The 55,184-nt window shown below is 61.4% G+C and carries 56 protein-coding genes and 1 pseudogene; 27 read left to right on the top strand and 30 right to left on the bottom strand.

Annotation, left to right across the window (positions count from 1 at the left end; translation table 11 throughout):
• Window positions 1–18: 18 nt before the first annotated feature.
• Both LQ249_RS22250 and LQ249_RS22245 read left to right on the top strand, forming a co-directional pair.
• On the top strand, window positions 19–1,431 hold the full coding sequence (locus LQ249_RS22250) for an aspartate aminotransferase family protein (protein ID WP_046382551.1): 1,413 nt from the start codon (window positions 19–21) through the stop codon (window positions 1,429–1,431).
• Between the two features lie 82 nt (window positions 1,432–1,513).
• On the top strand, window positions 1,514–1,735 hold the full coding sequence (locus LQ249_RS22245; protein WP_017845810.1) for an MbtH family protein: 222 nt from the start codon (window positions 1,514–1,516) through the stop codon (window positions 1,733–1,735).
• 73 nt (window positions 1,736–1,808) lie between these two features.
• Here the strand turns inward: LQ249_RS22245 and LQ249_RS22240 are convergent, their stop codons facing one another.
• The 7 genes from LQ249_RS22240 to minC form a co-directional block, all read right to left on the bottom strand.
• Complete coding sequence (locus LQ249_RS22240) at window positions 1,809–3,977, bottom strand: mechanosensitive ion channel family protein (RefSeq protein WP_057003885.1); 2,169 nt, start codon at window positions 3,975–3,977, stop codon at window positions 1,809–1,811.
• Window positions 3,978–4,049: 72 nt separating this feature from the next.
• A complete protein-coding gene (locus LQ249_RS22235) occupies window positions 4,050–4,226 on the bottom strand; it encodes a hypothetical protein (protein WP_169796378.1) in 177 nt (58 codons plus the stop codon).
• Between the two features lie 146 nt (window positions 4,227–4,372).
• Window positions 4,373–5,662, bottom strand: coding sequence for a M18 family aminopeptidase (locus LQ249_RS22230; protein ID WP_169865522.1), 1,290 nt, complete (start codon window positions 5,660–5,662; stop codon window positions 4,373–4,375).
• Window positions 5,663–5,823: 161 nt separating this feature from the next.
• A complete protein-coding gene (locus LQ249_RS22225; protein WP_015885133.1) occupies window positions 5,824–6,459 on the bottom strand; it encodes an RluA family pseudouridine synthase in 636 nt (211 codons plus the stop codon).
• Window positions 6,460–6,555: 96 nt separating this feature from the next.
• Window positions 6,556–6,810: a cell division topological specificity factor MinE gene (gene minE, locus LQ249_RS22220; RefSeq protein WP_003175252.1), complete on the bottom strand. Its 255-nt coding sequence runs from the start codon at window positions 6,808–6,810 to the stop codon at window positions 6,556–6,558.
• Between the two features lie 3 nt (window positions 6,811–6,813).
• Window positions 6,814–7,626 (bottom strand): septum site-determining protein MinD, encoded by an 813-nt coding sequence (gene minD, locus LQ249_RS22215; protein WP_003209098.1) that lies wholly within the window; start codon window positions 7,624–7,626, stop codon window positions 6,814–6,816.
• 200 nt (window positions 7,627–7,826) lie between these two features.
• Window positions 7,827–8,564: a septum site-determining protein MinC gene (gene minC / locus LQ249_RS22210; RefSeq protein WP_017845814.1), complete on the bottom strand. Its 738-nt coding sequence runs from the start codon at window positions 8,562–8,564 to the stop codon at window positions 7,827–7,829.
• 119 nt (window positions 8,565–8,683) lie between these two features.
• Here minC and LQ249_RS22205 point away from each other — a divergent pair, with 119 nt between their 5' ends.
• Window positions 8,684–9,619 carry a lipid A biosynthesis lauroyl acyltransferase gene (locus LQ249_RS22205; RefSeq protein ID WP_046382554.1) on the top strand — a complete coding sequence of 312 codons (936 nt, stop codon included), beginning with the start codon at window positions 8,684–8,686 and terminating at the stop codon, window positions 9,617–9,619.
• Window positions 9,620–9,649: 30 nt separating this feature from the next.
• Window positions 9,650–10,804 carry a patatin-like phospholipase family protein gene (locus tag LQ249_RS22200; protein WP_017845816.1) on the top strand — a complete coding sequence of 385 codons (1,155 nt, stop codon included), beginning with the start codon at window positions 9,650–9,652 and terminating at the stop codon, window positions 10,802–10,804.
• 46 nt (window positions 10,805–10,850) lie between these two features.
• On the opposite strand, the gene LQ249_RS22195 is transcribed toward LQ249_RS22200, so the two are convergent.
• The 7 genes from LQ249_RS22195 to puuE all read right to left on the bottom strand — a co-directional run bounded on the left by LQ249_RS22195 (window position 10,851) and on the right by puuE (window position 16,596).
• On the bottom strand, window positions 10,851–11,636 hold the full coding sequence (locus LQ249_RS22195) for an outer membrane protein OmpK (RefSeq protein ID WP_026139882.1): 786 nt from the start codon (window positions 11,634–11,636) through the stop codon (window positions 10,851–10,853).
• Between the two features lie 15 nt (window positions 11,637–11,651).
• Window positions 11,652–11,837 (bottom strand): hypothetical protein, encoded by a 186-nt coding sequence (locus tag LQ249_RS22190; RefSeq protein WP_128192346.1) that lies wholly within the window; start codon window positions 11,835–11,837, stop codon window positions 11,652–11,654.
• A 300-nt stretch (window positions 11,838–12,137) separates the two neighbouring features.
• Window positions 12,138–13,418, bottom strand: coding sequence for a urate hydroxylase PuuD (locus tag LQ249_RS22185; RefSeq protein WP_232565913.1), 1,281 nt, complete (start codon window positions 13,416–13,418; stop codon window positions 12,138–12,140).
• A 51-nt stretch (window positions 13,419–13,469) separates the two neighbouring features.
• Complete coding sequence (locus LQ249_RS22180; RefSeq protein ID WP_017845819.1) at window positions 13,470–13,973, bottom strand: ureidoglycolate lyase; 504 nt, start codon at window positions 13,971–13,973, stop codon at window positions 13,470–13,472.
• A 141-nt stretch (window positions 13,974–14,114) separates the two neighbouring features.
• Window positions 14,115–15,116 (bottom strand): allantoicase, encoded by a 1,002-nt coding sequence (gene alc, locus LQ249_RS22175; RefSeq protein ID WP_017845820.1) that lies wholly within the window; start codon window positions 15,114–15,116, stop codon window positions 14,115–14,117.
• 41 nt (window positions 15,117–15,157) lie between these two features.
• A complete protein-coding gene (gene uraD, locus LQ249_RS22170) occupies window positions 15,158–15,673 on the bottom strand; it encodes a 2-oxo-4-hydroxy-4-carboxy-5-ureidoimidazoline decarboxylase (RefSeq protein WP_017845821.1) in 516 nt (171 codons plus the stop codon).
• Window positions 15,670–16,596, bottom strand: coding sequence for an allantoinase PuuE (gene puuE / locus LQ249_RS22165; RefSeq protein WP_108524669.1), 927 nt, complete (start codon window positions 16,594–16,596; stop codon window positions 15,670–15,672). Before puuE ends, uraD begins: the two co-directional genes overlap by 4 nt.
• 389 nt (window positions 16,597–16,985) lie before the next feature.
• Between puuE and uraH the strand changes: the two genes are divergently transcribed.
• The 5 genes and pseudogenes from uraH (at window position 16,986) to LQ249_RS22140 (ending at window position 21,574) form a co-directional block, all read left to right on the top strand.
• Window positions 16,986–17,339 carry a hydroxyisourate hydrolase gene (gene uraH, locus LQ249_RS22160; protein ID WP_017845823.1) on the top strand — a complete coding sequence of 118 codons (354 nt, stop codon included), beginning with the start codon at window positions 16,986–16,988 and terminating at the stop codon, window positions 17,337–17,339.
• Between the two features lie 129 nt (window positions 17,340–17,468).
• Window positions 17,469–17,576: pseudogene (locus tag LQ249_RS22155) on the top strand (IS110 family transposase); the annotation flags it as partial.
• 291 nt (window positions 17,577–17,867) lie between these two features.
• Window positions 17,868–18,623 (top strand): DUF4123 domain-containing protein, encoded by a 756-nt coding sequence (locus LQ249_RS22150; protein ID WP_104904523.1) that lies wholly within the window; start codon window positions 17,868–17,870, stop codon window positions 18,621–18,623.
• A 102-nt stretch (window positions 18,624–18,725) separates the two neighbouring features.
• The gene (locus tag LQ249_RS22145) at window positions 18,726–19,241 is read left to right on the top strand and encodes a DUF3304 domain-containing protein (protein ID WP_177029978.1); all 516 of its coding nucleotides are present in this window, start codon (window positions 18,726–18,728) and stop codon (window positions 19,239–19,241) included.
• A complete protein-coding gene (locus LQ249_RS22140) occupies window positions 19,229–21,574 on the top strand; it encodes a T6SS phospholipase effector Tle1-like catalytic domain-containing protein (protein ID WP_232565912.1) in 2,346 nt (781 codons plus the stop codon). The genes LQ249_RS22145 and LQ249_RS22140 overlap by 13 nt, the downstream gene beginning before the upstream one ends.
• A gap of 28 nt (window positions 21,575–21,602) precedes the next feature.
• Here the strand turns inward: LQ249_RS22140 and LQ249_RS22135 are convergent, their stop codons facing one another.
• Entirely contained in the window at window positions 21,603–21,929 is a 327-nt protein-coding gene (locus tag LQ249_RS22135) for a hypothetical protein (RefSeq protein WP_232565911.1), read from the bottom strand.
• A gap of 232 nt (window positions 21,930–22,161) precedes the next feature.
• Between LQ249_RS22135 and LQ249_RS22130 the strand changes: the two genes are divergently transcribed.
• Window positions 22,162–27,426, top strand: a complete 5,265-nt coding sequence (locus LQ249_RS22130) for a dermonecrotic toxin domain-containing protein (protein ID WP_232565910.1) — start codon at window positions 22,162–22,164, stop codon at window positions 27,424–27,426.
• Here the strand turns inward: LQ249_RS22130 and LQ249_RS22125 are convergent.
• From LQ249_RS22125 to LQ249_RS22115, 3 genes are all read right to left on the bottom strand, one after another.
• The gene (locus LQ249_RS22125; protein WP_169881302.1) at window positions 27,407–28,048 is read right to left on the bottom strand and encodes a LysE family translocator; all 642 of its coding nucleotides are present in this window, start codon (window positions 28,046–28,048) and stop codon (window positions 27,407–27,409) included. The genes LQ249_RS22130 and LQ249_RS22125 overlap by 20 nt on opposite strands.
• A 66-nt stretch (window positions 28,049–28,114) precedes the next feature.
• Entirely contained in the window at window positions 28,115–29,446 is a 1,332-nt protein-coding gene (locus tag LQ249_RS22120; RefSeq protein ID WP_232566622.1) for an NCS2 family permease, read from the bottom strand.
• 197 nt (window positions 29,447–29,643) lie between these two features.
• Window positions 29,644–30,078, bottom strand: a complete 435-nt coding sequence (locus tag LQ249_RS22115) for a MarR family winged helix-turn-helix transcriptional regulator (protein WP_046382563.1) — start codon at window positions 30,076–30,078, stop codon at window positions 29,644–29,646.
• Window positions 30,079–30,159: 81 nt separating this feature from the next.
• On the opposite strand from LQ249_RS22115, the gene LQ249_RS22110 reads away from it, so the two are divergent.
• Window positions 30,160–31,326, top strand: a complete 1,167-nt coding sequence (locus tag LQ249_RS22110) for an aminotransferase-like domain-containing protein (RefSeq protein ID WP_017845832.1) — start codon at window positions 30,160–30,162, stop codon at window positions 31,324–31,326.
• Window positions 31,327–31,336: 10 nt separating this feature from the next.
• Window positions 31,337–31,939: a glutathione S-transferase family protein gene (locus tag LQ249_RS22105; protein WP_017845833.1), complete on the top strand. Its 603-nt coding sequence runs from the start codon at window positions 31,337–31,339 to the stop codon at window positions 31,937–31,939.
• 42 nt (window positions 31,940–31,981) lie between these two features.
• Here LQ249_RS22105 and LQ249_RS22100 read toward each other — a convergent pair whose 3' ends face one another.
• Window positions 31,982–32,878: a LysR family transcriptional regulator gene (locus LQ249_RS22100; RefSeq protein WP_232565909.1), complete on the bottom strand. Its 897-nt coding sequence runs from the start codon at window positions 32,876–32,878 to the stop codon at window positions 31,982–31,984.
• Window positions 32,879–32,989: 111 nt separating this feature from the next.
• On the opposite strand from LQ249_RS22100, the gene LQ249_RS22095 reads away from it, so the two are divergent.
• Genes LQ249_RS22095 through LQ249_RS22085 form a run of 3 tightly spaced genes read left to right on the top strand, consistent with a single transcriptional unit; the run spans window position 32,990 to window position 35,923 of the window.
• Window positions 32,990–34,282, top strand: coding sequence for a CitMHS family transporter (locus tag LQ249_RS22095; RefSeq protein ID WP_057003893.1), 1,293 nt, complete (start codon window positions 32,990–32,992; stop codon window positions 34,280–34,282).
• Window position 34,283: 1 nt separating this feature from the next.
• The gene (locus LQ249_RS22090) at window positions 34,284–35,609 is read left to right on the top strand and encodes an acyclic terpene utilization AtuA family protein (protein ID WP_232565908.1); all 1,326 of its coding nucleotides are present in this window, start codon (window positions 34,284–34,286) and stop codon (window positions 35,607–35,609) included.
• Complete coding sequence (locus LQ249_RS22085; protein ID WP_046483978.1) at window positions 35,606–35,923, top strand: AtuA-related protein; 318 nt, start codon at window positions 35,606–35,608, stop codon at window positions 35,921–35,923. Before LQ249_RS22090 ends, LQ249_RS22085 begins: the two co-directional genes overlap by 4 nt.
• Window positions 35,924–36,034: 111 nt before the next feature.
• Here the strand turns inward: LQ249_RS22085 and LQ249_RS22080 are convergent, their stop codons facing one another.
• From LQ249_RS22080 to LQ249_RS22060, 5 genes are all read right to left on the bottom strand, one after another.
• Window positions 36,035–36,406, bottom strand: a complete 372-nt coding sequence (locus LQ249_RS22080; protein WP_017845838.1) for a glutathione S-transferase N-terminal domain-containing protein — start codon at window positions 36,404–36,406, stop codon at window positions 36,035–36,037.
• 100 nt (window positions 36,407–36,506) lie between these two features.
• Window positions 36,507–37,052 carry a GTP cyclohydrolase I FolE gene (folE, locus tag LQ249_RS22075; RefSeq protein ID WP_017845839.1) on the bottom strand — a complete coding sequence of 182 codons (546 nt, stop codon included), beginning with the start codon at window positions 37,050–37,052 and terminating at the stop codon, window positions 36,507–36,509.
• 78 nt (window positions 37,053–37,130) lie between these two features.
• Window positions 37,131–37,688, bottom strand: a complete 558-nt coding sequence (locus LQ249_RS22070; protein WP_017845840.1) for a Smr/MutS family protein — start codon at window positions 37,686–37,688, stop codon at window positions 37,131–37,133.
• Between the two features lie 75 nt (window positions 37,689–37,763).
• Window positions 37,764–38,084: a hypothetical protein gene (locus tag LQ249_RS22065; protein ID WP_046382569.1), complete on the bottom strand. Its 321-nt coding sequence runs from the start codon at window positions 38,082–38,084 to the stop codon at window positions 37,764–37,766.
• A gap of 140 nt (window positions 38,085–38,224) precedes the next feature.
• On the bottom strand, window positions 38,225–38,815 hold the full coding sequence (locus LQ249_RS22060; RefSeq protein WP_026139885.1) for a cysteine hydrolase family protein: 591 nt from the start codon (window positions 38,813–38,815) through the stop codon (window positions 38,225–38,227).
• A 240-nt stretch (window positions 38,816–39,055) separates the two neighbouring features.
• Between LQ249_RS22060 and prmB the strand changes: the two genes are divergently transcribed.
• On the top strand, window positions 39,056–39,964 hold the full coding sequence (gene prmB / locus LQ249_RS22055; protein WP_057003896.1) for a 50S ribosomal protein L3 N(5)-glutamine methyltransferase: 909 nt from the start codon (window positions 39,056–39,058) through the stop codon (window positions 39,962–39,964).
• Window positions 39,965–40,069: 105 nt separating this feature from the next.
• Here the strand turns inward: prmB and LQ249_RS22050 are convergent, their stop codons facing one another.
• Window positions 40,070–40,876 (bottom strand): hypothetical protein, encoded by an 807-nt coding sequence (locus tag LQ249_RS22050; RefSeq protein WP_017845844.1) that lies wholly within the window; start codon window positions 40,874–40,876, stop codon window positions 40,070–40,072.
• Window positions 40,877–40,975: 99 nt separating this feature from the next.
• Window positions 40,976–41,938, bottom strand: coding sequence for an alpha/beta hydrolase (locus LQ249_RS22045; RefSeq protein WP_057003897.1), 963 nt, complete (start codon window positions 41,936–41,938; stop codon window positions 40,976–40,978).
• Between the two features lie 142 nt (window positions 41,939–42,080).
• On the opposite strand from LQ249_RS22045, the gene aroC reads away from it, so the two are divergent.
• From aroC to LQ249_RS22025, 4 genes are all read left to right on the top strand, one after another.
• Entirely contained in the window at window positions 42,081–43,172 is a 1,092-nt protein-coding gene (gene aroC / locus LQ249_RS22040) for a chorismate synthase (RefSeq protein ID WP_046382572.1), read from the top strand.
• A gap of 52 nt (window positions 43,173–43,224) precedes the next feature.
• Complete coding sequence (locus LQ249_RS22035; RefSeq protein WP_017845847.1) at window positions 43,225–44,388, top strand: MFS transporter; 1,164 nt, start codon at window positions 43,225–43,227, stop codon at window positions 44,386–44,388.
• Window positions 44,385–44,915, top strand: coding sequence for an acireductone dioxygenase (locus LQ249_RS22030; protein WP_232565907.1), 531 nt, complete (start codon window positions 44,385–44,387; stop codon window positions 44,913–44,915). The genes LQ249_RS22035 and LQ249_RS22030 overlap by 4 nt, the downstream gene beginning before the upstream one ends.
• A gap of 210 nt (window positions 44,916–45,125) precedes the next feature.
• A complete protein-coding gene (locus tag LQ249_RS22025) occupies window positions 45,126–45,392 on the top strand; it encodes a response regulator transcription factor (protein WP_046382574.1) in 267 nt (88 codons plus the stop codon).
• A gap of 55 nt (window positions 45,393–45,447) precedes the next feature.
• Here LQ249_RS22025 and LQ249_RS22020 read toward each other — a convergent pair whose 3' ends face one another.
• On the bottom strand, window positions 45,448–45,726 hold the full coding sequence (locus LQ249_RS22020) for a DUF3509 domain-containing protein (RefSeq protein WP_016970113.1): 279 nt from the start codon (window positions 45,724–45,726) through the stop codon (window positions 45,448–45,450).
• A 395-nt stretch (window positions 45,727–46,121) separates the two neighbouring features.
• On the opposite strand from LQ249_RS22020, the gene LQ249_RS22015 reads away from it, so the two are divergent.
• From LQ249_RS22015 to LQ249_RS21995, 5 genes are all read left to right on the top strand, one after another.
• Window positions 46,122–47,948, top strand: a complete 1,827-nt coding sequence (locus LQ249_RS22015; protein ID WP_057003898.1) for a long-chain-acyl-CoA synthetase — start codon at window positions 46,122–46,124, stop codon at window positions 47,946–47,948.
• Window positions 47,949–48,059: 111 nt separating this feature from the next.
• Window positions 48,060–48,575 carry an ankyrin repeat domain-containing protein gene (locus LQ249_RS22010; protein WP_017845853.1) on the top strand — a complete coding sequence of 172 codons (516 nt, stop codon included), beginning with the start codon at window positions 48,060–48,062 and terminating at the stop codon, window positions 48,573–48,575.
• A gap of 41 nt (window positions 48,576–48,616) precedes the next feature.
• On the top strand, window positions 48,617–49,147 hold the full coding sequence (locus LQ249_RS22005; RefSeq protein ID WP_017845854.1) for a hypothetical protein: 531 nt from the start codon (window positions 48,617–48,619) through the stop codon (window positions 49,145–49,147).
• 67 nt (window positions 49,148–49,214) lie between these two features.
• Entirely contained in the window at window positions 49,215–49,406 is a 192-nt protein-coding gene (locus LQ249_RS22000) for a PLDc N-terminal domain-containing protein (RefSeq protein WP_010567448.1), read from the top strand.
• A 414-nt stretch (window positions 49,407–49,820) separates the two neighbouring features.
• Complete coding sequence (locus LQ249_RS21995) at window positions 49,821–51,908, top strand: LTA synthase family protein (RefSeq protein ID WP_046382577.1); 2,088 nt, start codon at window positions 49,821–49,823, stop codon at window positions 51,906–51,908.
• Window positions 51,909–51,962: 54 nt separating this feature from the next.
• Here the strand turns inward: LQ249_RS21995 and LQ249_RS21990 are convergent, their stop codons facing one another.
• The gene (locus LQ249_RS21990) at window positions 51,963–52,115 is read right to left on the bottom strand and encodes a DUF3309 family protein (protein WP_010208879.1); all 153 of its coding nucleotides are present in this window, start codon (window positions 52,113–52,115) and stop codon (window positions 51,963–51,965) included.
• Between the two features lie 331 nt (window positions 52,116–52,446).
• Between LQ249_RS21990 and LQ249_RS21985 the strand changes: the two genes are divergently transcribed.
• Window positions 52,447–53,262 carry an SDR family oxidoreductase gene (locus LQ249_RS21985; protein ID WP_046382578.1) on the top strand — a complete coding sequence of 272 codons (816 nt, stop codon included), beginning with the start codon at window positions 52,447–52,449 and terminating at the stop codon, window positions 53,260–53,262.
• Window positions 53,263–53,432: 170 nt separating this feature from the next.
• Window positions 53,433–53,630 (top strand): carbon storage regulator CsrA, encoded by a 198-nt coding sequence (gene csrA, locus LQ249_RS21980; protein ID WP_017845857.1) that lies wholly within the window; start codon window positions 53,433–53,435, stop codon window positions 53,628–53,630.
• Window positions 53,631–53,639: 9 nt separating this feature from the next.
• On the opposite strand, the gene LQ249_RS21975 is transcribed toward csrA, so the two are convergent.
• Together LQ249_RS21975 and LQ249_RS21970 are read right to left on the bottom strand one after the other, a co-directional pair.
• Window positions 53,640–53,867 (bottom strand): YheU family protein, encoded by a 228-nt coding sequence (locus LQ249_RS21975; RefSeq protein WP_003236706.1) that lies wholly within the window; start codon window positions 53,865–53,867, stop codon window positions 53,640–53,642.
• Window positions 53,868–53,926: 59 nt separating this feature from the next.
• A complete protein-coding gene (locus LQ249_RS21970; protein WP_046382579.1) occupies window positions 53,927–55,111 on the bottom strand; it encodes an osmoprotectant NAGGN system M42 family peptidase in 1,185 nt (394 codons plus the stop codon).
• Window positions 55,112–55,184 lie beyond the last annotated feature (73 nt).

Below are 55,184 nucleotides of genomic sequence, written 5' to 3'. Positions count from 1 at the left end.
GTATCGAGGGATCCAGAGATGTCAGTCGCTACCAGCCAAATCGCAGACGCTCGGGTGCAGGTCAGCCCGGCGCCCGTGGAAACGCTCTACCAGTTCGACGAAAGCCCGCTGCTGGCACGCCAGCGCCAGCAGGAGTCCAACGCCCGCAGCTACCCGCGGCGCATCCCTTTGGCACTCAAGCGCGCCAAGGGCATCTACGTGGAAGACGTGGAAGGCCGCCGTTTCATCGACTGCCTGGCCGGCGCGGGTACCTTGGCGTTGGGGCATAACCACCCGGTGGTGATCGCCGCCATCCAGCAGGTGTTGAGCGACGAACTGCCGTTGCACACCCTCGACCTGACCACCCCGGTCAAGGACCAATTCGTGCAAGACCTGTTCGGCCTGTTGCCGGCCGCGTTGGCGCAGGAGGCGAAAATCCAGTTCTGCGGCCCCACCGGCACTGACGCGGTGGAGGCCGCGTTGAAGCTGGTACGCACCGCCACGGGGCGTAGCACGGTGTTGTCGTTCCAGGGCGGCTATCACGGCATGAGCCAGGGCGCGCTGAGCTTGATGGGCAGCCTGGGGCCGAAGAAACCCTTGGGCGCCTTGCTCGGCAATGGCGTGCAATTCCTGCCGTTCCCCTACGATTACCGCTGCCCGTTCGGCCTGGGCGGCGCGCAAGGCGTGCGGGTCAACCTGCATTATCTGGAAAACCTGCTCAACGACCCGGAAGCCGGGGTGCTGTTGCCGGCGGCGGTGATTGTCGAAGTGGTGCAGGGCGAGGGTGGCGTGATCCCGGCGGACCTCGACTGGCTGCGCGGCCTGCGGCGGATTACCGAGCAGGCGGGTGTGGCGTTGATCGTCGATGAAATCCAGAGCGGTTTCGCGCGCACCGGCAAGATGTTCGCCTTCGAACACGCGGGCATCATTCCGGATGTGGTGGTGATGTCCAAGGCCATCGGCGGCAGCCTGCCGTTGGCGGTGGTGGTGTACCGCGACTGGCTCGACACCTGGTTGCCGGGCGCCCATGCCGGCACCTTCCGTGGCAATCAGATGGCGATGGCGGCAGGGTCGGCGGTGATGCGCTACCTCAAGGAGCACGACCTGGCCGGCCATGCGGCGGCGATGGGCGAGCGCCTGGCGGAGCAGTTGCGCATCCTGCAGCGCGACTTTGCGCAATTGGGCGATATTCGCGGGCGCGGGTTGATGCTCGGCGTGGAACTGGTGGACCCGAACGGCGCGCCGGATATCCAGGGCCACCCGCCGGTCCACCGCCAACTGGCGCCGCTGGTGCAGCGCGAATGCCTCAAGCGCGGCCTGATTCTGGAACTGGGCGGCCGCCATGGCAGCGTGGTGCGCTTCCTGCCGCCGTTGGTGATCAGCGCCGCCCAGATCGACCAGGTCGCCGAGATCTTCGGGCGTGCCCTGGCTGCGGCGGTCGCCAGCCTCTAATTTTTTACCCGCCTGGTACGTTCCTACAGATATCAGCGCTGCGCGTGGTGCGCAGCCGGCCTTTGAGCGATGGAGAACAGCAATGACCTCAGTATTCGACCGCGACGACATCCTGTTTCAGGTAGTGGTCAACCATGAAGAACAGTATTCGATCTGGCCCGACTACAAGGCCGTGCCGGAAGGCTGGCGAACCGTGGGCAAGAGCGGCATGAAGAAGGAGTGCCTGGCCTACATCGAAGAGGTCTGGACCGACATGCGGCCGTTGAGCCTGCGCCAGAAAATGGACGGCACCGCGCTGGCTTGAGCCCGCGACACTGACATCAGCGAAGATCCAATGTGGGGGCTCGACCGCTTGCTCCCACATTGACCCTCAGGACTCAGGCGTTCTTGTCTTTCTCCAGCCCGCCCGACGCGCCGGTCACCACTTGCACACTCAGGCGCGGCGTGGCCAGGTCCAGCCCAGCCTCGTCCAGATGACGTTTCAGCGACAGGTTGAACGCCCGCGACACTTCCCATTGCTTGATCGGCGCGGTCTTGAAGCGCGCCCGCAGAATCGCGCTGCCCGACTCGAAACTTTCCACGCCCTGAATCTCCAGCGGTGACCAGATATTGCGGCGTTGCAGCGGGTCGTTGCGCATTTTCTGGCCGACGTCGCGCATCAACTTGATCGCATCGTCGATTTCCATGTTGTAGGGGATCGCCACCCGGAAGATCGCGTAGCCGAACTCACGGGAGTAGTTCTTGATGCTCTTGATCTCGCTGAACGGGATGGTATGCACGATGCCGTCGATGTCGCGCAGGCGCACAGTACGGATGGTCAGGCCCTCGACCGTGCCGAGGTGGCCGCCGACGTCGACGTAGTCGTCGATGGCCAGGGAGTCTTCGATGATGATGAACAGGCCAGTGATCAGGTCCGCCACCAGCGACTGCGCGCCAAAACCGATGGCCAGGCCGATCACACCGGCACCGGCCAGCAGCGGCGTGACGTTCATGCCCATGTTGGCCAGGGCGACGATGGCGGCAATGATGAAGATGGTCACGAACAGCACGTTGCGGATCAGCGGCATCATGGTCTGCGCACGGGCGTTGGCCAGGCCTTTGCGCGAACGGGTGAGGGCGTGATGGATCGCGGTGTCGCTGAGAATCCAGATCAGCCAGGCAAACAGCAGCGTGCCGCCGAGGCCGAACAGCTTGACGCTGATTTCATGGCCGTCGCCTTCGGTGAAGCGGATCAGCGACAGGCCCCAGACCCGTAGCCCCAGCTCGATAAACGTCAGCCACACCAGCAGGTGGGCGAGGGTGTAGACGAAACTCTTCAAGCGCTCGGAGTACAGCGCATGGCGCTTGTGCCCGCGTTGCGGCTTGAGGGCATGGCGGCGTACCAGGCCGTTGATCACCATGCACAGCACCAGCAACACCGTGCAGAGCAGCGACTGGCGCAAGGCGGTGCTGGTGTCGCCGGCGGAGACGAAGGTGGCGAACAGTGAAATGCCGACCAACAGCAGGGCCGGGATGTACCAGAAGGTGCCGATGATTTCGATCGTGTCGCTGAGGGCGCGGCGGGTCAGGCGGCGGGACAGCGGCTGGTTGCGGATCAGGTGCGCAATCGGCCGGCGGAAGCGCAGGATGAACACGCCGGTGGACAACGCGGCCATCACATTGGCGACGGTTGCCGCCGTGTGCGCCAGGTGCTGGCCAAGCGCAGCGACCAGCCTGGGGTCGCCCAGGGCTTCGCCAAAGGCGGCGAAACTGCCGATCCACCACAACGGCCGGAACGCCTGGCGCCGCAGGATATACAACGCGTGACGGCGATGGGGACCGTCGAGCACGGAGAATGCGATCACGCAGATCGCCGAGAAACAGGTGCCGACCACCAGCGCATACGCCAGCACCATCGCCAGGGATTTGCCCAGGGACGAGGGCAACGCGTAACTCAGGTACACGGTGATCACCAGCGCGATCAGCCACGGCCCCAGTTTGCGCAGGGCGAAGCGCAGCATGTCCCAGGTGCGCGGGTGTTGCGGCAGTTCTTCGGTCAGGCCGAAGCGTTCGCGCACCCGGTGGCTGAGCCAGATCAGCGCGGCGGCCAGCAGGCTCCACACGGCGAGGATCAGGGCAAAACCGAAGATGATCGGCAGCCATTCGTTGGCCGGCAGCATCAAGGCCTCGAGTTCATCCGTGGCCATGTCCACTTCGTCGGACCAGCGTCCCAGCGGGCTGTCGGCGCCGGAAAACTGCTGCTCAAGGCCGGACAGCGTGCTGCCGATCAGCCCGAGCACGCCTTGTTCGGCGGCCGGCTGGGCCTTTTGCGTGGTCTGGCGCAGCTTTTTCAGGTCGTTGAGCAACTGGGTGCGTTGCTGGTCGTTTTCCAGGGTCTTGATCACCTCGTCCAGCGACTGACCCAGCGGCAGCTCGGCCTGGGGTTGCGGCTTGCTGGTGCCACCCAGCAGCCCGGGCAAACCCACGGCCTGGGCCGGGGCGAGCGGGAGCAGGGTGAGCAGGGCGATCAGCAAACAGCAGGGCAGGGCAAGCAGACGGGAAAGCACGAGGCGGTCAACCTTGAAAACGACGAATTGACCGAGTGTACGAGGCCCCTATGCCCAATGCGAGTGCATTTGTTATTCAGCGAGTTTAGCGAGGATCTTGTAAACCACGGTGCCCAGAATCAACAGCATGCCGATCCACATGCTGAACACGCCGAGGGGCTTGTCACGAAAGTTGAAGCCGACCGCGAGCATGATCATGCCGATCAGGATAGGGATGAGCATGGCGTGGAAGGAGGACATGGTGATCATGAGGCGATGGCCTTCTCAGAGTGGGAATACTGACAAGTCTAGGTGGGATTGCGGGAAATGCAGGTGATATAGATCAGGTCCACGCGAAGCCAAATGTGGGAGGGGGCTTGCTCCTCCCATATGTTTAACTGCATTCGGCCTTTGGATCAGGGCAGATCGCGGCTTGCGTAGAACGCGCCGAGCACTTTCACCAGATGTGCCAGGTCATGGCTGCCGCACAGTTCGCGAATGGAGTGCATGGCGAACGTCGGCAAACCGATGTCGACGGTCCGCACGCCCAGGTGGCTGGCAGTGATCGGGCCGATGGTCGAGCCACAGCCCATGTCGCTGCGCACCACAAAGCTCTGCACCGGGACTTCCTCGGCCATGCACAGGTGGCGGAAGAAACCGGCGGTTTCGCTGTTGGTGGCGTAGCGCTGGTTGCTGTTGACCTTGATCACCGGGCCGGCATTGAGTTTCGGGCCGTGGTTGGCGTCATGCTTGTCGGCATAGTTCGGGTGGACGCCGTGGGCATTGTCGGCCGATACCAGCAGCGATTTCTGAATGGTGCGGACAAATTCATCACCTTCGGGCAGCAGGCGGCGCAGGGTCTGCTCGAGCATTGGGCCATCGGCACCGCAGGCCGAGCAGGAGCCGACTTCTTCGTGGTCGTTGCACACCAGCACGCAGGTTTCATCGGTCTCGCTGGTGAGCAAGGCTTGCAGGCCGGCGTAGCACGACAGCAGGTTGTCCAGGCGGGCGCCGGCGATGAAGTCGCCATTGAGGCCGATCACGGCGGCGCTTTGGGTGTCGTAGAAGCTCAGCTCGTAATCGAGCACCACATCGGCGTTCAGCCCGTGCTCGCGAGCCAACTGCTCGGTGAGCACGGCGCGGAAGTCCACGCGCTCGTCGCCGGCGAACTGCGCGAGGATCGGCGGCAGTTCGGTCTGGGCATTGATCGCCCAGCCCTGGTTGGCTTCACGGTTCAGGTGGATCGCCAGGTTGGGGATGATGGCAATCGGCAGCTTGAAGTCGATCAGCTGGCTTTCGACCTTGCCGTCGCGGCGGAAGGTCACGCGGCCGGCCAGGGACAGGTCGCGGTCGAACCACGGCGCCAGTAATGCGCCGCCGTAGACTTCGACGCCCAGTTGCCAGAAACCCTGGCGTTGCAGCTCGGGTTGCGGCTTGACCCGCAGGCACGGGCTGTCGGTGTGGGCGCCGACCAAGCGGATACCACCCTGCAGCGGCGAGTGGCGGCCGAGCTTGAAGGCGATGATCGAGGAGTCGTTGCGGGTCACGTAATAGCGCCCGTTGGCTTCGGTGGTCCAGGTGTCGCGCTCGTCGAGACGCTGGTAACCGGCCGCTTCGAGGCGTTGGGCCAGGGTCGCAGTGGCATGAAAAGGAGTAGGGGAGGCCTTGAGGAAGTCGATCAGGCCTTGATTCAACGCTTCGCGCATAAATAGCTCCAGACAGCAATGCGCGGAGTTTACCGTTCGATGGCGAGAAGTGCACAGCACAAATGTGGGAGGGGGCTTGCCCCCGATGGCGGAGTGTCAGTCACTGCATTTGTTCACTGACCCACTGCAATCCCCTCCCACATTTGACGGTGTTTACAGCTTTAGAAGGGCGCCGGGCACTCGAAGCGCAGCCGCTCGCCGCTTTGCGGGTGGGTGAAGCTCAGCATGCTCGCGTGCAGGCACAGGCGCGGCCAGGCGGCCAGGGCTTGTTCATGGGCGTACAAGCCGTCGCCGAGCAGCGGGTGGCCGATGGAAAGCATGTGTACCCGCAACTGGTGCGAGCGCCCGGTGATCGGCGTCAGCTCGACGCGGCACCAGTCACCGCAACGCTCCAGCACCTTCCAGAAGGTCAGCGCATGCTTGCCGAACTCGTGGTCGACCACATGGCGTGGCTTGGTCGGCGGATCGTAGCGCAGGGGCAGGTCGATGCTGCCGCTGTCCAGTTCCGGTTGACCCCAAGCCAGGGCGGTGTAGGCCTTTTCGGTTTCGCGGTCATGAAACTGGCGGGACAGTTCGCGGTGGGTGTCGGCGTCCCGCGCGAGCAGGATGATCCCGGAAGTTTCCCAATCCAGGCGATGGACGATTCGGGCCTCTGGGTAGCCGTTTTCCTGCAGACGGGTGATCAGGCAGTCCTTGTTGTCGTCGGCGCGGCCGGGCACCGAGAGCAGCAGAGTCGGCTTGTTCACCACCAGGACGGCGGCGTCCTGGTAGAGGATATGGATGTTGGACAACGGCATTAAACAGCCTCGTAACAAACGCCAACGGCGGCTCGATCACCCGGCTCCCGCAAAGGGATCAAGGTGACGGAGCCGCCGTGGCGACCGCCCTTTCGATCAACGATCGGGCAGGGTGATATTGAGTTCCAGAATCGAGCAGCTGCCGTCGTTTTCCAGGGCGACATGTACGTCGTCGTTACCGATATTGACGTACTTGCGGATCACCTCGACCAGTTCCTTCTGCAAGGCTGGCAGGTAGTCCGGGGTGCTGCGTTGGCCGCGTTCGTGCGCCACGATGATCTGTAGACGCTCTTTCGCTACCGACGCGGTACTTGGCTTTTTGTTGGCGCGAAAGAAGTCGAGAAATTTCATTGTTTAGTTGCCTCCAAAGATACGCTCGAAGAATCCCTTCTTCTTGACATCGAGGAAGCGGTGTTCCACGGTCTTGCCCAGTAAGCGATCAACCGCGTCGCTGTACGCCTGGCCGGCGTCGCTCTGGTCGTCCAGAATCACCGGGACGCCCTGGTTGGAGGCCTTCAGCACCGCCTGGGACTCGGGAATGACACCCAGCAGGGTCACTGCGAGGATCTCTTTGACGTCTTCAACGCCGAGCATCTCGCCATTGCTGACGCGCTCAGGGTTGTAGCGGGTGAGCAGCAGGTGCTCCTTGATCGGGTCTTCGCCTTTTTCGGCGCGCTGGGACTTGCTGGCCAGCAGGCCAAGCATGCGGTCCGAGTCACGTACCGAGGAGACTTCCGGGTTGGTCACCACGATGGCTTCGTCGGCGAAGTACATCGCCAGGTGAGCACCGGTTTCGATACCGGCCGGGGAGTCGCACACCACGTATTCGAAGGTTTCCTTCAGTTCAGCGAGGACTTTGCCTACGCCTTCCTTGGTGAGCGCATCTTTGTCGCGGGTCTGGCTGGCGGCCAGTACGTACAGGTTCTCAAGGCGCTTGTCCTTGATCAGGGCCTGTTGCAGGTTGGCTTCACCGTTGACCACGTTGACGAAGTCGTACACCACGCGGCGTTCGCAGCCCATGATCAGGTCGAGGTTACGCAAACCGACGTCGAAGTCGACGATGACTGTCTTGTGGCCGCGCAGAGCGAGGCCGGTACCGATAGCGGCGCTGGTGGTGGTCTTACCCACACCACCCTTGCCGGATGTAACCACGAGAATCTTGGCCAAGGTGTTTCACCCCTAAGGAAAAAGGACTTTTCAGCCCCCGAAAAACATCTCTTGGAACTCGCTGCAGGCGGACAGCCTTTGTAGGGAAAAGAGGTGGTTTCCGCGTGGAAACGCCAACTTCAAACTAGTCCTACGCAAGTCTTGCCGGTTTCGCTGTGCTATCAGAGTCTAGAGATGCTTGGAAAATGCGGCAGTATCCGTTAAAGACGGATGATGTTCAACACATCGCCCGACAGGCTGACTTGTACCGCGGCGCCCCACAGCGGATCGCGGCGCAAATCTTCGGAAACCTTGTACTGACCCGCGATCGAAACAAGTTCAGCGGTCAACTGCTGGCAAAAAATACGTGCCTTGGTATCACCCTTGATGCCGGCGAGGGCACGTCCGCGCATGGGGCCGTATACATGGATGTTGCCATCGGCCAGAAGTTCCGCGCCCGGACTGACCGACGAGATCACCACCAGGTCGCCGCCCTGGGCGTAAATCTGCTGCCCGCCGCGCACGGGGGAGGTGATGATCTTGGTCGGCTTGACCGTCGGCTCCGGCGGTTTTTCCGGTTTTTTCTTCACTTCACCGGCCAGCGGATCGAGTGGGCGCTCGCGGGCACCGGACGGTGGCAGTACTGGCAGTTCAATAGCGATGGCGGCGGCAATGTCTTCGATACGGCTGGCACGAATCGCCAGGGTGCGCAGGCCATGGGAGCGGCACACGCGCATCAGGCCCGGCAGGTCGATTGCGCCTTGGCCGGCTGGCAGCTTGTCCAGGGCCAGCACCAGCGGCGCGTTGTTGAAAAAGTTCGGTGCCAGGGCGACCTTGGCGGCGAGCTGGCGGTCCAGGGCGTCGAGGTCATTGCGGGCCAATTCCAGCACGGTAATGGCGAGCATGCTGCCTTTCAGCTGGAACACGGGATCTTGGTCTAGCGGTTCGGTTTGGCTCATGGTCGGCAAAAGCGGCTTGTCACGAAAAGTGTCGAGACTTATAACGAGAACAACCACTGGCCGCAAGCCGAGTCGAACCGTTGTAGAATGCGCGGCCCTTGTCTTTACCGGAATCTGTAATGGATCGCCCGCGTTTTCGAGCTGTATTTTTTCACCCGCGATTTTGGCTGCTATGGCTGGGACTCGGCCTGTTGTGGCTGGTCACTCAATTGCCATACCGCGCGCTGCTGACCATTGGTCGCCTGCTGGGCGCGGGCATGTACCGCGTGGCCGGCGAACGTCGCCGCATCGCCGCACGCAACCTGGAACTGTGCTTCCCGGAAAAGTCCGCGCAAGAGCGTAAACATTTGCTCAAGGAAAACTTCGCCTCCACCGGCATCGCCTTCTTTGAAATGGCCATGAGTTGGTGGTGGTCGCGCCAGCGCCTGGCGCGGCTGGCCCACGTCGAAGGCCTGGAGCACCTCAAGCAGGCTCAGTTGGACGGCAAGGGCGTGATCCTCATGGCCCTGCATTTCACCACCCTGGAAATCGGCGCGGCCCTGCTCGGGCAAAAACACACGATCGACGGCATGTACCGCGAGCACGGCAACCCGCTGTTCGACTTTATCCAACGCCGTGGCCGCGAGCGCCACAACCTCGACTCCCTGGCCGTGGAGCGTGAAGACGTGCGCGGCATGCTCAAGCTGCTGCGCGCCGGCCGCGCCATCTGGTACGCGCCGGACCAGGACTACGGCGCCAAGCAAAGTATCTTCGTGCCGCTGTTCGGCATCCAGGCCGCCACCGTGACCGCTACCAGCAAGTTCGCCCGCCTGGGCAAGGCACTGGTGGTGCCGTTTACCCAGGAGCGCCTGGCCGACGGCAGCGGTTATCGCCTGGTGATCCACCCGCCGTTGAGTGATTTCCCCGGCGAAACCGATGAGATCGATTGCCTGCGCATCAACCAGTGGGTCGAGACCTCGGTGCGCGAATGCCCCGAGCAATACCTGTGGACCCATCGCCGCTTCAAGAGCCGGCCGCCGGGTGAGCCCAGGTTGTACGAAAAACGCCGTCGGTAAGACCCGCCTTTCTCTACATGGAGTGACGCAATGCGCCCAGCTGAACCGGTTACAGGCTTGATTCTTTCCGGCGGCGGGGCGCGTGCGGCGTATCAGGTGGGGGTACTGGCGGCGATTGCCGAGTTGCTGCCGCCGGGCGCGGCCAATCCGTTTCCGGTGATCGTCGGCACATCGGCCGGCGCGATCAACGCGGTGAGCCTGGCCAGTGGCGCCATGGACTTCAGCGCGGCGATCGAGCGTCTGACGGCGTTCTGGCAGGGCTTCCGCAGCCACCTGGTGCTGCGCAGCGATTGGCCGGGGGTGATTCACCAGGCCGCTCGTTTCTGTTTCCACAGCCTGCTCGGCCTGGGCGCCCAGGTCCCGGTGGCGCTGCTCAACAGCGCGCCGCTACGGGACCTGCTGCACGAGATGCTGCACCTGGATGGCATCGACCAGGCCATCCGCGAAAAACACCTGAAGGCGGTGGCGGTCACGGCCTTCGGTTACGAGTCCGGGCAAGCAGTGACCTTTTACCAGGGCGGCGGCACCATCGATGCCTGGCTGCGCCATCGGCGTATCGGTGTGCCCAGCCGACTCACGGTCGAACACCTGTTGGCCAGTTCGGCGATCCCCTTGCTGTTTGCTCCGGTGAAGCTCGACCAGGAATATTTCGGCGATGGCGCGGTGCGGCAATCGGCCCCCATCAGCCCGGCCTTGCACCTGGGCGCCAGCCGCGTGCTGGTGGTGGGTGTCAGCGGCAACCCGCGCGGCGTCGAGCATGAACACGCCTCGCAGCGCGCCTACACCGGCCAGCAGCCGACCCTGGCGCAGATCGGTGGGCACATGCTCAACAGCACGTTCATTGACAGCCTGGAAAGCGATATCGAGTTGCTGGAGCGCTTGAACCAGTTCAGCCATTTCCAGCCCGCCGACAGCGCGGCCCGGGGCCTGGCGCCGGTGGATGTGCTGGTGATTGCGCCGAGTCAGCCGATCGATGAAATCGCGGCGCGGCATCGGCAGGAATTGCCCGCGGCGTTGCGCCTGTTCCTGCGCGGGCCGGGTGCGACCAAGACCAGCGGGGCGGGAGTGCTCAGTTACTTGCTGTTCGAGGCGGGGTATTGCAGCGAGTTGATCGAGTTGGGGCGCAGTGATGCGCTGGCCAAGCGCGAGGAGATAACCCGGTTTTTGGGGCTGTCCCCTAGCTGAATTTGGGAGCAGGCACGCCAGCTCCCCCATCAGGCCCGCGGTGTGGTCAGAAGTGGTACTTGACCAAAAAGCTCGCCGTATCCTGGTTGGTCTTGAACGCACCGGAATCTTCGATCCCGTACTTGTTCTTCCAATAGTCGTATTCAAAACCGACGTACAGCTGTTTCTCGCCCCAGTTCAACGCCTTGCCCAGGTCATATTTGACTTGTGGGTTGAAGTGCAGGTTGGCGTGATAAGTGCCACGGGCGTTCTTGTCGTTGTCGACCACCCAATCCATATAGCCGTCGATCAGGATGTTGGAGTTGCCCACGGGAAGGGTGTACGACCACACCGGGGTGATCTGCCACACACCGTCGCCCGGGCGATTGCCTTCGGTCTGGCGCTGGTAGAAGTTCAACTGGAAGTAGTCGAAACCAGGGATGTTCAGGTCGAAGCCCGGGCCCAGCAGGTACGATTCGTTATCGCCTTCGCCGAACTCATAAGTGAATGCCAGCAATACATCTTTGATCGGTCCGAAGGACAAGTCCTTGTCGAAAATCTTGCCGAACGATAGACGCGGGCTGAACTCGCCGTAGTAAGTACTGGGGCCGACGTTGCCGTCTTCCTTGCCGTTGTAAAAGATGCGGTCGAGGAAAAAGAAGTTGTCGCCGTACTTCCACGCATCGGCGTGTTCAAACGTGACGGTCTGTTGGATCTGCGGGTTGACGGTGAAGTTTTTGCCCCACAGGTACGTCAGGCTGTTGTTCTGCCACTGCAACAAGTCGCCGGCAACGGCTTGGCCGCCCGCCAGCAGGGTTGCCGCCAGCATCAGGCCTTTGAACATAGGTTTCATTCGGTTGCTCCCGAGTTAAAGTTTTATGGTTTTTCTTCTAAGCAGGCGCTCTGGTGTGGCGCCTTTTGGTTCGCTGAAAAAAATCGTCTGTTCGGTCAGCTTTAATGCTTTTAGCAAGAGCTGCGCCAAGGTGTAAAAAAAGCCAAAAAAATCCCCGTCGGCTGCAGCGGCTGCAGTCGAATTCAGAGGGCTTTTGCGCACTTGGGCCGCCGCCCGCAGGCCGGGATAAGTTGGCCTTGCAGTCAGCTTTTACATTCGCTGTTTTTTTTTCAGTCGATTCGAGCGGGCGCGGAGAATACTGGCTCCAAAGCCTTGGCTCAAGTGCGCTGTTAGAGCGCGCGTGGGGCGAGAATGGGGCACGGCTTGTGGCCGTCCCCAGGTCAAAGGTGTACATGTGGGCGTTCCCTGTTCGTTATTGTTTTTGTTGTGACGAAGGAATCAATGAGTGTGGGCGACGGCGGGTCGTTCAGAACCGCCCACATTGGGATCTGTGTGAGTCAGTCAGTGCGTGCTGGCCCCCTGGTTGATCCAGGTGCCGATCAGATCGCGTTCCTGCTGGGTCATCTGGGTGATGTTGCCCAACGGCATGATCTGGCTCGCCACGGCCTGCGCCTGAATGCGCGCGGCCTGTTGCTGGATCTGCGTCGGCGTGTCGAACATCACCCCCGCCGGTGCGGTGCTGAACAGCGGGCTGGTGGGCTTGGCCGAATGGCACACGGCGCAGCGTGCCTGGATCACCCCATGCACCTTGTCGAAGTCGACCGTCGCCTGGGCCGGCGCGGGTGCCGCAGCGGGGGCGGCCGGTGCGACGGGTTTCTCGCCGCCCAATGCGGTCTCCGGCAACGGCTGGTACTCGATGGCCGCTGGTGCCTTGGCCACTTCGGCGATCGGCTTGGGCCCGGTGACATACGCCAGGCAAATCATCGCCAACGCGCCCACCGGCAAGGTCCAGGCATATTTCTGGCTGTTGTGCCGGGTGTTGAAATAATGCCGCACCAACACCGCCGCCACCGCGATCCCCGCCAGGATCAGCCAGTTGTAGTGGCTGCCGTAGGTGCTCGGGAAGTGGTTGCTGATCATGATGAACAGCACCGGCAAGGTGAAGTAGTTGTTGTGCCGTGAACGCAGCAAGCCCTTGGCCGGCAGGGCCGGGTCCGGCGTGCGCTGCTCCGCGATCGCCGCCACCAGCGCGCGTTGTGCCGGCATGATGATGCGGAACACGTTGCCCACCATGATGGTGCCGATGATCGCCCCCACATGCAGGTACGCGCCCCGACCGCTGAACACTGTGCTGAAGCCGTATGCCGCCGCGATCAACAGCACGAACAGGATCAAGCCGAGCAGGGCCGGGCGTTTGCCCAGGGCCGAGTCGCAAAGAAAGGAGTAGATGAACCAGCCGGCGAACAGTGAACCGATGCCCAGCAACACGCCTTCGGTGCCGCTCAGGCTGCTGCCGGGGGCGAGCAGGTACAGCGTCGGGTTGAGGTAGAACACCACGCACAGCAGCGCGACGCCCGACATCCAGGTGAAATAGGCTTCCCATTTGAACCAGTGCAGGTTGTCCGGCATGGTCGGCGGGGCCAGTTTATATTTTTCCAGGTGGTAGATACCGCCACCGTGGATCGCCCACAAGTCACCGGACAGGCCGTCCTTGGGGTTGACGCGGTTGAGGTTGTTTTCCAGCCAGACGAAGTAAAACGACGCGCCGATCCAGGCCACGCCAGTGATCATATGAACCCAGCGCACGCTGAGGTTCAGCCATTCCAACAGATGTGCTTCCACAGTCTTTACCTCTCGCCTGTCACCCTTGTTGTCGGGTGATCCGGCCTTCTCTTATTGGTGGGGGGCGAGGATCAACCGCTCATCCTCTTTGAAAAAATGCTCATCGCAGTTATTGCCGGTGCCACTGCGATCAACCACCAGGAAGTCATCCCGCTTTTCGATCGTCAGCACCGGGTGGTGCCAGACGCCGCGATGGTAATTAATGCCCTGCCTGCCGTTGGTGACGAAGGCGCGGACCAAGCCTGATACAGGTGCATCGCCAAGTGGCGCGACCACGATCAGAAAGGGGTTGCCGAGCAGCGGAATGAAGGCTTGGCTGCCCAGCGGGTGTCGCTCCAGCATGCACACGGTCAGCGGCATTTCCAGCGCGTCGGCGCGGAAGATGCTGATGATGGCGTGGTCTTGCGGCTGGGCGGTTTCCACCGTTGCCAGCTTGTGAAAACGCATGGTCGACCCGTTGTTGATCATGAAGTGCTCGCTGCCGTCGGTTTCGATCACGTCTCCGAAGGGGGCGAAGGCTTCTTTGGTCAGGGGTTCGATCATCAGTGTGCGCATGGCTGGCTTCTTAATCTGTTGGGTTATTGATGGACCGTTGTAGGAGCAAGCTTGCTCGCGAAGGTCGTCAACGATAACGCGTGCATCCTGAATGAACGCGGTGTCCTTGAGTTTTTCGCGAGCAAGCTCGCTCCTACAGGTTCAGCATGACTTGGCGACCTTGCCCAGGACGCGCAGGCGACTCACACCGCCATCCGGGAACACGTTCAGGCGGATGTGGGTGATCGGCCCCAGCGCCTTGATCTGCTCGGCGAAGGTGTGTTCGGCGTGCATTTCCAGCTTCTGCGCCGGCAGCAGTTCGCGCCAGAACAGCGATTGGGTTTCGATCTGGCTGTCGGTGCCGCCTTTCACGAACGCGGCCTGGATCGAGCAGGTGTCCGGGTAGTTGCCCTTGAAGTGCAGGGTGTCGACGATGACTTTCTCGATCTCGCCCGCATGCCCCAGCGCGACGATCACCCAGTCATTGCCTGGCGTGCGACGCCGCGCGGTTTCCCAGCCGTCGCCCATGTTGACGCCACGGCCGGGGTTGAGGAGGTTGCCCATGCGGCCGAAGTGTTCGTCGGAACAGGCCAGGGCGCGACCGCCGTTCAACGCCGCCGCCAGGTCGACCTGTTCGTTGTCGCCCACTGCGGACCAGTCGCGGAACGGAACACCGTACACGCGCAGACGGGCCACGCCGCCATCCGGGTAGATGTTGAAGCGCAGGTGGCTGAACGCCTGGTCATGGTTGATTGCGTGGTAGTGGTGGCTGTTGCCTTGCAGCTCGACGGCCGACAGCACTTCCACCCACTGGGTGCTGTCATCCGGCTCGCCCGAGGCGAGGAAGCAGGCTTCCAGGGAGGCCGACGGCGGGAAGTTGCCGGTGAAGAATGAAGTGTCGATGTCCACGCCCTTGATCGAACCGGGTGCGCCCAGGCGGATCACCGCGCTGTCGTAGCCTTCGAAGCGCTTGCGGCGCGACTCCCAGCCGTCCATCCACTTGCCGTTGTCATCGAAAACGCCCTCCTTCCACACCGCCGGGGTCGGCTGGAACAGGCGGTTGGCGTCGGCGAACCAGTCATCGGTCACCGAGATGATTTTGGTGCCGAGGCGGGCGTCGGCCAGGTTGACGAACTTCTCGAAAGGTACGGGTTGCGCTTTCATTCTTCTTGTCTGCCTTGGATAGAGTGGCTGGGGATGGTCGTTTAGAGGGTCAGTAAGCGGAACAACGCGATCTTGTTGATCTCGTCCAGCGCGCACTTGAACTCGGTGTCGACCGGGTGGTGGATGCGCGTTTCGAACGCTTTGATGATCTGATGCCGGTTGCTGCCTTTTACCGCCATGATGAAGGGAAACTTGAACTTGGCCTTGTAGGCCTCATTCAGCTCGGTGAAGCGTGAGAACTCTTCGGCCGTGCATTGGTGAATACCGGCGCCGGCTTGTTCATGAGTGCTGGCTTCGGTCAGTTGGCCCTGGACGGCTGCACGGCCTGCCAGGTCCGGGTGAGCGTTGATCAGCGCCAGTTGCGTGGCGTGATCGGCGCTGAGCAGGATATCGCGCATGCGCTGGTGCAGGGTTTCGATCTCGTCGAGCGAAGCGTCCTGCCCCAGGTCGAAGGCCTTTTCGGCCACCCATGGCGAATGTTCGTAGATGTCGGCAAAGGCGCTGATGAATGCATCGCGGCTCAAGGTCGACGGTTTGACGGTCTGGAACCTGGTCATTGCGCCGCACCCTTATAAGGGTGAGTGGCGTGCCAGTGGCGGGCAATGTCGACCCGGCGGGTGAACCACACCTGTTCATGGCCCTTGGCGTATTCGATAAAGCGCTTCAACGCCGCGAGGCGCGCCGGGCGGCCGATCAGGCGGCAGTGCAGGCCGATGGAAAGCATCTTCGGCGCGTCGGCGCCTTCGGCGTAGAGCACGTCGAAAGCGTCTTTGAGGTACTCGAAAAAGTCATCGCCCTTGTTGAAGCCTTGCACCTGGGTGAAGCGCATGTCGTTGGTGTCCAGGGTGTAAGGGATCACCAGGTGCGGCTTGCCGGTGGGGTTGTTGGGTTCCCAGTAGGGCAGGTCGTCGTCGTAGGTGTCGCAGTCGTAGAGGAAGCCGCCTTCCTCCATCACCAGGCGCCGCGTATTCGGACCGGTGCGGCCGGTGTACCAGCCCAGCGGGCGTTCGCCGGTCAGTTCGGTGAGGATGCGGATGGCTTCGAGCATATGCTCGCGCTCCTGGGCCTCGTCCATGTACTGGTAGTCGATCCAGCGGTAGCCGTGGCTGCAGATTTCATGGCCGGCGGCGACCATCGCGCGGATCACGTCCGGGTGGCGCTGGGCGGCCATGGCCACGGCGAAGACGGTCAGCGGGATATCGAATGCTTTAAACAATTTGAGGATGCGCCACACGCCGGCACGGCTGCCGTATTCGTACAGCGACTCCATGCTCATGTTGCGCTCGCCTTGCAGCGGCTGGGCCGAGACCATTTCGGAAAGGAAGGCTTCGGACTCTTGGTCACCGTGCAAGATATTGCGCTCGCCGCCTTCTTCGTAGTTGAGTACAAAAGACAACGCAATGCGTGCCTTGCCCGGCCAGTGGGGGTGAGGAGGGTTACTGCCGTAACCGATCAGGTCGCGTGGGTAGTCAGCGCTCACTGCAGTCTTCCTTCTTGTGCGTGGTAGCGGTGGGTGTGGCGGCCGGGCAGTGAAAAGACTGAGTGGCGTCACAGCGATGAGTGATTGTATACAACTTATTCGCCACTTTGTAAGCCCGGATTTCTGCATTTTTTCCGCAACGCTCACCTTCAAGGGTGTAGCAAGAAACTTGCCTGACTGGTCAGCTAATGGACAAAAGGTCGTTTAAAAGCAAGGATGACTCATGAATCGGCCGGTCGCGCCAGGCCAGTGGAAGGATCGCAAGGTTTGTGATTTTTATTGTGTACAATTTTTTTGAAAAGTGTCTTAATCGACCCGCACCAGCTTTTTCGCTGCCCTGAAAAAGTGCGGCACTCATTTCTACTGACCTCGGGAGGCGCGTACACGCCATGGGACGTTTGACCACACACGTTTTGGACGCCGCTCACGGCTGTCCCGGCAGCAGCATCACGGTTGAGCTGTACCGCGTCGACGGCGCGCAACTGGAACTGGTCGCCACTGCCGTCACCAACAGCGACGGCCGCTGCGACGCACCGTTGCTGCAAGGCGACGCCTACCGCAGCGGTGTGTACCAACTGCAATTCAGCGCCGGCGACTATTACCGGGCGCGTGGCGTGCAATTGCCGGAGCCGGCGTTCCTCGACGTGGTGGTGCTGCGCTTCGGCATCAGCGCCGAACAGGAGCACTACCATGTGCCGCTGTTGATTTCGCCTTATAGCTATTCCACCTATCGCGGTAGCTGAGCATCATCCCCTCGACGCTCTTCGTTGGTTTTTTTGCCCGCCCACACTGCGGGCTAATGAGATGGTCACCCCCAACACCCTGTGAGGGCTACGCTTTCACGGGGTGTTTTGTTTTCGGAGGCCATCATCATGAGCGAGTCAACACTGATCGGTACCGATCTCGGCAAACACACTTTCCACCTGCATGGCCAGGATAAGTCGGGCCGCGAGGTCTTTCGCAGAAAATGCTCACACCAAAACTCTGCCTACTTGTAACGGTTCGCGCTTGAAAAATATGCGACTCGCATTCATCGACTTTCTGACACGCTAAGTACATCAGTGCTGCTTTGTGGCAATTGCACCAGGGAGTAGTTTCCAGTGTGATCGCCATGAAATATTTTGCATGACTAAGCTCTCATCTTTGGGAAATGTCCTATTTACTCTCGATTTTTATGTGTGCAGCCTTTGGCGCATCGTTTGAGCGTCTGCCCGCCGACGCAAGAACCTCGACCGGACTGATCCGCGATAATTAATCGAGGGAATATGGACATGACGATGCCCACTCAATGGCAAGAACAGATCGAACATGTCTGCGCCCACATTGGCATAAGCCAGATTGACTTACTGCTCGACCAAGCAGGATGGAGCCACCGTGCTGTGCCTGCCTTGGAGATGCTAACGCCAAAAGTCCCCTGGTTCTCGTTGTTCACCGGCACGTCAGAGCAAAACCTGTTGGATCAGGCCCCTCTGTTGATGCGTCTGGACTTGACGCAGTGGCGACATAAGGCCTGGCTGGAACAGTTGGTGGAGCATGCCACCGATGGCCGCCTAATGGTGGTGATCTCGTCATTGCCCTTCGAAGTTTTGAGTAAAGCCCTGCAAGGGTTTTCGCAATTGGCTTGGGGTGGACAAACCGGTTTGTTACGGTATTACGACTCACGCATCTTTCCCCTGCTGATGTCCTCGATCCTCACCGATCAGCAGCGCGCCGAGTTTCTGCAAGCCGCTGCTTATTGGGGCTGGCTTGATCGGGATAACCAGCCGCAGTGGTTACAAGGCACGAGGCTCACCCATCAGAGCAACATCCAGGTCAGTCCCTTCGTGGAAATGAACGATCAACAATTTGACCTGCTTGGTTGTATCAGCGATGCGCAGCAACTGTTAAATGGCAAAAACTTTGATTTCCTGGATGAGAGCCGAGAGCGGCGTTTCGCGCTAATTCACTCACTTGTTGTGCAAGCGGGTCAGGAAAATTATTTCGGCGATTTGACCGAGTATGTGAAACAGAACTTAAGCAGAACCTAGGTGCCTGGATAGCCACTTTGCGCTGGGACAAGAGTGTATTGCATGCATAAGTGGTTTGAATGGTTTACGCGATCAAGGTGATCAGCAAGGAAGTTGCTAGCAATGCAATCGATAATAAAAAAAACAACACAAAAAGTCGCGTTTTACTTCTTGGGATTCGCGTTATCTGGGTGTTCTTCAGCGAACAATGAAATGGCTGGGGGAAACCTGCAAGCCATCAACCATACCATGCACGGTATTAACTGGATGTCGGTCAATGGTTACCGAGCGGACGGTGGTGGTGGAAGCTCGTGTTGCATCATCATGCCCGTCAAATGGCGTCCTGGCTTAAAGGCCCAGATTGAATGGGAGGTCGATCCTGAGCCATTTGGGCCCACGCCGCCTTTAGGAACAGACGAGTTCAGAGCTTTTATGGTTAAACATAAAGCCAACTATCAGCGCCACAACACCACCGTGGACATTCCAGAGTGGCCTGGGACGGAACGATGTGGCTTGAAGGTACACTTTTTGGTTTGTAACCAGATCAAGGTTACGAGTTCATGTTGGGCATTTAACTCAGAGCATTACCCGATTAAAGAACCCTCGCAAATGAAGGAGCCGGCCGTATGTCCGAAGTGAACAATAATTCAAAAGACAAAGCTTGGGGGCCGCCAGTTTTTCCTGCTACGGGGCGTTTTCCGACGAAAACATCGGATGTGACAGATAACTACAATAAGCAAATTGCTGAGCAAAATCGGCTTCAACAAAAACGTGACGATCAAGGGCGTCGCACACAGCGTTTTACCTGTTGTCATAGCCTGCATATCAGTCTGTTTTTCGATGGCACCAACAATAACGAAAAGAGCGACACCCAGGAGGGGCATCCCACTAATATCGCCAAGCTGTTTCATGCCTCACTACGAGGTAAAGACGCGATGGGGCAGGGTTATTTTTCGTATTACATGCCCGGTGTCGGCACGCCATTCCCCGAAGTTGGCGAACTGGATTACAGCGATAGCGGGCTGCAATATGCCACTGGGGGGGAAGACCGGATCAACTGGGCCTTGGTACAGGTGGCCAGCGCGTTATCTTATGCTCTGAACAATAAAAGCGGAATTGATGACATTGTCGCCAAGACCAAGGTCGAGGCCATGAGCACCTGGAAGGCACCGCTGATGAGTGCTCTGGGTGAAGGCAATCGCCGCCGAATCATGAAAGAGCTGCTGGCCCCTTTACACGCTCGCAAGGACGAGGCCCAGCCTAAAGTGCTGGCGGTCAAACTGTACGTGTACGGTTTCTCTCGGGGAGCGGCAGAGGCTCGCACTTTTGTTACCTGGTTGAGTCAGTTGTTCGACACCCCAGAAGGGGATGAACTGCCAAAACAGGAACTGTTGGGCTTGCCTGTCAGCGTCGAGTTTCTTGGCGTGCTGGACACGGTGGCCTCGGTGGGTATTGCCCATGTAGCCCCATTCTTTGCTGGGCATATGGACTGGGCCGATAACACCCAGTTGCTACCGGATGCGCAGCGGTTCCCGGAACTGGTCAAGTGTTGTCGGCATTTTGTCGCGGGCTTCGAGCAACGCTCATGCTTTCCGTTGGATTCGATTCGTAACGAAAACGGCCAGTATCCGGCCAATACCTACGAAGTGGTGTACCCCGGTGTGCATTCGGATGTGGGCGGCGGCTACCCGAAAAATGACCAGGGCAAAGCTCGTGAAGGTACTCATGAGCTGGTGTCGCAGATTGTCTTGCACGACTTGTATGCCGCTGCTTTTGCAGCGGGTGCCCCTCTGCAAGTGCCAGAAGAGGTACTGCCGGACACGTTTAATAATAGCTCGGAGATGTTGTGGCGAAAGTTGGAACGAGATACAAGAGAGGAGTTCGATATGAGCCCCCATGTAGTGGATCGTTTCAACGCCTGGCGCCTCAAAACCCTACCAGGTGTTGCGGCTGACGAATCCGTCGAGGACTCGGCCTATAAGCCGCTGCGTTTGAACACCACCGTAGAAGACACCCTGGCCGATCAACTGGGCTGGATCACCGGTTGGCGTATTGGTCGTTACGTCAATGATCCTCAAGGTAATAACGACAGCTATAAGCGCCAGCCTTTTTTCACCCAAGCCAAAGAGGCGACGCCCTATCAGGAAACTACTGAGCGCGAACAGTATAAAAAAGACCAGGCTGATGCCGTGAAAATGCGGCGGGATAACCCTCAGTATCCCGGCCCACGAATCTATGAACCGCAGATTGATCAGACCCAACTCAGCCAAGCTGCCGAGGAATTCAAGTCTGACTACACCGGCCAGAAGCGTGAGCAATCCAGTTGGCAAGGCACGGTGACCGACGTGGTGTTACGCGATGCGATCTATTTACTTAACGAGAATGACGAGTCCAAGGACCATGACGCCCTCAAGACGGCAGGTGATCTGCGCAGTAAGCAACTGTTCCGTGATGCTCAAGGCACGTCCGGTGCAGACCCTGAGATGGCCCTACTGGTGGCGTTGTTCGATGACCAGATACACGACTCGCGGGCCTGGTTCATGCACGACAAGTTGAAGTCGAGGGAGTTGTGGGCCGGTTATTTCTTTTACCGCATGACCTATTTCGGCAATGACAATAGCCGTGATCTGTCCCCAGTCGTAGTGGCCGGTCGCATATTGGGCGTGGCGATGATTGCCGGGGCTACGGTGTATGGCATCAAGCGCCGTGGTGTATTAGGTGGTGTTGGCGGACTGGCGGCGGGCATTGGGGCGGCGACCATCGGCTACCAGGTGATCGATAAGGCCACTGGCCTAGTGGTACCGTTCTTGCCAGGCGCGGAACAACTCCTGCAACCAAGCAGCCATGTGGGTCAGGTCGCGTCGGAGCAAAAGCATCAGATTGAACTGGATGACTTTGCCCGACGCATGGAACGAACCACAGCCATGTTGCGCAAGACGGGCAGCTTGTTCGAACCGGATAGTGTCGTTTAAGACGCGAAAAATAAATCATTCTGGTCGATTACCCTACAAACCTCAGTTCCAACTTCAACTGATGGCTTTGATAATCGAGCTGCACCTTCTCGCTTCCCACCCCATTCAGCCCGCAACTGTTCTCGGCTGCCCAACCAATTGGCCAGAGCAGTTGAGGGTGTTCCAACAGATGCTGATTGATCAAATGGCAGACGCTGTCGGCCTTGGGCGGCAAACCTTCATGGCTGTGTAGCTGTTCAAGCAAAATGCGGATCGCATTGTCATCAGCGATTTCCTGCTGTCGATCTGCGAGCAGTTGCCAGATATATGGACGTCGGCTCGATAACCACTGCGCAATGTTCTGCGATGGGAGCAATATCGGAGGGGATGTTCAAGCGCTGACATATCGCGAGGAACTCGGTGACTTCAATAACCGTAGGGAATTCGAACTCTCTTGGCTGACGCTTTGTCTGGACCACCCGTTAATCAGTATTGCAAAAATGGGGGTGACCATAGATTTTATGCCGCTTGCGCATGCAACTATCTAGCGCCTTTTGCCCTGCGGCGCTGCCTAGGCTGGGTGTTTTCCTCATGCAGAAGAAAACCCCATGACCTCGTCCCCCGACCACGCGAGTGCTTCACCCGACACCGTTAATGCCGACGACCCGGACCTTGCCGCCCAAGTACAAACGCAGGCGATTCGCGAGCAACTGATACGGCGGATTAACGCCTACACGCACCCCAGTCGCCTGATCAATCGAATTGCGCTTGCCGACGCGCGTTGCGTCGCCGCGACACGCGCACTGGCGCGGCTGATAGGCCGTTCGCCGAAAGTCTTGACGGTCATCCGCGCCGAGCTGCGCAAAGCGTTCGAAATGGACCCGGACCACCTCTTGTTCAGCGAGCCCAAGCCGCCCACCGCGCCGCGCAAAGTCGAGAGCCTGACCGAGCGGGCGTTGGCGTTGCTGGTCATGCCGACGGTGGTGATCAACGTCAATCAATTCACCGCCCTGAGTGTCAAAGACGCGCCGGAACGGCACTTGCCGTATACGCCGCTGGAAGCCCTGCGCCGCGTCGTCGCGCTGCAGCTGTTCGAGCGGCTCGCCCATGCGGTGAGCGCCTACTGGGACTGCCTGGCGCAGGGCACCTGGCTCACACGCCGGGAACGCTGGGTCGAGTTGCACACGGAGCTGTTTGCGGACCGGGCCTTTTTGGCGTGGCAACTGGACGAGCTATCGCGTGCGGGATTCGCCATGGTTCAGGCCCTGATCGATGCGCCCAGCGCTGAGGAGCGCCGACGTGCGGGCGGGGCTTGGGCTACGCTGCGCGTCGGCCAGTTGCTATGGCCGGGGGCATCGGCGGTCGCGATCCCAGGGGCACTGCATCTGTATCGCGAGGGCGACCCCAGCGATGCGCCGCACGTGGTTTACCTGCCGGGTGGGGGCCGCAACTTCTACGAGTACCCGTCCTTCGCCGCCCTGCAGGACGGCCTGCTGGCGCTGGACCGGTCGCGGTTCCACGCACTCTGGCAGTGCCTGCCGTTAAGTCGGCGCGATAACGTGTACCGCCCCGCTGCCTTGTCTGCGACGAGCGCCTTTATGCGCGGCCTGCCGCTGATGGCCGATGCGCTGGCGCTGGGTGCCGAGGCCTTGCTGAGTGGGCAATGGAGCAACGAGTTGGCGTGTGCGGCGAAGATGAATGACGGCTACGTGTTTTCCGAAGGGCGGCCTCGACTGCCGGATGCCGCACCGTTTCTGGCCGCGGTCGAAGGGGCGAGGCAGCAATGGGTCGGCGGCGCTCGGCTTGGCGTGATCGGCGCGCAATTACTCAAGTGGGACCGGCAACGCCGAGGCGCAGAAATCATCTTCGCCAGCACGGCCTCCGGCCTGGCCCTGCACACGGCACAGCGTCAGGTCGCACGCTACGAAGATGCGCTGCTCGCGCTGTTGGTCCCGGCTGATCCCAGCGCGGATACCCTGGCGTACCGGGTCATTGCGTCGCTGATGAGCCAAATTGACGTGCATATCCAAGCGTTGAATACGTTGATGCAAGATGCCGGGCAACGGCTGCTGGAGTTGGCTTTTTGGGCTGAACGTCCGGGGGGAGCGGGTACGCCCAGGCGCGTGTCGTTGTTTATGCAGGCCCAAACCGCGGCCCTGCGTTGCGAGGTGGAGTTGCAACACCGCCTCAAGCTGATCAGTACGGCGCATCGCGACCTGATGATCGAGGTGGTCGACCAACCGTTGGCCAGCCGCCGCCCGGGCAGTCTTGCCCAAGTGCTGTCGATCGCGGTGGGCAGCGCGCCGGACGCTTTCTACCCGCTCCATAACGTGTGGGTGGTGACCACGGCTGCGGCGCTAGAGCGCTCGTCGCGCCAACTGCCGGTGGTGCTTTACGCTTTCGGCGTGGAGGGTGGGATCAAGGCGTTTGCCGGGCTGGACGCGTTGACCCGCAGCCTCAAGGCAAGCCTGAACAGCCCAGACGACTCGGTGTTGTGGCGCTGCGTCGAGCACGATAAACGCGCCGACCTGCGCGCCCATGCCGCCGCGCAAACACTCGGCGTGCGCTACGTTGAAATCAACGGCAAGCCCGCGCTGGCTGCGCTCAAGAAACTGCTGGGGAGCTACGACCGCTTACACCGCAGCAGCGAGGACATCACGCGGGTGTTCAGCGAAGTGACGGATGCCGACCTGAGCCGCGCGCTGCTGATGGTCGATCTGGACGCGCAGTTGAAGATCCCGCCCAATAATGCCCTGAGCCAGGCGCTGGCCAATATTGAGCTGCTGCGCACGGCGGCGTCTGAGGCGAAAACCCTGCCCGCCTGGCTCGCGCACGCACCACGGGCCCAGCGTCAACACTTCAAGCGCTTGCTGCGCTTGTACCTGGGCAACGCGTTGGCCTTCAAAAGCCGGCTGGAGCAATGCCTGCCTGATCTGAACACCTTTGCCCGGCGCACCTTGATCGCCCGTTTGCGCGAGGACGGTTTTTTTCCGCAGTTGGATATCGACCAAGCGTTGATTGAGATGCCCGATGATGTCCACGGTGCTTTCTGTGGCTGGACCAGTGGCTGCGCCGTGGGCGATCGCCGCATCGTGCTGACCCCGACCGCGACGCGCACCTCCTTCAGCCTGCTGCAACTGGCGCTGCATAACCTGGACCCGCTGGCACCCTGGACGCAGTGGCGATTCGATCACGCGCGTTATCTGCAACCCGAGTGGAAGCAGCGCCTCAATGCGGCTTACTTGATCGGGCTGGTGTCTTCGCTGGACATCGGTGGCCGCTACGATGCCCTGATCCAGCAGGTTTTTTATCCCCGTCGTGAAACCGACCGTGTGCTCAGCAACGGACGTATCCCTGGGTTATTGAATCGCGCCTTGCAAGCGGGCGCTGCATATCACCTGTTCGATGCGGTGCAACGGGGGCTGACGGCAACGGCACAAAGCCTGTTCAAGACGGCGATGGCGGCACGCACGCCGCAGGACCTGTCGAGCAGTCAGCCCGCGCTGCAACTGTATGTGGTCCATCTGGTCGGCCACACCCTGCAGCATGATCGCTATGTCGCAGGGATCGTCGCGGTACATGACCCGCGTACCGACCTGTGCGTGGTTTACTGGCCCGATGCGCCGCCGGCCCTGGTCCTGACCGAGTACGGCAGCTTGCAACAGGCCCATGCTGCATTGAACCGCATCGGTGCGTTAGCGGATAACGTCAAGACACTGGCGCGGCAGGTCGCGCCGGGCTGGGCATTCGAGGCGCTCCCCCAGCCACCGGAGGGTGTCGATACGCGCACCCAGGCCGCAAAAACGCTGAAAGCCATACCGGCGTTTTTCATGATGAAGGGCATCTGGCGGGGGATCGACTTCGTGCGCTCATTCGGCATCAAGCACCTGGAACCTGCGGTGGTGCTCGAGGAGATCGAAGCCCAGACCCTTGAACAGATCGCCAGTGCTCCGCAGGATTGGCTCGCGCTTGTGGCCGTGCCCCACTGCAACGCCCAGGCATTGCTTTACCACGCCAGCGTGCAGGAGCTGCAACGCCGCACTCAAGCGGCCAGTCATTCCGGCAAGGCATTGGAGCACTATCGGAACCAGCGCCTGAATGAGCAGGGCGATACCCGCGCACGGGCGCTGGTGGGGTTTTTTTCGCCGTTGTACGGGACGTTCAATGACTTCCATGAGCTGCTGCTGGTGTCACGGCGTTATCACCGTTTCGGCGACCCCCGGGACGCGGTCGATGTGGGTTTCATGAGCGCCTTTATGGTGATCGACGTGTTGCTGAACTTTGTCCCCGGCCCCAGGAAAGTCGGACGTGTCGGCGCAGGTGTCGCGCGGCCGGCGCTGAGGGCCGTGCTGGGGCGGCTACATCGTTTACGGATGGCGACGGATGCCGGGGTTTCCCGCGTGGCAACGCCGCCCGTGACTCGGCTCAAGGCCTTGGATCGCTTCAAAATCAACGGCGTGCCTGAGGGCGCCGTTGCGCTGAAAGGGCCGGACACGGCAGGCGTGCAGGTGAAACACGGTGAGCTCTTTGTGGCGGACGACACCCACACTTACCCCCTTTACCGACGTGGAGACGAACCGGCGTTCCGCCTGAAGAACCCGCAGACACCGGGGCAGGACGAACTGATTTTGCACATCCACCAGTCCAAGGAATGGTTACTCGGCGCGGATGCACCGCAACCGGTCGCGGGCACCAGTTCCGGGGTGCTCAACCCATGGCGTCCACCCGTGACGCCGCCACCGGACTGGCGCCCACCGACGGTGCGCGCCGCTACGGAAAGCCGCATTTATCGCTCGTCTGCGCCGAACACCGAGTGGTTCGCCTGGCGCGCGCGCGTGCCCATGGGCCAAGTGCCTGGCTCCTCGGCGTTCGGCACGTTTCATGTGCATATGGACCCGCCGGGGTTTCCCTACGATGTCATCTATATCGGCGCCCAGTACGACCGCCCGACGGCATCGGGGGTGGGTTATTACCGGGTACTGGCGCCGGGGGACAGTGCGCCCTGGAGCGGCCTTGCTTTCATTACCAAGGATGAACCGCTGGTGTCACTGGCCCGGGCGGACCTTGAGCGTTGGACAGACACTGCGCTGGAGGAACAGCCCATCCCGGTATCACGCACCCAGGCGGGCGAGTGGCGGCTGCATGCGCCGTTGTTCGACACGCCGTTGGAACGGTCTGTCGCCACGGCGTTCCCGAACCTTACTACTCATAGCCGCAGCATGGCCGTCGCCCGGCTGGTCGAACTGGCCGATACTTCTCGCTCGGCGACGGCCAGCCACCTGCTCAATGTGCGTGCAGCGCTGGACAATTGGTTGACCCCCACCGCCAACCGGCTGGGCCAGACCGATGATTTGCTGAGAATGCTGCGGCCCACCGAAAGCAGCGGCCGATCGATCTATATCGGCTTCGACGGCAAGGCACCGGGCTTCACTCGCGTCGACTTCAACGTCGCCGGCCTGGACCCGACCCTGCGCACCGGCGGCCGCGCGCGTGCGCCGCAGCGGGAGATTGCACAGCGCGCAGCCGTCAAGCGCGTGCTCGAACAGCAGGGCTTCGACGTGCAGGAACTGCAGGTCATGCGCGGCAAAAAGCCCAGCCATGAATTGCTCGTGACACATTCGCGCTGCGGTTCAAACAAACTGTACTACGTGTCGTTGCATTGGCTTGGGCGCGGCTCTGTACCGTTGGAAAACCGCCTGACAGACCATTGGTTCAATGCCGCGATCATCAGACACCCGACCTCGCTGGCGTTGGCTGCGGTCAAGAGTGCGCTGCGGGAAAACCGTCTGGTTCGGATCGCCGCCGGCATTCAGTGGCAGTCGACGGGGTCGGTCCGCCCCAGCGTGTATTTTGTCAAAGTGACCCCGCTCTGACGTTGAGCAGCGAGACCGCGCCAGCCGCCCCGAACAGCCCGGCACTGGTGCGGTTGAACCAGCTCTGGCCGTTGCCGCTGCGCAGATAGCGTGCCGCGCCGTGGGCGCCAAGGCCGTAGGCGAGCTTGCACAACAGGTCGAGCACGGTCCAGGTGGCGATCATCACCAGCAGTTGCGGCAGAAACGGCTGTTGGCTGCTGAGGAACTGCGGCAGGAAGGCGGCGAAGAACAGGATGTCCTTGGGGTTGCTGGCGCCCAGCACAAACGCACGGCCAAACAAGGCGCGAAAACGCGGCGTGGCGACGGCCAGGGGCACCACCGCGCCGTGGGCCGGTTGGCGCGATTGCTGCCAGCTCTGCCAGGCGAGGTAAAACAGGTAGAGCGCGCCGACTATCTTCAAGACGCTGAACAATTGTTCCGACGCGAGCAACAGCGCACCCAGGCCGAGTGCCGAGGCACTCAACAGGCAGATCGAGGCGAACACGCCGCCGAGGAACGCCGGGTACGAACGGCGCAGGCCGTAGTTCAAGCTGTTGCTGATCATCAGCAACGACAGGGGACCGGGGATCAGGATCACCACCAGCGCGGCGCCGCTGAACAGCAGCCAGGTTTCCAGGTTCATTCACAGTGCTCCTTTCATGCAAAAGCCTCACCCAAAGGTGAGGCGGTTTCTTCGGGGGTTGCCGACCTAGAGGAAGATGAATTTCGCGATAAAGATCGCGCACAGCACCCACAGGCTGACGGAAATTTCGCGGTACTTGCCGCAGCCGGCCTTGAGCGCCACGTAAGTGATAAAGCCCAGGGCGATCCCGTCGGCGACCGAGAAGGTCAGCGGCATCATGATCGCGGTGACGATCGCCGGAATGCTGTCAGTAGCGTCGTCCCAATTGATATGGGCCATGCTCGCCATCATCAGCATCGCCACATAAATCAGCGCGCCGGCGGTGGCATAAGCAGGAATCATGCCCGCCAGCGGCGCGAAAAACATCGCCGCCACAAACAGCACGCCCACGGTCACGGCGGTCAGCCCGGTACGGCCGCCGGCGGCGACACCGGCGGCACTTTCCACGTAGCTGGTCACCGGCGGCACGCCGACCATGGCGCCGAACACGCTGGAGGCGCTGTCGGCCTTCAACGCACGGGACAGGTTGTGGATCTTGCCGTCGGGGTTGACCAGCCCGGCCCGTTGCGCGACGCCCATCAGGGTGCCGGCGGTGTCGAACATGTGTACAAACAGAAAGGCGAACACCACGCTGATCATGCTCACATTGAATACACCCATCACGTCCATGGCTAACCAGGTCGGTGCCAGGCTCGGCGGGGTGGCGAGGGTGCCGTTGTAGTGCACCAGCCCGAGGCCCCAGCCGGCGAGGGTCACGGCGATGATGCTGATGAGGATCGCGCCGAACACCCGGTGGTAGCTGAGGATGGCAATCAGTAGAAAGCAGATGGCCGCCAGCAACGGTGCCGGCTCGTGTAGCGAACCGAGCTTGATCAGGGTGGCCGGGCTGTCGACGATGATGCCGGCGGTTTTCAGGCCGATCACCCCGAGGAACAAGCCGACACCGGCGCCCATCGCATGGCGCAGGCTCACCGGAATGCTGTTGAGCAGCCATTCGCGGATGCGCGACAGCGTCAGCACCATGAACAACACGCCGGAGATAAACACCGCGCCGAGGGCCGTCTCCCAGGTGTAGCCCATGGTCCCGACCACGGTGTAGGTGAAGAACGCGTTCAAGCCCATGCCTGGCGCCAGGCCCACCGGCCAGTTGGCATACAGGCCCATCAGCAGGCACCCCAGCGCGGCAGCGATGCACGTGGCGACAAAGGCGGCGCCGTGATCGATACCGGCATCGGCCATGATGTTCGGGTTGACGAAGATGATGTAGGCCATGGTGATAAACGTCGTGAGGCCGGCGATCAACTCGGTCTTCACTGTGGTGCCATGCACGCGCAGTTTGAACAGGCGTTCGAGCCAGCCGCTGTCGGTGGGGGAGAGGTTCGGCGCGGCGAGGTCCAGCGGGGCTTCGGATTTGCGGCTATCCACAGCAAGTACTCCTCAAGCATTTTATTGTTATGGTCAGCGCGCAGGCGCTGTGAGGTACTGGCGGGTTTTGTTGACTGATAGGTCAGGAACTCGCACGAAGCGAATTATGCTTTTGTATACAAAAAAAGCAAATAATGTTTTCGATTGTCTGCGCAAAAAAGGATGAAAGGCTAATTCACCGCACTCAACGCCTGATTGACCGCCAGCCAGCCGTTCACCGCGGCTTCCCCCGCTTCATTGAAGGCGCGCTGCAACAACTTCACCTGTTCGCGGCGCAAGGACTGCTCGAAACGCAGGCCTTCGGCGCTCAATTCCAGCAGGCGTTTGCGCTTGTCGGTCTCCGACGCGACGCTCTGCACCAGGTGCATTTCCTGTAATTGGCGCAGCGGCATGTTCAGCGCCTGCTTGCTCACGCCGAGCAATTCCAGCAGTTCCTTCACGCTCAGGCCGGGGTAGCGCGCGATAAAAAATACGATGCGCTGATGCACCCGGCTCAGGCCCCGGCGCTCCAGCATTTCGTCGGCCTTGGCGGTGAACGCCTGGTAGCCGAAGAAGAACGCTTCCATGGCGGTTTGCTGGCTGGTCTGGTTTTTAAGGTCAAGCATATTGACGTATCCACACAAGTCGTCGTAATTTCGGTCAACCAGTTTGACGTATTTCCCACAGGCTTTGCTACCGGTGACCCTATGGCCTTCTCAGAACGTGTTACGCGCCTCAAAAGCTCCTTGATCCGTGAAATTCTCGCGGCGGCTCAGCGCCCGGAAATGATGTCGTTCGCCGGTGGGCTGCCGGCCGAAGCGATGTTGCCTGCGTTGAACTGGGACGACATGCCGGTGAACATCGGCCAATACGGCATGAGCGAAGGCGAGCCGCAGCTGCGTGAATTGCTCGCCGCCGAGGCGCGTGCATTGGGTGTACCGTGCCAGGCCAGCCAGGTGCTGGTGGTCAGCGGTTCCCAGCAGACCCTGGACCTGGCGGCCAAGCTGTATATCGACAAGGGCACGAACATCCTCCTGGAAGGCCCGACCTACCTGGCGGCCTTGCAGATTTTCCAACTGTTCGGCGCCGAGTGCCTCACCGTACAACTGGAAGCCGACGGCCCGGACCTCGCCGCGTTGCGCTCACGTCTCGAACGCTACCGCCCGGCGTTCATCTACCTGATCCCGACGTTCCAGAACCCGTCGGCCGTGCGTTACAGCGAGGCCAAGCGCGAAGCCGTCGCGGCGCTGCTCGATGAATTCGACGTGACCCTGATCGAAGACGAACCGTACCGCGAACTGACCTTCGACGGCGGCAGTGCGCAGCCCATCGCCGGCCGCCTGAAAAAGGCCAGTTGGATCTACACCGGCACCGTGTCGAAAACCTTGTTGCCCGGCCTGCGCGTCGGTTACCTGATCGCCAGCCCCGACCTGTTCCCGCACTTGCTCAAGCTCAAGCAGTCGGCCGACCTGCACACCAACCGCGTCGGCCAGTGGCAGGCGATGCAGTGGCTCGGCAGCGAGAAATATCAACAGCATCTGGTCGAGCTGCGCGGTTTCTATCGCGCGCGCCGGGATGCTTTTCAGGCGGCACTCGAGCGGCATTTCGGCGAATTGGCCGACTGGCAAGTGCCCCAGGGCGGATTATTCTTCTGGTTGACCTTGAAACAGCCGCTCGACACCCGCACCTTGTTGGCACCTGCGCTCGATCAGAACGTCGCGTTCATGCCCGGTGAACCGTTCTTTTCCGAGCCGGACCAGCACCTTGGCTCACTGCGGCTCAATTTCAGCCATATCGACCCGTCCCGTCTGGACGAAGGTCTCAAGCGCCTGGCCGCGGTGGTCCGTCAAGCACAGCACGCGCGAGCGGCATAAGGGGAGCCCCATGTACAAGGTTTATGGCGATTACAAGTCGGGCAACTGCTACAAGGTCAAATTGATGCTCAACCTGTTGGGCATCCCGTATCAATGGGTGGATGTCGACATCCTCAAGGGCGACACCCAGACCGCCGAATTCCTGGCCAAGAACCCCAACGGCAAGATCCCGGTGCTGGAGCTCGAAGACGGCACCTGCCTGTGGGAATCCAATGCGATCCTCAATTTCCTCGCCGATGGCAGCGAGTTTCTGCCGACCGAACCGCGCTTGCGTACCCAAGTGTTGCAGTGGCAGTTCTTCGAGCAGTACAGCCACGAGCCGTACATTGCGGTGGCGCGCTTTATCCAACTGTACTTGGGGATGCCCGAGGATCGCCTCGACGAATACAAAACCACCCACAAGGGCGGTTACAAGGCGTTGAAGGTCATGGAGCGCCAACTGCAAAGCACGCCGTACCTGGTGGGCGAGCAGTATTCGATTGCGGATATTGCGCTGTATGCCTACACCCACGTGGCGCATGAGGGCGGTTTTGACTTGACGCCTTACCCGGCGCTGCAGGCATGGCTGAAGCGTGTGGCCAGCCATCCCAGACATGTGGCGATGCTCGACTGACTCACTCGGTCAATTGTGGGAGCGGGCAAGCCCCTCCCACATTTAGCTCAGTGGTGTGTCGGATAATTTGTCATGCAGCAAGTCGAAACAGCGCTGCGCCGCCGGGCTCAGCGCCATCGCGCTGCGACTGATCAGCCCGATCTCGCGGTTCACGCCGGGATGATCGATGCTGATGCGCTTCAACCCCTTCAGGCTGTCCGCCGCCGACTCCGGCAGCACACTGATCCCCAAGCCCTGACGCACCAGCGCCAACACCGTCGACATGTAGTTGGCCTCCATGCCCGCGTTCATCGTCAGGCGTGTCTCGTCAAATAACGCCTCGACGTGTTCGCGCACACTGCTGTCGCGCCCGGTCAGGATGATCGGCTGATCCGCCAGTTGCCTCAGGCTCAGCGCCGGATAGCGGGCGAGGGGATGATCCAGCGGTACGAACGCGCACAGCCGATCATTCAATACCGGCACGAACGCCAGCCCGTGGTTCAGCCGTGCGCGCACGCCGATGCCGAAGTCCACCTCGCCCGAGCGCACCTGGGCATGAATGCGATGGGCCACCAGGTCATGCAGGCGCACTTCGATCCCGCCGAAGCGTTCGCGAAACAGGCGCAGCGCGGGCGGCAGGGCGCCGGCGCACACCGAGGGCAGGGCGGCGATGGTCACCACGCCACGACGTAACGCCGCGAGGTCGCGGGAGCCGGTGACGATGTTGTCCAGGTCCAGCAGCAGCTTTTCCATCGGCCCGCGCGCTTCCTGGCCGGCGGCCGTGATGCTGACATGCCGCGGGCTACGGTCGAGCAGGGCGACGCCGAGCCAGTCCTCGAGTTGCTGAACCTGCACGGTGAGCGCGGACGGCGACAGGTGCAGTTCGTTGGCTGCCTTGGTAAAGCTGCCGGTGCGCGCGACAGCGAGGAAGGCTTGGATGTGTTGGATAGAGTTCTTCATTTTGTTTTTCCGAACACTAGCTGGTGAATATTCCAATTTACAAAGACTAACGCGTTTCCAATACTCCAGGGAAAACAATAACCGGCCACCAAGGCCGCTCTGGAGTAACCCATGCTCGCTACCCTGGGTGTCATTACCATCCTTTGCTTGCTCGCTGCCGTCATGAGCAAACGCCTCTCGCCCCTGGTGGCGCTGATCGCCTTGCCGATCATCGCTGCGCTGCTCGGCGGGTTCGGCCTGCAAACCAGTGCCTTCATCATTACCGGGATCAAGAACGTTGCCCCGGTGGTGGGCATGTTTGTGTTCGCGATTCTGTTTTTCGGGATCATGACCGATGCCGGCATGCTTGACCCGATCATTGATCGCATCCTGCGCACGGTAGGGACGCGTCCTACACGAATTGTCGTTGGCACCGCGACCCTCGCCTTGCTGGTCCACCTGGACGGTTCCGGCGCGGTGACATTTCTGGTGACGGTGCCGGCGATGCTGCCGCTGTATACGCGGCTGGGCATCGACAAACGCATCCTCGCCTGCGTCTGCGCGATGGCTGCCGGGGTCAACTTCCTGCCGTGGACCGGCCCGGTGCTGCGCTCGTCGGCGGCGTTGCATGTGCCAGTGGCGGATCTGTTCCAGCCGCTGATCCCGGTGCAGATCGTCGGCCTGATCTTTGTCTTCGCCTGCGCCTGGTGGCTCGGCCATCGTGAAGAAAAACGCCTTGGCCTGGGCGCCGGTTCGACGGTGGATGCCGTGCCGCAACGGGTGCTCAGCGACGACGACATCAAGCTGCGACGCCCGCGGCTGTTCTGGGTCAACCTGATGCTCACCGTGCTGGTGATGGTGGTGATGATCGCCGGCTGGGTCGACCCGGTGGTGATGTTCATGCTCGGCACCGTGGTCGCGCTGTGCATCAACTACCCGAATGTCGACGCCCAGCGCGCACGCATCGACGCCCATGCCAAGACCGCCCTGACCATGGCCAGTATCCTGCTCGCCGCCGGGGTGTTCACCGGCATCATGCAAGGCACCGGCATGCTCAAGGCGATTGCCGAAGTGGCGGTGGCGCAGATTCCGGCCGGCCACGGCAAGTTGATCCCGGCGGTGGTGGGCTTTATTTCCATGCCGCTGAGCATGTTGTTCGACCCCGATTCCTACTATTTCGGCGTGATGCCGGTGATCGCCGAAGTCGGCAAGGCCCTGGGCGTCGACCCGCTGCAAGTGGCCCAGGCCTCGCTGCTGGGCGTACACACCACCGGTTTCCCGGTCAGCCCGCTGACCCCCGCGACCTTCCTGTTGGTGGGGCTGTGCAAGATCGAGCTGGCCGATCACCAGCGCTTCACTATTCCGTTTCTGTTCGCCGCGTCGGTGTTGATGACCCTGACCGCGTTGCTCCTGGGAGTATTTTGAGATGAAAACCTTGCGCATCGGTTCCGGCGCCGGCTATTCCGGCGACCGCATCGAACCTGCCGTGGAACTGGCCGAACAGGGCGACCTCGATTACCTGGTCTTCGAATGCCTGGCCGAACGCACCATCGCCTTGGCGCAACAGGCACGCATCAGCGATCCGCAGGGCGGGTATGACCCGTTGCTGAGTGAGCGCATGCGCCGGGTGCTGCCCTTTGTCGGTGAGCAGGCGGGTCGCCGGCGCTTGCGCGTGATCACCAATATGGGCGCGGCCAACCCGGTGTCGGCGGCCGTTGAAGTGCGGCGCATTGCCAATGAGCTGGGCCTGAGCCTCAAGGTCGTGGCGGTGGTGGGCGATGATGTGCTCGACGTGTTGCGCCCCGAGCAGGTGTTGGATAACGGCCAGACCCTTGGCTCGCTGGGTGCGCGGCTGATTTCCGCGAACGCCTACCTGGGCGTCGACGGCATTCTGCAGGCGTTGCGCGCCGAGGCCGATGTGGTGATCACCGGGCGCGTGGCCGACCCGTCGCTATTTCTGGCGCCGCAGATGTTTGCGTTCGGCTGGGCGGCTGACGATTGGTTGCGCCTGGGGCGCGGCACGTTGGTCGGGCATTTGCTCGAATGCGCGGGGCAGGTCAGTGGCGGCTATTTCGCCGATCCCGGGTTCAAGGACGTAGACGACCTGGCGCGTCTCGGCTTCCCCCTGGCCGAGATCGATGCCGAGGGCAACGCCGTGATCACCAAAGTGAGCGGGTCCGGCGGGCGCGTCAGCCGCGCTACGTGTACTGAACAATTGATCTACGAAGTACACGACCCGGCGGCCTATCTGACGCCGGACGTGACGGCCGACTTTTCCCAGGTGAGCTTTGTCGAGGAAAGCGTCGACCGGGTACGCGCCCAGGGTGCTGCGGGACGGGTGCGGCCGGACCGGTTGAAAGTCAGCGTGGGTTACCTGGACGGTTGGATCGGCGAGGGGCAGATGTCCTACGGCGGGCCGGGAGCTGTCGCACGCGCCGAACTGGCGCGAGAGGTGGTGCTCAAGCGCCTGGAACTGATGGGTGTGAAGATGCAGGACGTGCGCGCCGAGTTGATCGGCATGGACTCGCTGCACGGCCCGCGCAGCCGCGTCGAACCGTGGGAAGTGCGCCTGCGCGTCGCTGCGCGCTGTGAGGAACGCAGCGAAGCGGTGCGGGTCGGCAATGAAGTGGAAACCCTCTACACCAACGGCCCGTCCGGCGGCGGCGGTGCCAGCAAAAGCGTGCGCCAGGTGGTGGCGGTGGCCTCGTTGTTGTTGCCGCGTGACGCCGTCAACCCGAGGATCGAAGCATGAAGCTGCATACCCTGGCCCATTCCCGCACCGGGGATAAGGGCGACACCTCGAACATTTCGATCATTGCCTATCGCCCTGAGGATTATCCGCTGCTCTGCGAACAGCTCACGGCCGCGCGCGTGGCGGCGTTCTTCGCCGGGCTGTTGGAGCCGGGGGCGGCGCCGGTGCGACGCTATGAATTGCCCAACGTGCAGGCGCTGAACTTCGTGTTGCCGGGGATCTTGCGCGGCGGCGTGACCCGTTCGCTGGCGCTGGACGCCCACGGAAAATGCCTGGGCTCCGCATTACTGGACATGGAAATCCCCGCTCTGTAGGCGCGAGCCAGCTCGCGAAAATCGTCAACGATAACGAGGGGAACCTGACACCCAGCGGCGTCCTCAGGTTTTTCGCGAGCAAGCTCGCTCCTACAGAGGAGAGGGCGTTTGTCAGGCTGCGGCGAAGCGCTTGTCCAGGTAATCGATGATCACCTTGGAGTCATACATCCAGGTGGTCTGGCCATTCTCTTCGATGCGCAGGCACGGCACTTTGATCTTGCCGCCTTGCTCCAGCAGGGTCTGGCGATCCTGTTCGTTGTTCTTCGCATCCTTCAACGCTACCGGCACATTCAGGCGATGCAGGGTGCGACGGGTCTTCACGCAGAACGGGCAGGCGTGGAACTGATACAGGGTCAGTTCCTTGGCGGCCGCGTTGACCTGCGCTTGCTGCTCGGCGGGGCGCTGCTTTTTGCGTGGACGGGTAATGTAGTCGCCCGCGATGATGACGTGGCCGAGGCCCACTCGAAGTGCTTTGACGAACATGGCTGAAACCTCTTGCCCAGAACAGAGGGCCGCATCTTACTTGATTTGTGGGGGCGAAAAAAAACCGGCGATGAACGCCGGCTTTTTCCTACCCGACCGGTTATTTGATCAGGCTGAGGAATTCGCTGCGGGTCGCCGCGTTTTCGCGGAACTCACCCAGCATCACCGAGGTGATCATCGACGAATTCTGTTTCTCCACACCGCGCATCATCATGCACATGTGCTTGGCTTCGATTACCACGGCCACGCCCAGGGCGCCGGTCACTTGCATCACGGCATCGGCGATCTGGCGGCTGAGGTTTTCCTGGATCTGCAGGCGGCGCGCATACATGTCGACAATCCGCGCGACCTTCGACAGGCCCAGCACTTTGCCGCTCGGGATATACGCGACGTGGGCCTTGCCGATAAACGGCAGCAGGTGGTGTTCGCACAACGAGTACAACTCGATGTCCTTGACCAGCACCATTTCGCTGTTGTCGGAGCTGAACAAGGCACCGTTGGTGACTTCTTCCAGTGTCTGTTCATAGCCGCGGCAAAGGTACTGCATCGCCTTGGCGGCACGCTTTGGCGTGTCGAGCAGGCCCTCGCGGGTAACGTCCTCGCCGAGTTGGCCGAGGATCGCGGTGTAATTCTGTTCCAGGGACATGAAACTACCTGTGGGATTTTCGCAAAGCGCAAGGGTACGGTGGCCGACCCATCGCTGCAAGCCTGACGATGGCACGGGTTACTCGTCGCGCCCTTCCAGCATGGTGCGCTTGAGCATCACATACACCGCGCCGGCGCCACCGTGGCGGGGCTGGCAGGAGGTAAAGCCGAGTACTTGGGCATGCTGGCGCAGCCAGGTGTTGACGTGGCTCTTGATCATCGGCCGCTTGCCGTCCAGGCGCACGGCCTTGCCGTGGGTGACGCGCACGCAGCGGATTTCGAACCGGGTGGCTTCGGCGAGGAAGGCCCAGAGGGTTTCCCGGGCTTTTTCCACGCTCATGCCGTGCAGGTCGAGGCTGCCTTCGAAGGGGATCTGGCCGGTCTTGAGCTTGCGTATCTGGCTTTCCTGCACGCCGTCGCGGGCCCACATCAGCTCGTCTTCGGGGCCGACGTCAATCACGAACTGGTCCGACAGACCGTCCACGGTGGTGGCGTCAGTGCGTACGGTCGCGGCCTGGCGCAGCTTGGCGATCTGCGCTCGGTCACTCTTGGGTTTGCCGGTGTCGGCGCGGTCGTGCTTGATCGGCTTGACGCCGCGCAGCTCGTTTTTGAACAGGGAAAAATCGTCGTCTTGCATGTCAGCCTCCGCGAGGGGCGGGCAGTTTACCTAAATCGCGGCGGCCGGGGCGCAGGAAACGCTATCCAAGCGCCATCAGTCGTGCTTTTTCATCAGGTGCGAGGCGATGTTCAGCGACAACGGCTGGCGCATCCGCCGCCGGCTGCGGCGCCATAACCACACGCCGAACCACAGCACCAGCAGGCCGCCCACCAACAGCATCGCCGAGCCGCCGGGGCTGGCATTCAGTTCGCCCAGCGCCGGGGAATGCCCCGACAAACCCGCGCCACCGGCGACCGCCAGCAGCACACCTATGATCGCCAGCAGCGCGGCAATGCCGGCTACCAGGCGCAGACGCCAGTTGCTCGGGCCCTTGGGGCGCAAGCGACGAGCATCAAAACCATCGGATATCTTCATTCCGACCTTTCCTCCAGGGTATCGGCCCTTCGACCGGAAGATACACAGGTTGTTCCGGCGCCAGAGGTAATTGCAGCAAATGACAGGCATTTGCAGATGAGCGGGGCCTCGAATCGGCCGCACCGCTCATTTCGGGGCAATCAGATCAGGTCTTTGGTCAAGGCGAGGGTGGCGAAGTTGTCGGCCATGATGGCCATTTCGGTTTGTTGCACGTGCTCGGCACTCAGGACACCGCCCTTGTAAGGCAGGTCGCGGGTGGCGCAGGCGTCTTCCACCAGGGTGCAGCGAAAGCCCAGGTTCTTGGCGGCGCGCACGGTGGTGCTGACGCTGGAGTGGCTCATGAAGCCGCAGACGATCAGGTCCAGGGAGCCGAGGTCCTGCAGGTGTTTTTCCAGGCCGGTGCCGTGGAACGCGCTGGGCAGCAGTTTACCGATGATGGTTTCGTTGCCCATTGGCTCCAGGCCGGGAATGAATTCGCCGCGCTCGCCTTGTGGGTCAAACAGGCCGCCGACGGTGCCCAGGTGGCGCACATGCACGATCGGGCGACCGGCGTTGCGCGCCGCAGCGACCAGTTGCTTGATATTGCCCACCGCCGCATCCATGCCCGCGAGGGCGAGTGGACCGCTGAGGTATTCCTTCTGGGCGTCGATGATCACGAGGGTCGCATGGCTGAGATTGGCCGCTGCATAACCTCGACCGCTGATTTGAAACATCGTCTTTGGAACGGACATTCTGGGGGCTCCTGTGAGGGGGGCTTTTGCGCCATTGTCCACTGGCTGAGCGGTTCTGTGAATCGCTTCCATCGTAAGCTACGCCGTTGCTGGCGTGCAGCCATGTCAAGCGGTGCGGTTGTTTGACGCAATGATGGCAAATTGGATGAAATCCGACATACGGTTGAGGCTTTTCGCACGTCGTCGCTACAGACGAAGGCTGTTAGAATCGCCAGTCGTTTTTTCCAGGAGTCTGCCCCCGTGATCACTTCCCGCCTGCGCACCTTGCGCGACCATATCCGTTGGGCTGTCAGCCGTTTCCATGGGGAAGAGCTGTTTTTCGGGCACGGTACCGACAACGCCTGGGACGACGCCCGGCAATTGGTGCTCGGCGCCTTGCATCTGCCCTGGGAAATTGCCGACAGCTACCTGGATTGCAACCTAGAAGAAGAGGAAGTTTCCCACTTGCAACGGCTGCTGCACCGTCGCATTCATGAGCGGGTGCCGACAGCCTACTTGATTGGCGAAGCCTGGTTCTGTGGCATGTCGTTTATCGTCGACGAGCGCGTGCTGATCCCGCGTTCACCGATCAGCGAACTCATCGAAAGCCGCTTCGAACCCTGGCTGGCCCAGCCGCCGGCACGCATTCTCGACCTGTGTACCGGCTCCGGTTGCATCGGCATCGCCTGTGCCTACGAGTTCCAGGACGCCGAAGTGGTGTTGGGTGACGTGTCGTTCGAAGCGTTGGAAGTGGCCAATCAGAACATCGAGCGCCATGGCGTCGACGAGCGTGTGTATACCGTACAGGGCGACGGTTTTGACGGGCTGCCGGGTCAGCGCTTCGACTTGATCGTGTCGAACCCGCCGTATGTGGACGCCGAAGACTTCGCCGACATGCCGGACGAGTACCAGCACGAACCGGAACTGGGCCTGGCCTGCGGCGACGATGGCTTGAACCTGGTCCGGCGGATGCTCGCCGAAGCGGCGGACCACCTGACCGAGAAGGGCTTGTTGATCGTCGAAGTGGGTAACAGCCAGGTGCATGTCGAGGCGCTGTACCCGGAAGTCGACTTCGCCTGGCTGGAGTTCCAGCGCGGCGGGCACGGTGTGTTCATGCTCACGGCCGAGCAGTGCCGCAACCATCAGGCGGTATTCGCCGCCCGGGTTTAATCGACCGCTCTGACGTGTGGGAGGGGGCTTGCCCCCGATGAGGGCGTGTCAGTCACTGAATGCATTGACTGATGCACCGCTATCGGGAGCAAGCCCGCTCCCACATCACCGATGGGTGGCAATCCAGATCAACAACCCCGCCTGAAACACGGTAAACGCCACCAGACAGGTGATGGTGAAGCGTAGCCCGCTGTCCTCACGCTTGAACTTGGTGACCTTTTCCTCTTCCTTGCGCAGCTTCACTTCCTGCTCCGTCAGGTTCTGCTCGGCCTGTTGCAGCATTTGCGCGGCTTCGAGGATTTCCACGAACTGCACTTTCTCGGTGTTCCAGCTATCGAGCACGTCGCTGACCTTGCCGGGCTGCACGTTGCCCTTCAGATGCTGCACGTCGGCGTAGGCCACATCAAAGCCCTGGATACGCAGGAAGTGATCGCGGCGCAGGCGTGTGGCTTCGTTGAGGGCGTCCTTGTTGGCCAGGTCCACCCCGTCGACGCGGTAGTGCGACCACTTCTTCTTCGCCCACGCGGCGCCCTGAGCCACCAGGAAACGGCCGATGCCACGGTTGGCCGGTTCGATTTCCAGGCTGTTGCCCGGGCCGAAATGCACACGGTGTTTAGCGTGATCGACCCAGATATCCAGGTGATTCTGCTCGCGGCGCACCCGTTGGCCCGGCAACTGGATGACCATGCGCAATAGGCTGTGATGGTGGTCGTGGCGTTCGACATAGCCAAATTGCACAAACCGCAAGGGGCGTACCCCGGTGGAGCGGTCGGTGGGCAGGGGCGCCAGGCGCAGCATTTTGAAATGTTCGGCCTGTACGTCCGCCCACGGCAGGGGCGCCGCGTCGACGACCTCGGTGTGTTCCGCCGGGGTGTCGGCGGTAGGTTCTGGTGTTGCTTCGGTGTTAGTCATGCGGCGCGATCCTGTCCTAGCCCAGCCAGTCGACAGGCTTTTTGCTGTCGACTTTCGGCTTATCGGCCGTTTTTCCCAGTACTGGAGGCAATTAGTCGGTTAACGGGGCTGAAGTCCGTCGATAAAGCCAACCAGGCGGGTTTCCAGCTCGGCGGCGAGGGGCAATCGCGGGTCGTTGTAGGACGCCAACTGTTGCTTCACCTCCTTGGGCACGATACGCATCACATGGTTCATGCCTTCGATCACCGTCAGCTCGGCATCGGGCTTGGCGTCCTTCAATTGCCGCGCATCGCCCACACCCACCTGGATATCGTTGGTGCCCTGGATGATCAGCGCGGGCATGCGCAGTCTGGCAAAGGCGGCCGACGGGTCGGCGCGAAACAGGCTGATCAGATACGGTTGCACACTGGGTCGGAAAATCCCTTCAAGCGGGCCAGGCACATCGGTATCCACTTGGCCGGCCTTGAGGTGATCGAGGATTTCATTGCTGCGCAACTGCAGGGCCGGGGGCAGGTGACCGGCCAGTTGCTGGCGGATCACCTGGTCGACCGGGCGGGCGCTGCCCGACAGGGAAATCACCCCGGCCGGGTCGAGTTGCGGTGCCGCCAGGGCGGCCACCAGCGCGCCTTCGCTATGGCCCAGTACGATCAGCGGGCCCATGCGCTTGTCGGCCTTGAGCAGCTTGCCCCAGGCCACGGCGTCGGCCACGTAGGCGTCGAGGGTCAGGTCGCGTTCATCGGGCGTGGCGGCCAGGCTGGCCGCCACGCCGCGCTTGTCATAGCGCACGCTGGCGATGTTATGCCGGGCCAGCACCCACGCCAGGCGCTTGAGACTGTCGTTGCGCGCGCCGTCGGCACTGTTGCCGTTGCGGTCGGTCGGGCCGGAGCCGGCAATGATCAGCACCACCGGCACCGGTTTGTCGGACTGCGGTAGCAACAGCGAGCCGAACAGCTCGCCGCTGCCGGTGTCGAGGCTGATGGGCCGTTGCAACACCACGGGGGACGCGGCATGCGCTACGGCGGTGAACAGGGTGAGGGTAAACAGCAAAACTCGAAGCATCATTGCGCCATTATTCAGGAGGTGCCGGTTCGACCAACGTCTACCGGTAAGGTTTCGAGGATGAACTAGTCGGTTGGCCCGCGTATACTGGTGCGCTTGGTTATCACCGCTGAGTGATTACAACTGATTTCACGGAGCGCCCTGCATGTCCGGCAATACCTTCGGCAAGCTGTTCACTGTCACCACCGCGGGCGAAAGCCATGGCCCGGCGTTGGTCGCCATTGTCGACGGCTGCCCGCCCGGCCTCGAGCTGTCCCTGGAAGACCTGCAGCGTGACCTCGACCGCCGCAAGCCCGGCACCAGCCGCCACACCACCCAGCGCCAGGAACCCGATGAAGTCGAGATCCTCTCCGGTGTGTTCGAAGGTCGCACCACCGGCTGCGCCATCGGCCTGTTGATCCGCAACACCGACCAGAAGTCCAAGGACTACTCGGCGATCAAGGACCTGTTCCGCCCGGCCCACGCCGACTACACCTACCACCACAAATACGGCGAGCGCGACTACCGTGGCGGCGGCCGCAGCTCGGCCCGCGAAACCGCGATGCGCGTGGCTGCCGGTGCCATCGCCAAGAAATACCTGGCGACCCAGGGCATCGTCGTCCGTGGCTACATGAGCCAGCTGGGCCCGATCGAAATCCCGTTCAAGACCTGGGACAGCGTCGACGACAACGCCTTTTTCAGCCCGGACCCGGACAAAGTGCCGGAGCTGGAAGCCTATATGGACCAGTTGCGCCGCGACCAGGATTCGGTCGGGGCGAAAATCACCGTGGTCGCCGAGGGCGTGAAACCGGGTCTCGGCGAGCCGATCTTCGACCGTCTGGACGCTGAGCTGGCCCACGCGCTGATGAGCATCAACGCCGTCAAAGGCGTGGAAATCGGCGCCGGGTTCGCCTGCGTGTCCCAGCGCGGCACCGAGCACCGCGACGAACTGACCCCGCAGGGTTTCCTCAGCAACAATGCCGGCGGCATCCTCGGCGGTATTTCCTCCGGCCAGCCGATCGTTGCGCACCTGGCGCTCAAGGCCACGTCGAGCATCACCACCCCGGGCCGTTCGATCGATGTACACGGCAACCCGGTGGACGTGATTACCAAGGGCCGTCACGACCCGTGCGTCGGCATCCGCGCCACGCCGATCGCCGAAGCGATGATGGCGATCGTGTTGATGGACCACCTGCTGCGCAACCGTGGGCAAAACGCCGATGTGCGCGTGAGTACTCCGGTACTGGGCCAGCTGTGACGGTGTGTGGCGCGCGAGCTTGCTCGCGCCTTGCCGCAAAGCGGCCTCTTGCATGACTCCAGCACTTCCGTACTGGCGACTCTCCAGCTTCTACCTCTTCTACTTCGCCCTGCTGGGGGCCACGGCGCCGTTCCTGGCGCTGTACTTCGATCACCTGGGGTTCTCCAGCGCGCGTATCGGCGAGCTGGTGGCCATCCCCATGCTGATGCGCTGCGTGGCCCCCAATCTGTGGGGCTGGCTGGGCGACTATACCGGCCGGCGCCTGGCCATCGTGCGTGTGGGCGCACTGTGTACGCTGGTGAGTTTTGCGTTGATTTTCGTCAGCAAAACCTATGCCTGGCTGGCCCTGGTCATGGCCCTGCATGCGTTTTTCTGGCATGCGGTGCTGCCGCAGTTTGAAGTGATCACCCTGGCCCATCTGCATAAGCAGACCTCGCGCTATAGCCAGATCCGCCTGTGGGGCTCCATCGGCTTCATCCTCACGGTGGTGATCATGGGCCGCCTGTTCGACTGGCTGAGCCTGGATATCTACCCGGTGGTGGTCGTGGTGATCATGGCCGGGATCATCGGTGCCAGCCTGTGGGTGCCGAATGCGCAGCCGGCGAACCACGGCCCCCGCCTGGCGGGCGAGGGCTTCCTCAAGCAGTTGCGCAGCCCCGGCGTCCTGGCGTTTTACGCCTGCGTGGCGTTGATGCAAATGAGCCATGGCCCGTATTACACCTTTCTCACCCTGCACCTGGAACACTTGGGCTACAGCCGTGGCGTAATCGGCATGCTGTGGGCCCTCGGGGTGGTGGCGGAAGTGTTGATGTTCCTGGGCATGAGCCGCATCCTCACGCGTTTCTCGGTGCGCCGGGTGCTGCTGGCGAGTTTCCTGTTGGCGGCGCTGCGCTGGTTGTTGCTGGGCGCGTTCGCGGAATTTTTCTGGGTGCTGCTGCTGGCGCAGGTGATGCACGCGGCTACCTTCGGCAGTTTTCATGCGGCGGCGATTGCTTTTGTGCAGCGCAGCTTCGGTGCGCGCCAGCAAGGTCAGGGCCAGGCGTTATACGCGGCCTTGGCCGGCACCGGCGGCGCGCTTGGCGCGCTGTACGCTGGTTACAGCTGGAACCTGTTGGGGCCGGCCCTGACCTTCAGTATCGCCAGCGTCGCGGCCCTGGCCGCCGCCCTTATCATCGGCTTTCGATTGCACGAGCAGAACCAAGGAACCGTCCTATGAGTTATGTAGCCGTTTACCACGTCGCCACACCGGATACACCGAACAAAGTCCTGACCCACTTCGACGATATCGCGTCGACCCTGGCCGAGCATGGCGTGCGATTCGAGCGCTGGCAGCCCGCCGTTATTGAAAAAGGCGCGGACGACGCCACCATGATCGCGGCGTATCAGCCACGGATCGACGCCCTCGGCTACGCCTGCGTCGAGGTGCTGCATGCTCCCGGCGACCCTGCGCAGAAGGCGGCATTGCGCGATCAGTTCCTTGCCGAGCGGCGTTACAGCGAAGATGAAGCGCGCTTTTTCATCGCCGGCCAAGGCCTGTTTGTCTTGCACATTGGTGACTATGTGTACGGCGTGCGCTGTGAGAAAAATGACCTGCTGCTGATCCCGGCCGGCATGCCCCATTGGTTTGATATGGGCGAGCACCCACATTTCGTGACGCTGCGCCTGTCCCATGCGGCAGGCGGCGGGGTGCCTGAATTCAGCGGGGACGATATCGCCGCTGGTTTCCCTGGGTTGGATGACTAGGCTTAATCGACTTGAATCTTCAACCCCGACGAGTTGGAAGTTGTTGTGGGAAGAAGCTTATTTATCTGTAAGGCCTGGCTGTTTATCGCCGGCCTTACGCTTTGACGCGCTCCATTATGTAACTCTCTCCGGTCTTAATGTTTGTATCGCCTGTCAATAGGAGGAATCCGAAAGGCGATAAGCATCAGCCAACAATAAGGAGAGAAAGCGATGAGTGATCCAGAGGCGTCAGGTGCGCCGTTGAGCGTGCCCACCGATGTCAGAAAACGCTTGGCCTTGTCCGGCAAGCCCCTGACTCCGACCGAATTGGAGATCTTGCGCTGGGCCTCCGAAGGCAAGACCATCTGGGAAATCAGCCGGATTCGTGAAACGTCCCAAGCCGCAGTGAAATTCCACCTGCGTAACATCTATGGCAAGTTGCAAGTCAACAATCGTGTACAAGCGATGAATGAAGCCGCCCGATTGGGCCTGTCCTGAACCCATGAAAAAGGGCCGCGACGCTGGATGGCGTCGCGGCCCTTTTTTGTGTGTCTTAGGCCGAATGGTAAGTCGGCAGGGCAAAGCGGTTCTGGCTCTGCAGCATGGAAATCTGCGGCAGTTCGCTGGCTTGTTCGGCCAGGTCGCGGCGAATGGCGCTGATCACCCAGGTGAGTTGATCGGCCGTGTGCAGTTGCTGGTAGGAGATCGAGCGCTTGACCTGCTTGCCTTCGCTGTTGCGCAGGGTCAGCAGGATACCGCCGTCCGGGCGTGGCTGAGTGGTGACGTCGTATTGGGAGAATACTGAGGCGAATTTATCTTGGATCAGGCTCATGTCTATCAGCTCCGTTGGCTCAAGTTGGCAAGCATGGAGTGATAGGTGCAGTGATTGTGCCATCTCGCGTTTTTATATAAAGTCTTTAAAAATCAATAACTTGTAAAAAGTCAGGATTTTTGATTTCGTGCAAATTGCATGAATGGCCATCATGCATCCTGCATTTTGCGCTACTCGATCCGGCCGGGCGGGCGCCTCGTCACTGATAGGGACTGCCGATGTGTCGCAAAATTCCCTGTGGGGCGGTTGCGGCTTCGGGATACAAAACATTTCAAATCCCGCGTGTACAGTCGAAGAACGGCTGGCGTATTTTCCCCTGAGCATTTGGCTTCCTGCCTGCAAAAAATGCCGGAGTTTCTGGCCCCGACGAAGAATAAGAAAAAGGACGTTCCTCCATGCGCCATCCGCAAAACGACATGATTACCTGGAGCATGCTGCTGCGTAAGGTGCCCGCCATCGTCCGCGCCTTGCCACGGGTGGTCCGCGGCATGCGTGCCGCGAATGTCACCGACCCCGCGCAGCCCTGTGGCCTGGGCTGGCATTTCGAGCAAGCCACCCTGCGCAACCCTGACGGCGCGGCGTTGTTGTACGGCGACAGCGTGCTCAGTTACCGCGATGCCAACCAGCGTGCGAACCGCATCGCCCACCACCTGCAGAGCCAGGGCATCCGCAAAGGCGATGTGGTGGCGCTGTTTATTGAGAATCGCCCCGAATTGCTGCTCAACGTGCTGGCCGTGGCCAAGCTGGGCGGCATCTGCGCCATGCTCAATACCTCGCAAACCCAGGCGGCGCTGGTACACAGCCTGAATCTGGTCAACCCGGTGGCGATTGTGGTGGGGGCGGAGTTGGTGGAGGCCTACACAGCGGTGCGCGATCAAGTGGTGATCGCGGCCGATCGCACCTGGTTTGTCGCGGATCAACCCGGCAGCGCGGTGCCTGCCGGCTATATCGACCTGATGGCGGCCAGCGCCGAGTGCACGCTGGACAACCCGGCCAGTTCCCGGCAGATCTTTTTCAACGACCCGTGCTTCTATATCTACACCTCCGGCACCACCGGCTTGCCCAAGGCCGGCATCATGAAACATGGCCGCTGGACCAAAACCGCGGTCAGCTTCGCCAGCATCGCCCTCGACATGGGCCCCGCCGACGTCATGTATTGCACCTTGCCGCTGTACCACGCCACCGGCCTTTGCGTGTGCTGGGGCTCGGCGATCGTCGGCGCGTCGGGGTTCGCGATTCGCCGCAAATTCAGCGCCAGCCAGTTCTGGGGCGATGTGCGCAAGTTCAACGCGACCACCCTGGGTTATGTCGGTGAGTTGTGCCGTTACCTGCTCGACCAGCCGGCCAGCGCCCAGGACCGTGACAACCGGGTGATCAAGATGGTCGGCAATGGCCTGCGGCCCGGTGTATGGGCGCAGTTCAAGCAACGCTTTGGCGTCGAGCATATCTGTGAGCTGTATGCCGCGAGTGACGGCAATATCGGCTTCACCAATGTGTTGAATTTCGACAACACCATCGGCTTCTGCCTGCAGCGCTGGGCGCTGGTGGACTACGCCCACGACAGCGGTGAGCCGCTGCGTGGCGCCGATGGTTTCATGCGCAAGGTGCAAACGGGCGGGGAGGGCCTGTTGCTGGCGAGGATCGATGAAAAGGCCCCGTTCGACGGTTACACCGACCCGGAAAAGAACCGCAAGGTGGTGCTGACCGACGTGTTCGAAAAGGGCGACCGCTACTTCAATACCGGCGATCTGCTGCGCAGCATCGGTTTCGGCCATGCGCAATTTGTCGATCGCCTGGGCGACACCTATCGCTGGAAAGGCGAAAACGTTTCCACCACCGAGGTCGAGAACATCCTGTTGCAACACCCGCAGATCGCCGAGGTGGTGGCCTACGGTGTCGAGATCGAAAACACCAATGGCCGCGCCGGCATGGTCGCCATCACCCCCAGCGAATCCCTGGCCGCCCTGGATATGCGCGAGTTGCTGCAGTTCGCTCATGGCCAGTTGCCGCACTATGCGGTGCCGCTGTTCCTGCGGATCAAGATGAAGATGGAGACAACGGGCACGTTCAAATACCAGAAAGTACGGCTCAAGGAAGAAGCGTTCGACCCGGCCAAGGCCGGCAACGACCCGGTCTACGCCTGGCTGCCCGGTTCGGATTGCTATGTGCCGGTCACCGGGCAATTGTTGGCGCAGATCCAGGGCGGACAGTTCCGCTATTGATTCTGCCTATGGTGGCTGTTGACAAAAAAACCATGACAGTGGGGAACTCCCTCGCGACACTGGGCGCCTACTCTTCAGTACCCGAAGCCGCACCAGACAAGGAGCCCCCACATGTCAGACCATGCCAAACAAATGACCGAAGACGAAGCCGCCGAATTTGCCGAGCAGGTCTTCGACGTCGCGCGCAGAGGCGATGCGGCCTTGCTTGCCGCGCTGCTGGCCAAGGGCTTGCCAGCCAACCTGCGTAACCACAATGGCGACACCTTGCTGATGCTGGCCGCCTATCACGGCCACGCCGACGCGGTCAAAGTGCTGCTGGAGTTCAAGGCCGACCCACAGATCGCCAACGACAAGCATCAACTGCCGATCGCCGGCGCGGCGTTCAAGGGCAACTTGCCCGTGGTCAAGGCGCTGATCGAAGGCGGCGCGCCGGTTGATGCGTCGTCGTCCGACGGCCGCACGGCATTGATGATGGCCGCGATGTTCAACCGCGTCGAAATGGTCGACTACCTGCTCAGCCAGGGCGCCAACCCCAAGACTGCCGACGCCCAGGGCGCCACGGCATTGGCCGCGGCACAGACCATGGGCGCGGTGGATACGGCGGCGCAGTTGCAGAAACTGGTGTAGGCTACGCGCCCTCGAAAACCCGCCCGCCACAGGACCCCTTCATGAAAAACGCCCTCGTCGAACTCATCCGTAAAATCAGCGCCGGCGTCATGGGCGACGACGAGGTGGCGCGCATCGCCGAGGAAGCGGCGCAGGCCTACGCCGACCCGGTGGCCTTTCTGGCGGCGAACCCGGACATCAACTACGACGATACTTTCCCGATTCCGCTGGGCGAGTGGGTGGTGGTCGGCAGCCTGCCGGACACGGTGCTGTTCCAGGCCGACACCTATGGCGACTTGTTTGCGCAGATCGTTGCCTCGTTCGGCCCCGGCGTGGCGTTCAACCTCAAGCCCAAGCAACTGGCCAAGACCGAAGCCCTCACCGCGCTCAATCGCATCCAGATCCAGATGAGTGCGCTCAGCCCGCAAGACGGTGGTTATGTGTTGCTGAACTTCAGCCAGCCGCTGGATGACGAGATCCAGGCCGTGCTGGTGTACGGCAACGACCTGCCGCGCGTGCTGGAACTGTGCGCCGAAGTCGGCATCCACGGCGAACCGTCCCTGGAAGCCCTGCGGGTCGCGGTCCACGTCTGAAATAAAACGGAACCCCAGCCAGGGCTGGCTATCCTACAAGGGCATGCCCTCACTTAGGAGCGACACCATGGGTTCCACTTTCAACGGTCTGGTCGGGCTGATCATCCTCGCGCTGGATATCTGGGCGATCATCAATGTGTTCAAAAGCGGCGCGAGCACCGGTGCCAAGGTGTTGTGGATTCTGTTGATCCTGCTGCTGCCGGTCCTGGGCCTGATCATCTGGGCGATTGCCGGGCCGCGGGGCAACGTGCGGTTCTGAGCTCCAGCTTCACTCAAGCTGAAGCGGGCACGGAAAATGTGGGAGGGGGCTTGCCCCCGATAGCGGTGTATCAGTCGTTACAACAGTGACTGAACCACCGCTATCGGGGGCAAGCCCCCTCCCACAATGGTTTCAGCAAATGCCTTGATATTGTGTGTCGAAATATTCGCTGTACGAAATTTTCACATCTCATCCAAGACAATTCGCCGGCTTTATCTCCCTGCAACGGCTCTATCTCAAGCACCGCCAGTTGCAGGATTGCGGCACGTGTTCAGTAATTAATGGCGTTGCCGGCAGTGATCGGGCACCATTTGCGCCATCGCGTTTACCGCCTACCCCAGCCAGCCTGGGCGAGGGCCGGACGCCACTGCACTCTTTTTCGCAACTTAAACCTCCAATGGGTCCTGAAACGACATGGCAAACCCGGACGCCCTGAATCAGCAGCGAGCTTCTAATCGCCTGCTGCAACCGACCGTCAAATCCCATCTGGCATACACGCTGCTTTGTGCACTGGTCATGATGGTGATGTTCTCCCTGCTGCGCCTGGCGCTGCTGGCCTACAACCGCGAGATGATCCTCGACACACCGGCCTCGACCTTCCTGGAAGCGTTCGCCAACGGCCTGCGCCTGGACATTCGCCTGGTGGTGTACCTGACGATCCCCTTGCTGCTGTCACTGTTCAGCGTGCGGGCCATGGCCGCGCGGGGGTTCTTCCGTTTCTGGCTGACCCTTGCCTCCAGCATCGCGCTGTTCCTGGGCCTGATGGAGATGGACTTCTACCGCGAATTCCACCAGCGCCTCAACGGCCTGGTCTTCCAGTACGTGAAGGAAGACCCGAAAACCGTGATGAGCATGCTCTGGTACGGTTTCCCGGTGGTGCGCTATCTGCTGGCCTGGGCCGTCGGCACGCTGATTCTGAGCGTGGCCTTCAAGGGCGCCGACCGGGCGACGCGTCCACGCGGCCCGTTCAGCGGCGGCAGCATCGGCACCCGCCAGGTGGCGCCGTGGTATTCGCGCATCGCGGTGTTTGTGGTGTGCCTGCTGGTCGCCGTGGTCGCCGCTCGCGGCACCCTGCGCCAGGGCCCGCCGCTGCGTTGGGGTGACGTCTACACCACCGACTCGAACTTCGCCAACCAATTGGGCCTCAATGGCACGTTGTCGTTGATCGCCGCGGCCAAGTCGCGCTTCTCCGAAGAACGCACCAACATCTGGAAGGCCACCCTCGAACAACCACTGGCCACCCAGACCGTGCGCGACATGCTGGTGTTGCCGCAAGAGAAGCTGGTAGATACCGACACCGCCGCCGTGCGCCGTGATTTCACGCCACCGGCCGAGAAAACCCTGCCGATCAAGAACGTCGTGGTGATCCTGATGGAGAGCTTCGCCGGTCACTCGGTGGGCGCTCTGGGGCGTCCGGGCAATATCACGCCGTACTTCGACAAACTGTCCAAGGAAGGCCTGCTGTTCGACCGCTTCTTCTCCAACGGCACCCACACCCACCAGGGTATGTTTGCCACCATGGCGTGCTTCCCGAACTTGCCGGGTTTCGAATACCTGATGCAGACCCCGGAAGGCAGCCACAAGCTGTCGGGCCTGCCGCAGTTGCTCAGTGCGCGCAAGTTTGACGACGTGTATGTCTACAACGGCGACTTCGCCTGGGACAACCAGTCGGGTTTCTTCAGCAACCAGGGCATGACCAACTTCATCGGCCGCAACGACTTTGTCGACCCAGTGTTCTCCGACCCGACCTGGGGCGTGTCCGACCAGGACATGTTCAACCGTGGCCTGGAAGAACTGAAAGCGCGTGAAGGCGGCAAGCCGTTCTACGCCCTGCTGCAAACCCTGTCCAACCACACGCCGTATGCCTTGCCGACCCCGTTGCCGGTGGAGAAAGTCACCGACCGTGGCAGCCTCAACGAGCATTTGACGGCGATGCGCTACTCCGACTGGGCCCTCGGCCAGTTCTTTGAAAAGGCCCGCAAGGAGCCGTACTTCAAGGAAACCCTGTTTGTGATCGTGGGCGACCACGGTTTCGGCAACGAGCAGCAGATCACCGAGATGGACCTGGGCCGCTTCAACGTGCCGATGCTGATGATTGCTCCGGGCATGCAAGAGAAGTTCGGCGTGCGTGACCACACCGTGGGCACCCAGATCGACATCGTGCCGACCATCATGGGCCGTCTGGGTGGCGACACCCTGCACCAGTGCTGGGGGCGTGACCTGCTCAACCTGCCGGAAGGCGACAAGGGTTTCGGCGTGATCAAGCCTTCGGGCAGCGATCAGACCGTGGCGCTGGTCACCGGCGACCGCGTGCTGGTATTGCCTAAGGAAATGCCTCCGAAGCTGTGGGAATACGAACTGGGCGCCGAGCCGACCGGTAAAGTGATCGCGGAATCGCCGGACGAGGCAGGGCTGAAACAGAAGCTCGAATCGTTCCTGCAGACCGCGACCAAAAGTTTGCTGGATAACACCGCCGGTGTTGTCGATGGCAAGCCGGACTGATTGACCGGCAATAAAAAAGAGGCCTTCATGAAGGCCTCTTTTTTTGTCCGGCGTTTATATCTTGCCGAGTAACAACAGCACCAGCAGCACCACCAGGACTACGCCGAGAATACCCGATGGACCATAACCCCAGCTACGGGAGTGCGGAAACACTGGCAAACCGCCGACCAGCAGGAGAATCAGGATGATGATTAAAATGAGGCTCATAATTGTATTTCCTTATAGGCCTTCTGCAAGGACCGGTTGTTTAAAGTTAGGCCCGTGGGTTTAATCGCGGACGCCTTAATAACTCCGACTGTGCCGCTTCGCAGAAAATTCCGTGTTTTTTTAAAGCATTTCGAAGACCTGCTTATTTCTTTTAATGCGTCGCTGAATGCCTGCGCTTAGTTGAAAAAGATTGAACTTAGGGCGTGCCGTGGTATCCGACCCGGCCCGTGGTTTGCTCGGGGCATTCATCAATTGGATGGTGCGTGGGTGTAGGAAAAACCTTCGCTACACTGCCGATCACTTCTTCTGTGAACCACAAGGCTATTTTCCTATGCAAAATCGCATGATGATCACCGGTGCCGGGTCCGGCCTGGGTCGCGAAATCGCGCTGCGCTGGGCCCGCGAGGGTTGGCAGTTGGCCTTGTCGGATGTCAGCGAGCCAGGCTTGCAAGAGACTCTCAGGTTGGTGCGCGAGGCGGGTGGCGATGGCTTTGTTCAACGCTGCGATGTGCGCGACTACAGCCAGCTCACCGCCTTTGCCCAGGCCTGCGAGGTCAAGCTGGGCGGGATCGATGTGATCGTCAACAATGCCGGCGTGGCCTCCGGCGGGTTCTTCGCCGAACTGTCGCTGGAAGACTGGGACTGGCAGATCGCAATCAACCTGATGGGCGTGGTCAAGGGCTGCAAGGCCTTTCTGCCGCTGCTGGAAAAGAGCAAGGGCCGCATCATCAACATCGCCTCGATGGCGGCGCTGATGCAAGGGCCGGCCATGAGCAACTACAACGTGGCCAAGGCGGGCGTGGTGGCGTTGTCGGAGAGCCTGCTGGTGGAACTCAAACAACAGGAAATCGGGGTTCACGTGGTGTGCCCGTCGTTCTTCCAGACCAACCTGTTGGACTCGTTCCGTGGGCCGACCCCGGCGATGAAGGCGCAGGTGGGCAAGCTGCTGGAAAGCTCGCCGATCTCGGCGGCGGATATCGCCGATTACATCTATCAGCGGGTGGCCGAGGGCGAGTTCATGATCCTGCCCCACGAACAAGGGCGGATGGCTTGGGCATTGAAGCAGAAAAACCCGCAGTTGCTGTATGACGAGATGACCGTGATGGCCGACAAAATGCGCGCCAAGGCCCAGGCGATTAAAGGCTGAGCGGGGCACGGTCGTAAATCTCGGAGCGGGGCTCGGCGCAAAAAAATCATGTGGTCTGTCAGGCAAGTTACCTACCGTTGTAGGTGGTGCCTGATTTGACCGCAAGCCGTTGCTGAGCATCACCCAAGCGCGCAAGGTCGGGGTCCTGTCACTCGAAAAGGACAACCGCCATGCTGGTCTTAAGCCGCACCGTAGGCGAAATCATTTCCATCGGCGATGACATCGCCTTGCACATCCTCGAACTCAACGGTTCCCAGGTGAAGTTCGGGGTTCAAGCCCCGGCCGAGGTGTCGGTCCACCGCGCCGAGGTGTACCAGAAGATCGTCGAACGCCAGGACACCGCCAGCCATCCGCTGCCCAATCCCTGAACTGCACCTTCAGTCGAACAGGTGCTTGGGCACGTCGTGCTTGAGCATCAACTGGCATTGCTCGCTGTCGGGGTCGAAGACGATCAATGCCTGGCCCTTGGTCAGTGCCTGGCGCACGCGCAGTACGCGGGTTTCCAGGGGCGTGTCGTCGCCATTGTCGGTGCCGTCGCGGGTCACGAAGTCTTCGATGAGGCGGGTCAGGGTGTCGACTTCAAGTGCGTCGTAGGGAATCAGCATACAAGCCTCTGGGGTTAAGTCCCGGCGATGCTACTGCGCCGGGACCGTTGTTGCCAGTGTCAGGACTTCTGGCCGACCAGGCTGTCCACCGACGGCACGCGGGTATCGCTCTCCATCTGGGTCTCGTGCTCGATCTGATGACTGAACCGATCCAGTGACCCTTGCGCTGGTTGTGCGTCGCTGGCGAACACCGGCGGGCTGAGAATGTAAGCGCTCAACAACCGGCTGAGGGCCGCGAGGCTGTCGATGTGGGTGCGCTCGTAGCCGTGGGTCGCATCGCACCCGAACGCCAGCAGGGCGGTGCGGATGTCGTGGCCGGCGGTGACCGCCGAGTGTGCGTCGCTGAAGTAATAACGAAACAGATCGCGGCGCACCGGCAGGTCATTATCCGCCGCCAGGCGCAGCAGGTGGCGTGACAGGTGATAGTCATACGGCCCGCCGGAATCCTGCATCGCCACACTGACCGCGTGTTCGCTGGAGTGCTGGCCGGGGGCGACCGGGGCGATGTCGATGCCGACGAACTCGCTGACGTCCCAGGGCAGGGCGGCGGCCGCGCCACTGCCGGTTTCCTCGGTGATGGTGAACAGCGGGTGACAGTCGATCAGCAAGGGTTCGCCGCTGTCGATGATCGCCTTGAGGGCGGCGAGCAGCGCGGCGACACCGGCTTTGTCGTCAAGGTGACGCGCGCTGATATGCCCGCTCTCGGTGAACTCGGGCAGCGGGTCGAACGCCACATAGTCACCGATGCCGATCCCCAGGGAATCGCAATCGGCGCGGGTGGCGCAGTACGCGTCCAGGCGCAGTTCGACATGGTCCCAACTCACCGGCATTTCATCCACGGCGGTGTTGAACGCATGCCCGGAGGCCATCAGCGGCAACACGCTGCCACGGATCACGCCGTTGTCGGTGAACAGGCTGACGCGGCTGCCCTCGGCGAAGCGGCTCGACCAGCAGCCCACCGGAGCGAGGGTCAGGCGGCCGTTGTCCTTGATCGCGCGCACGGCGGCGCCGATGGTGTCCAGGTGCGCCGACACTGCGCGGTCGGGGCTGTTTTTCTGGCCCTTGAGGGTGGCGCGGATGGTGCCGCGGCGCGTCATTTCAAAGGGGATGCCCAGTTCTTCGAGGCGTTCGGCGACGTAGCGCACGATGGTGTCGGTAAACCCGGTCGGGCTGGGAATGGCGAGCATTTCCAGCAGCACTTTTTGCAGGTAGTTGAGGTCCGGTTCGGGAATGGTTCGGGTCATGGAAACTCCTGATGGGTTGAGGGCATCGATGGTTTCGATGAGGGTGGAGCGGCGCCGGCCCAGGCAATACTTC

Source organism: Pseudomonas sp. 7-41 (assembly GCF_021233075.1).
Classification (GTDB): Bacteria; Pseudomonadota; Gammaproteobacteria; order Pseudomonadales; family Pseudomonadaceae; genus Aquipseudomonas; species Aquipseudomonas veronii.
The sequence above is the reverse complement of the archived record's forward strand: the minus strand, read 5'-3'. Positions and strand labels throughout refer to the sequence as shown.

What these genes read in the sequence shown, in the direction of transcription:
- LQ249_RS22250 (WP_046382551.1), top strand. Translation starts at nt 19, where the DNA reads ATGTCAGTCGCTACCAGCCAAATCGCAGACGCTCGGGTGCAGGTCAGC.
- LQ249_RS22245 (WP_017845810.1), top strand. Translation starts at nt 1,514, where the DNA reads ATGACCTCAGTATTCGACCGCGACGACATCCTGTTTCAGGTAGTGGTC.
- LQ249_RS22235 (WP_169796378.1), bottom strand. Translation starts at nt 4,226, where the DNA reads ATGATCACCATGTCCTCCTTCCACGCCATGCTCATCCCTATCCTGATC.
- LQ249_RS22230 (WP_169865522.1), bottom strand. Translation starts at nt 5,662, where the DNA reads ATGCGCGAAGCGTTGAATCAAGGCCTGATCGACTTCCTCAAGGCCTCC.
- LQ249_RS22225 (WP_015885133.1), bottom strand. Translation starts at nt 6,459, where the DNA reads ATGCCGTTGTCCAACATCCATATCCTCTACCAGGACGCCGCCGTCCTG.
- minE (WP_003175252.1), bottom strand. Translation starts at nt 6,810, where the DNA reads ATGAAATTTCTCGACTTCTTTCGCGCCAACAAAAAGCCAAGTACCGCG.
- minC (WP_017845814.1), bottom strand. Translation starts at nt 8,564, where the DNA reads ATGAGCCAAACCGAACCGCTAGACCAAGATCCCGTGTTCCAGCTGAAA.
- LQ249_RS22205 (WP_046382554.1), top strand. Translation starts at nt 8,684, where the DNA reads ATGGATCGCCCGCGTTTTCGAGCTGTATTTTTTCACCCGCGATTTTGG.
- LQ249_RS22200 (WP_017845816.1), top strand. Translation starts at nt 9,650, where the DNA reads ATGCGCCCAGCTGAACCGGTTACAGGCTTGATTCTTTCCGGCGGCGGG.
- LQ249_RS22195 (WP_026139882.1), bottom strand. Translation starts at nt 11,636, where the DNA reads ATGAAACCTATGTTCAAAGGCCTGATGCTGGCGGCAACCCTGCTGGCG.
- LQ249_RS22180 (WP_017845819.1), bottom strand. Translation starts at nt 13,973, where the DNA reads ATGCGCACACTGATGATCGAACCCCTGACCAAAGAAGCCTTCGCCCCC.
- alc (WP_017845820.1), bottom strand. Translation starts at nt 15,116, where the DNA reads ATGAAAGCGCAACCCGTACCTTTCGAGAAGTTCGTCAACCTGGCCGAC.
- uraD (WP_017845821.1), bottom strand. Translation starts at nt 15,673, where the DNA reads ATGACCAGGTTCCAGACCGTCAAACCGTCGACCTTGAGCCGCGATGCA.
- uraH (WP_017845823.1), top strand. Translation starts at nt 16,986, where the DNA reads ATGGGACGTTTGACCACACACGTTTTGGACGCCGCTCACGGCTGTCCC.
- LQ249_RS22150 (WP_104904523.1), top strand. Translation starts at nt 17,868, where the DNA reads ATGACGATGCCCACTCAATGGCAAGAACAGATCGAACATGTCTGCGCC.
- LQ249_RS22145 (WP_177029978.1), top strand. Translation starts at nt 18,726, where the DNA reads ATGCAATCGATAATAAAAAAAACAACACAAAAAGTCGCGTTTTACTTC.
- LQ249_RS22140 (WP_232565912.1), top strand. Translation starts at nt 19,229, where the DNA reads ATGTCCGAAGTGAACAATAATTCAAAAGACAAAGCTTGGGGGCCGCCA.
- LQ249_RS22130 (WP_232565910.1), top strand. Translation starts at nt 22,162, where the DNA reads ATGACCTCGTCCCCCGACCACGCGAGTGCTTCACCCGACACCGTTAAT.
- LQ249_RS22125 (WP_169881302.1), bottom strand. Translation starts at nt 28,048, where the DNA reads ATGAACCTGGAAACCTGGCTGCTGTTCAGCGGCGCCGCGCTGGTGGTG.
- LQ249_RS22115 (WP_046382563.1), bottom strand. Translation starts at nt 30,078, where the DNA reads ATGCTTGACCTTAAAAACCAGACCAGCCAGCAAACCGCCATGGAAGCG.
- LQ249_RS22110 (WP_017845832.1), top strand. Translation starts at nt 30,160, where the DNA reads ATGGCCTTCTCAGAACGTGTTACGCGCCTCAAAAGCTCCTTGATCCGT.
- LQ249_RS22105 (WP_017845833.1), top strand. Translation starts at nt 31,337, where the DNA reads ATGTACAAGGTTTATGGCGATTACAAGTCGGGCAACTGCTACAAGGTC.
- LQ249_RS22100 (WP_232565909.1), bottom strand. Translation starts at nt 32,878, where the DNA reads ATGAAGAACTCTATCCAACACATCCAAGCCTTCCTCGCTGTCGCGCGC.
- LQ249_RS22095 (WP_057003893.1), top strand. Translation starts at nt 32,990, where the DNA reads ATGCTCGCTACCCTGGGTGTCATTACCATCCTTTGCTTGCTCGCTGCC.
- LQ249_RS22090 (WP_232565908.1), top strand. Translation starts at nt 34,284, where the DNA reads ATGAAAACCTTGCGCATCGGTTCCGGCGCCGGCTATTCCGGCGACCGC.
- LQ249_RS22085 (WP_046483978.1), top strand. Translation starts at nt 35,606, where the DNA reads ATGAAGCTGCATACCCTGGCCCATTCCCGCACCGGGGATAAGGGCGAC.
- LQ249_RS22080 (WP_017845838.1), bottom strand. Translation starts at nt 36,406, where the DNA reads ATGTTCGTCAAAGCACTTCGAGTGGGCCTCGGCCACGTCATCATCGCG.
- folE (WP_017845839.1), bottom strand. Translation starts at nt 37,052, where the DNA reads ATGTCCCTGGAACAGAATTACACCGCGATCCTCGGCCAACTCGGCGAG.
- LQ249_RS22070 (WP_017845840.1), bottom strand. Translation starts at nt 37,688, where the DNA reads ATGCAAGACGACGATTTTTCCCTGTTCAAAAACGAGCTGCGCGGCGTC.
- LQ249_RS22065 (WP_046382569.1), bottom strand. Translation starts at nt 38,084, where the DNA reads ATGAAGATATCCGATGGTTTTGATGCTCGTCGCTTGCGCCCCAAGGGC.
- LQ249_RS22060 (WP_026139885.1), bottom strand. Translation starts at nt 38,815, where the DNA reads ATGTCCGTTCCAAAGACGATGTTTCAAATCAGCGGTCGAGGTTATGCA.
- LQ249_RS22050 (WP_017845844.1), bottom strand. Translation starts at nt 40,876, where the DNA reads ATGACTAACACCGAAGCAACACCAGAACCTACCGCCGACACCCCGGCG.
- LQ249_RS22045 (WP_057003897.1), bottom strand. Translation starts at nt 41,938, where the DNA reads ATGATGCTTCGAGTTTTGCTGTTTACCCTCACCCTGTTCACCGCCGTA.
- aroC (WP_046382572.1), top strand. Translation starts at nt 42,081, where the DNA reads ATGTCCGGCAATACCTTCGGCAAGCTGTTCACTGTCACCACCGCGGGC.
- LQ249_RS22035 (WP_017845847.1), top strand. Translation starts at nt 43,225, where the DNA reads ATGACTCCAGCACTTCCGTACTGGCGACTCTCCAGCTTCTACCTCTTC.
- LQ249_RS22030 (WP_232565907.1), top strand. Translation starts at nt 44,385, where the DNA reads ATGAGTTATGTAGCCGTTTACCACGTCGCCACACCGGATACACCGAAC.
- LQ249_RS22025 (WP_046382574.1), top strand. Translation starts at nt 45,126, where the DNA reads ATGAGTGATCCAGAGGCGTCAGGTGCGCCGTTGAGCGTGCCCACCGAT.
- LQ249_RS22020 (WP_016970113.1), bottom strand. Translation starts at nt 45,726, where the DNA reads ATGAGCCTGATCCAAGATAAATTCGCCTCAGTATTCTCCCAATACGAC.
- LQ249_RS22015 (WP_057003898.1), top strand. Translation starts at nt 46,122, where the DNA reads ATGCGCCATCCGCAAAACGACATGATTACCTGGAGCATGCTGCTGCGT.
- LQ249_RS22010 (WP_017845853.1), top strand. Translation starts at nt 48,060, where the DNA reads ATGTCAGACCATGCCAAACAAATGACCGAAGACGAAGCCGCCGAATTT.
- LQ249_RS22005 (WP_017845854.1), top strand. Translation starts at nt 48,617, where the DNA reads ATGAAAAACGCCCTCGTCGAACTCATCCGTAAAATCAGCGCCGGCGTC.
- LQ249_RS22000 (WP_010567448.1), top strand. Translation starts at nt 49,215, where the DNA reads ATGGGTTCCACTTTCAACGGTCTGGTCGGGCTGATCATCCTCGCGCTG.
- LQ249_RS21995 (WP_046382577.1), top strand. Translation starts at nt 49,821, where the DNA reads ATGGCAAACCCGGACGCCCTGAATCAGCAGCGAGCTTCTAATCGCCTG.
- LQ249_RS21990 (WP_010208879.1), bottom strand. Translation starts at nt 52,115, where the DNA reads ATGAGCCTCATTTTAATCATCATCCTGATTCTCCTGCTGGTCGGCGGT.
- LQ249_RS21985 (WP_046382578.1), top strand. Translation starts at nt 52,447, where the DNA reads ATGCAAAATCGCATGATGATCACCGGTGCCGGGTCCGGCCTGGGTCGC.
- csrA (WP_017845857.1), top strand. Translation starts at nt 53,433, where the DNA reads ATGCTGGTCTTAAGCCGCACCGTAGGCGAAATCATTTCCATCGGCGAT.
- LQ249_RS21975 (WP_003236706.1), bottom strand. Translation starts at nt 53,867, where the DNA reads ATGCTGATTCCCTACGACGCACTTGAAGTCGACACCCTGACCCGCCTC.
- LQ249_RS21970 (WP_046382579.1), bottom strand. Translation starts at nt 55,111, where the DNA reads ATGACCCGAACCATTCCCGAACCGGACCTCAACTACCTGCAAAAAGTG.